Annotated in this window: 51 protein-coding genes (2 of these 51 cut by a window edge); 31 read left to right on the top strand and 20 right to left on the bottom strand. The window is 63.7% G+C overall.

The window, feature by feature from the left end; all coding sequences use genetic code 11:
- Both AACZ17_RS02765 and AACZ17_RS02770 read right to left on the bottom strand, forming a co-directional pair.
- Window positions 1-133, bottom strand: the start of a protein-coding gene (locus tag AACZ17_RS02765; protein WP_290738733.1) for an SDR family NAD(P)-dependent oxidoreductase. 626 nt of this gene lie to the left of the window's left edge; the window shows 133 of its 759 coding nt (coding positions 1-133); the start codon lies at window positions 131-133; the stop codon falls past the left edge of the window.
- 30 nt (window positions 134-163) lie between these two features.
- Window positions 164-1144 (bottom strand): tRNA-dihydrouridine synthase, encoded by a 981-nt coding sequence (locus AACZ17_RS02770; protein WP_290738736.1) that lies wholly within the window; start codon window positions 1142-1144, stop codon window positions 164-166.
- Between the two features lie 145 nt (window positions 1145-1289).
- Between AACZ17_RS02770 and AACZ17_RS02775 the strand changes: the two genes are divergently transcribed.
- From AACZ17_RS02775 to rpoS, 16 genes are all read left to right on the top strand, one after another.
- The gene (locus tag AACZ17_RS02775) at window positions 1290-1592 is read left to right on the top strand and encodes an OadG family protein (RefSeq protein WP_290738739.1); all 303 of its coding nucleotides are present in this window, start codon (window positions 1290-1292) and stop codon (window positions 1590-1592) included.
- A complete protein-coding gene (gene oadA, locus AACZ17_RS02780) occupies window positions 1589-3418 on the top strand; it encodes a sodium-extruding oxaloacetate decarboxylase subunit alpha (protein WP_290738742.1) in 1830 nt (609 codons plus the stop codon). The genes AACZ17_RS02775 and oadA overlap by 4 nt, the downstream gene beginning before the upstream one ends.
- Before the next feature lie 5 nt (window positions 3419-3423).
- On the top strand, window positions 3424-4728 hold the full coding sequence (locus tag AACZ17_RS02785; RefSeq protein WP_290738745.1) for a sodium ion-translocating decarboxylase subunit beta: 1305 nt from the start codon (window positions 3424-3426) through the stop codon (window positions 4726-4728).
- A gap of 106 nt (window positions 4729-4834) precedes the next feature.
- On the top strand, window positions 4835-5782 hold the full coding sequence (gene accA / locus AACZ17_RS02790; protein ID WP_290738748.1) for an acetyl-CoA carboxylase carboxyl transferase subunit alpha: 948 nt from the start codon (window positions 4835-4837) through the stop codon (window positions 5780-5782).
- Between the two features lie 20 nt (window positions 5783-5802).
- The gene (gene tilS, locus AACZ17_RS02795; RefSeq protein WP_290738752.1) at window positions 5803-7161 is read left to right on the top strand and encodes a tRNA lysidine(34) synthetase TilS; all 1359 of its coding nucleotides are present in this window, start codon (window positions 5803-5805) and stop codon (window positions 7159-7161) included.
- 122 nt (window positions 7162-7283) lie between these two features.
- Window positions 7284-8912, top strand: coding sequence for a CTP synthase (locus AACZ17_RS02800; RefSeq protein ID WP_290738755.1), 1629 nt, complete (start codon window positions 7284-7286; stop codon window positions 8910-8912).
- 21 nt (window positions 8913-8933) lie between these two features.
- Window positions 8934-9785, top strand: a complete 852-nt coding sequence (gene kdsA / locus AACZ17_RS02805) for a 3-deoxy-8-phosphooctulonate synthase (RefSeq protein ID WP_290738758.1) — start codon at window positions 8934-8936, stop codon at window positions 9783-9785.
- A gap of 24 nt (window positions 9786-9809) precedes the next feature.
- Window positions 9810-11105, top strand: coding sequence for a phosphopyruvate hydratase (eno, locus tag AACZ17_RS02810; RefSeq protein WP_290738761.1), 1296 nt, complete (start codon window positions 9810-9812; stop codon window positions 11103-11105).
- Between the two features lies 1 nt (window position 11106).
- Window positions 11107-11430 (top strand): cell division protein FtsB, encoded by a 324-nt coding sequence (ftsB, locus tag AACZ17_RS02815; RefSeq protein WP_290738763.1) that lies wholly within the window; start codon window positions 11107-11109, stop codon window positions 11428-11430.
- Window positions 11431-11435: 5 nt separating this feature from the next.
- Window positions 11436-12137: a 2-C-methyl-D-erythritol 4-phosphate cytidylyltransferase gene (gene ispD / locus AACZ17_RS02820; protein ID WP_290738766.1), complete on the top strand. Its 702-nt coding sequence runs from the start codon at window positions 11436-11438 to the stop codon at window positions 12135-12137.
- A 5-nt stretch (window positions 12138-12142) separates the two neighbouring features.
- A complete protein-coding gene (gene ispF / locus AACZ17_RS02825) occupies window positions 12143-12625 on the top strand; it encodes a 2-C-methyl-D-erythritol 2,4-cyclodiphosphate synthase (RefSeq protein WP_290738769.1) in 483 nt (160 codons plus the stop codon).
- Window positions 12622-13677 (top strand): tRNA pseudouridine(13) synthase TruD, encoded by a 1056-nt coding sequence (locus AACZ17_RS02830; RefSeq protein WP_290738772.1) that lies wholly within the window; start codon window positions 12622-12624, stop codon window positions 13675-13677. Before ispF ends, AACZ17_RS02830 begins: the two co-directional genes overlap by 4 nt.
- Complete coding sequence (locus AACZ17_RS02835) at window positions 13670-14332, top strand: protein-L-isoaspartate(D-aspartate) O-methyltransferase (RefSeq protein WP_290738775.1); 663 nt, start codon at window positions 13670-13672, stop codon at window positions 14330-14332. Before AACZ17_RS02830 ends, AACZ17_RS02835 begins: the two co-directional genes overlap by 8 nt.
- Window positions 14333-14336: 4 nt before the next feature.
- Window positions 14337-15239, top strand: coding sequence for a DUF368 domain-containing protein (locus AACZ17_RS02840; protein WP_290738778.1), 903 nt, complete (start codon window positions 14337-14339; stop codon window positions 15237-15239).
- Window positions 15229-16083, top strand: coding sequence for a peptidoglycan DD-metalloendopeptidase family protein (locus AACZ17_RS02845; protein ID WP_290738781.1), 855 nt, complete (start codon window positions 15229-15231; stop codon window positions 16081-16083). The genes AACZ17_RS02840 and AACZ17_RS02845 overlap by 11 nt, the downstream gene beginning before the upstream one ends.
- A 144-nt stretch (window positions 16084-16227) precedes the next feature.
- A complete protein-coding gene (rpoS, locus tag AACZ17_RS02850) occupies window positions 16228-17202 on the top strand; it encodes an RNA polymerase sigma factor RpoS (RefSeq protein ID WP_339637824.1) in 975 nt (324 codons plus the stop codon).
- A 4-nt stretch (window positions 17203-17206) separates the two neighbouring features.
- On the opposite strand, the gene fdxA is transcribed toward rpoS, so the two are convergent.
- The 3 genes from fdxA to AACZ17_RS02865 form a co-directional block, all read right to left on the bottom strand.
- Window positions 17207-17530, bottom strand: coding sequence for a ferredoxin FdxA (gene fdxA, locus AACZ17_RS02855; RefSeq protein WP_290738787.1), 324 nt, complete (start codon window positions 17528-17530; stop codon window positions 17207-17209).
- A 143-nt stretch (window positions 17531-17673) separates the two neighbouring features.
- On the bottom strand, window positions 17674-20232 hold the full coding sequence (gene mutS, locus AACZ17_RS02860; protein WP_290738790.1) for a DNA mismatch repair protein MutS: 2559 nt from the start codon (window positions 20230-20232) through the stop codon (window positions 17674-17676).
- Window positions 20233-20307: 75 nt separating this feature from the next.
- Window positions 20308-20778, bottom strand: coding sequence for a YbjN domain-containing protein (locus AACZ17_RS02865; protein ID WP_290738793.1), 471 nt, complete (start codon window positions 20776-20778; stop codon window positions 20308-20310).
- Between the two features lie 84 nt (window positions 20779-20862).
- Between AACZ17_RS02865 and AACZ17_RS02870 the strand changes: the two genes are divergently transcribed.
- From AACZ17_RS02870 to AACZ17_RS02890, 5 genes are all read left to right on the top strand, one after another.
- On the top strand, window positions 20863-22332 hold the full coding sequence (locus AACZ17_RS02870) for a glutamate-cysteine ligase family protein (RefSeq protein WP_290738796.1): 1470 nt from the start codon (window positions 20863-20865) through the stop codon (window positions 22330-22332).
- Window positions 22329-23357 carry a succinylglutamate desuccinylase/aspartoacylase family protein gene (locus AACZ17_RS02875; RefSeq protein WP_339637700.1) on the top strand — a complete coding sequence of 343 codons (1029 nt, stop codon included), beginning with the start codon at window positions 22329-22331 and terminating at the stop codon, window positions 23355-23357. Before AACZ17_RS02870 ends, AACZ17_RS02875 begins: the two co-directional genes overlap by 4 nt.
- Before the next feature lie 175 nt (window positions 23358-23532).
- Window positions 23533-24582, top strand: coding sequence for a recombinase RecA (gene recA / locus AACZ17_RS02880; RefSeq protein WP_290738804.1), 1050 nt, complete (start codon window positions 23533-23535; stop codon window positions 24580-24582).
- A 131-nt stretch (window positions 24583-24713) separates the two neighbouring features.
- Entirely contained in the window at window positions 24714-25271 is a 558-nt protein-coding gene (locus tag AACZ17_RS02885) for a regulatory protein RecX (RefSeq protein ID WP_290738807.1), read from the top strand.
- Window positions 25272-25279: 8 nt separating this feature from the next.
- Window positions 25280-27076 carry an ABC transporter ATP-binding protein/permease gene (locus tag AACZ17_RS02890; RefSeq protein ID WP_290738810.1) on the top strand — a complete coding sequence of 599 codons (1797 nt, stop codon included), beginning with the start codon at window positions 25280-25282 and terminating at the stop codon, window positions 27074-27076.
- Here AACZ17_RS02890 and AACZ17_RS02895 read toward each other — a convergent pair.
- The 6 genes from AACZ17_RS02895 to AACZ17_RS02920 all read right to left on the bottom strand — a co-directional run bounded on the left by AACZ17_RS02895 (window position 27070) and on the right by AACZ17_RS02920 (window position 35345).
- Complete coding sequence (locus AACZ17_RS02895) at window positions 27070-28605, bottom strand: AbgT family transporter (protein WP_290738813.1); 1536 nt, start codon at window positions 28603-28605, stop codon at window positions 27070-27072. The two genes, AACZ17_RS02890 and AACZ17_RS02895, sit on opposite strands and share 7 nt — an antisense overlap.
- 76 nt (window positions 28606-28681) lie before the next feature.
- Window positions 28682-29104 carry a nuclear transport factor 2 family protein gene (locus AACZ17_RS02900; protein ID WP_290738815.1) on the bottom strand — a complete coding sequence of 141 codons (423 nt, stop codon included), beginning with the start codon at window positions 29102-29104 and terminating at the stop codon, window positions 28682-28684.
- A gap of 192 nt (window positions 29105-29296) precedes the next feature.
- A complete protein-coding gene (locus AACZ17_RS02905) occupies window positions 29297-30481 on the bottom strand; it encodes a hydroxymethylglutaryl-CoA reductase (protein ID WP_290738817.1) in 1185 nt (394 codons plus the stop codon).
- Window positions 30482-30560: 79 nt separating this feature from the next.
- The gene (recQ, locus tag AACZ17_RS02910; protein ID WP_339637704.1) at window positions 30561-32366 is read right to left on the bottom strand and encodes a DNA helicase RecQ; all 1806 of its coding nucleotides are present in this window, start codon (window positions 32364-32366) and stop codon (window positions 30561-30563) included.
- 44 nt (window positions 32367-32410) lie between these two features.
- The gene (locus tag AACZ17_RS02915) at window positions 32411-33871 is read right to left on the bottom strand and encodes a carboxyl transferase domain-containing protein (protein ID WP_290738824.1); all 1461 of its coding nucleotides are present in this window, start codon (window positions 33869-33871) and stop codon (window positions 32411-32413) included.
- A gap of 1 nt (window position 33872) precedes the next feature.
- Complete coding sequence (locus AACZ17_RS02920) at window positions 33873-35345, bottom strand: NAD(P)/FAD-dependent oxidoreductase (RefSeq protein WP_290738831.1); 1473 nt, start codon at window positions 35343-35345, stop codon at window positions 33873-33875.
- 126 nt (window positions 35346-35471) lie between these two features.
- On the opposite strand from AACZ17_RS02920, the gene AACZ17_RS02925 reads away from it, so the two are divergent.
- From AACZ17_RS02925 to AACZ17_RS02940, 4 genes are all read left to right on the top strand, one after another.
- Entirely contained in the window at window positions 35472-36545 is a 1074-nt protein-coding gene (locus tag AACZ17_RS02925; protein ID WP_290738836.1) for an AraC family transcriptional regulator, read from the top strand.
- A 183-nt stretch (window positions 36546-36728) separates the two neighbouring features.
- Window positions 36729-36929 (top strand): cold-shock protein, encoded by a 201-nt coding sequence (locus AACZ17_RS02930; protein ID WP_027949191.1) that lies wholly within the window; start codon window positions 36729-36731, stop codon window positions 36927-36929.
- A gap of 157 nt (window positions 36930-37086) precedes the next feature.
- Entirely contained in the window at window positions 37087-38997 is a 1911-nt protein-coding gene (locus AACZ17_RS02935) for a DUF3604 domain-containing protein (RefSeq protein ID WP_290738846.1), read from the top strand.
- Window positions 38998-39101: 104 nt separating this feature from the next.
- A complete protein-coding gene (locus tag AACZ17_RS02940) occupies window positions 39102-40826 on the top strand; it encodes an SLC13 family permease (protein ID WP_290738849.1) in 1725 nt (574 codons plus the stop codon).
- Between the two features lie 5 nt (window positions 40827-40831).
- Here the strand turns inward: AACZ17_RS02940 and AACZ17_RS02945 are convergent, their stop codons facing one another.
- Window positions 40832-41836, bottom strand: a complete 1005-nt coding sequence (locus AACZ17_RS02945; RefSeq protein ID WP_290738852.1) for a Rieske 2Fe-2S domain-containing protein — start codon at window positions 41834-41836, stop codon at window positions 40832-40834.
- Window positions 41837-42073: 237 nt separating this feature from the next.
- Between AACZ17_RS02945 and AACZ17_RS02950 the strand changes: the two genes are divergently transcribed.
- From AACZ17_RS02950 to AACZ17_RS02960, 3 genes are read left to right on the top strand one after another with little or no spacing between them, the layout of a single operon-like run.
- Window positions 42074-42847 (top strand): SDR family NAD(P)-dependent oxidoreductase, encoded by a 774-nt coding sequence (locus tag AACZ17_RS02950; RefSeq protein ID WP_290738855.1) that lies wholly within the window; start codon window positions 42074-42076, stop codon window positions 42845-42847.
- A gap of 4 nt (window positions 42848-42851) precedes the next feature.
- Window positions 42852-43478: a nuclear transport factor 2 family protein gene (locus tag AACZ17_RS02955; RefSeq protein ID WP_290738858.1), complete on the top strand. Its 627-nt coding sequence runs from the start codon at window positions 42852-42854 to the stop codon at window positions 43476-43478.
- A gap of 8 nt (window positions 43479-43486) precedes the next feature.
- Window positions 43487-44551, top strand: a complete 1065-nt coding sequence (locus tag AACZ17_RS02960; RefSeq protein WP_290738861.1) for an alkene reductase — start codon at window positions 43487-43489, stop codon at window positions 44549-44551.
- A 53-nt stretch (window positions 44552-44604) separates the two neighbouring features.
- Here the strand turns inward: AACZ17_RS02960 and AACZ17_RS02965 are convergent, their stop codons facing one another.
- Window positions 44605-45363, bottom strand: coding sequence for a glucose 1-dehydrogenase (locus tag AACZ17_RS02965; RefSeq protein ID WP_290738864.1), 759 nt, complete (start codon window positions 45361-45363; stop codon window positions 44605-44607).
- A gap of 217 nt (window positions 45364-45580) precedes the next feature.
- Here AACZ17_RS02965 and AACZ17_RS02970 point away from each other — a divergent pair, with 217 nt between their 5' ends.
- Both AACZ17_RS02970 and AACZ17_RS02975 read left to right on the top strand, forming a co-directional pair.
- Window positions 45581-46333, top strand: a complete 753-nt coding sequence (locus tag AACZ17_RS02970; RefSeq protein WP_290738867.1) for an SDR family oxidoreductase — start codon at window positions 45581-45583, stop codon at window positions 46331-46333.
- 12 nt (window positions 46334-46345) lie between these two features.
- Window positions 46346-47815: an alanine/glycine:cation symporter family protein gene (locus AACZ17_RS02975; protein WP_290738868.1), complete on the top strand. Its 1470-nt coding sequence runs from the start codon at window positions 46346-46348 to the stop codon at window positions 47813-47815.
- Here the strand turns inward: AACZ17_RS02975 and tauD are convergent.
- The 3 genes from tauD to AACZ17_RS02990 are packed head-to-tail and all read right to left on the bottom strand — an operon-like array spanning window position 47809 to window position 50770.
- Window positions 47809-48633, bottom strand: a complete 825-nt coding sequence (gene tauD, locus AACZ17_RS02980) for a taurine dioxygenase (protein ID WP_290738871.1) — start codon at window positions 48631-48633, stop codon at window positions 47809-47811. The two genes, AACZ17_RS02975 and tauD, sit on opposite strands and share 7 nt — an antisense overlap.
- A gap of 56 nt (window positions 48634-48689) precedes the next feature.
- The gene (locus AACZ17_RS02985; protein WP_290738874.1) at window positions 48690-50072 is read right to left on the bottom strand and encodes an ATP-binding protein; all 1383 of its coding nucleotides are present in this window, start codon (window positions 50070-50072) and stop codon (window positions 48690-48692) included.
- Window positions 50069-50770, bottom strand: a complete 702-nt coding sequence (locus AACZ17_RS02990) for a response regulator transcription factor (RefSeq protein ID WP_339637710.1) — start codon at window positions 50768-50770, stop codon at window positions 50069-50071. The genes AACZ17_RS02985 and AACZ17_RS02990 overlap by 4 nt, the downstream gene beginning before the upstream one ends.
- A gap of 174 nt (window positions 50771-50944) precedes the next feature.
- On the opposite strand from AACZ17_RS02990, the gene AACZ17_RS02995 reads away from it, so the two are divergent.
- Window positions 50945-51406, top strand: a complete 462-nt coding sequence (locus AACZ17_RS02995) for a Spy/CpxP family protein refolding chaperone (RefSeq protein ID WP_290738880.1) — start codon at window positions 50945-50947, stop codon at window positions 51404-51406.
- A gap of 3 nt (window positions 51407-51409) precedes the next feature.
- Here AACZ17_RS02995 and AACZ17_RS03000 read toward each other — a convergent pair whose 3' ends face one another.
- The 4 genes in view from AACZ17_RS03000 to AACZ17_RS03015 are tightly spaced (at most 41 nt apart) and all read right to left on the bottom strand, a layout consistent with a single transcriptional unit that may run on beyond the window.
- Complete coding sequence (locus AACZ17_RS03000; protein ID WP_290738883.1) at window positions 51410-54364, bottom strand: insulinase family protein; 2955 nt, start codon at window positions 54362-54364, stop codon at window positions 51410-51412.
- A 34-nt stretch (window positions 54365-54398) separates the two neighbouring features.
- On the bottom strand, window positions 54399-55181 hold the full coding sequence (locus tag AACZ17_RS03005; RefSeq protein WP_290738885.1) for a glutaminyl-peptide cyclotransferase: 783 nt from the start codon (window positions 55179-55181) through the stop codon (window positions 54399-54401).
- The gene (gene mnmC / locus AACZ17_RS03010; protein WP_290738889.1) at window positions 55178-56965 is read right to left on the bottom strand and encodes an FAD-dependent 5-carboxymethylaminomethyl-2-thiouridine(34) oxidoreductase MnmC; all 1788 of its coding nucleotides are present in this window, start codon (window positions 56963-56965) and stop codon (window positions 55178-55180) included. Before mnmC ends, AACZ17_RS03005 begins: the two co-directional genes overlap by 4 nt.
- A 41-nt stretch (window positions 56966-57006) precedes the next feature.
- Window positions 57007-57671, bottom strand: partial view of an SDR family oxidoreductase gene (locus tag AACZ17_RS03015; RefSeq protein WP_290738892.1) — the 3' portion only. 94 nt of this gene lie beyond the right edge of the window; 665 of the gene's 759 nt are visible here — the last part of the coding sequence; its start codon lies off the right edge, out of view — the gene reads right to left on this strand; it ends in the stop codon at window positions 57007-57009.

Genomic DNA, 57671 nt, shown 5'->3' on the forward strand with positions numbered 1-57671 from the left:
CAGCCTGCAATGTGTCCAGGCGGTCGACACGGCGGCCGCAGAGAACAAGGTTCCAGCCTGCGGCGGCGAAGCGGCGCGCGCAGGCGCGGCCAAAGCCGGAAGTGGCGCCGGTGATGAAAGCGGTGTTGGGCATAAGCTGAACCTGCTCCTGAATTGGGCCGCCTCAGGCGGCGACGGCACGCGCCTGGACCCGGGCTGGCGTGTGGTTGCGGATGACGGCGCAGATGGTCTGCGGGTCGTTCAGCCGTTTGATGTCGGCAAACAGCGCCGCCGCCTGGGGGTAATAGTGACGCAGGTAACCCAGCCATTGCTTGACCGGCCCCGCAGCGTGCCGTTCCGCACACGCCAGGCGCTTCTGCTGCGCGAAGCCCTGCAGCAGTTCGGCGATATCCAGCCAGTCCAGTGCCGGGGTGTCGACGCCATCGGCGGCGGCACGCACCAGGCGAGGCAGATCGGGTCGACAGAGCACGCCCCGACCCAGCATGAGGTCCTCGCAGCGGCTCGCCGCGCGCGCGCGATGGCTGTCGTCCGGGCTCCAGATTTCGCCGTTGGCGATGACCGGGAAATCCACCAGTTCAACCGCCCGCGCAATTTCGTCCCACCACGCGGGCGGTTTGTAACCATCGCTGCGGGTGCGCGCGTGAACGGCGAGTTCGTCCACCCCCGCGTCGGCCAGCGCGCGAACATTATCGAGAAACGGCGACCGGTCTTCGAAGCCCAACCGAATCTTGGCCGTGACCGGAATGCCGGGGGGTACTGCACGACGCACTGCGGCTGCAATGGAACCCACGCGTAGCGGTTCCCGCAGCAACACGGCGCCGCCGTCGGAGCGATTGACGGTCTTCGCCGGGCAGCCGAAGTTGATGTCTATTCCGGGAGCACCGAGTTCCGCGGCCCGCACGGCGTTGTCTGCCATCGGCTGCGCCTGTCCGCCCAGTAACTGCAGGAACACTGGCACACCAGCCGGCGTCGTGCCGCCCTGCTGTAGTTCCGGGCACAGGCGATAGAAGACCCGGGGCGGCAGCAGGCGGTCGCTGACTCGAACAAATTCAGTGACGCAGCGGTCAAGTCCACCGATTTGGGTCAGCAGGGCGCGCATGCTGGCGTCGATAACGCCTTCCATGGGGGCGAGAATGAGTCGCACATCAAGTCTCCGGTTAACGTGGCAGTATAGCGCTGCAGTCACTGGTGGTTAAGCCCGTTTGCAGGGCATCCCCGTGGATTGCCCGTTGGCGCCCTGGCGGCAAGATGATTTATGATGCGAGCGTGATCTGACGCGGGAAGCGAGTGTGCGCGAAGACGAGCTTTTTATGCAGGGCGTGGAGCTGATGCTGTTTGGTGTCAGCACTGTGGCGATTTTCCTCTCCCTCCTGGTGGTGGTCATTGCGCTCGCTTCGCGGGTGATTCTGCGTTTTTTTCCGGAACCCGCCCCGGCAGTGCCCGACCGGCATGGCGGAACGGCATCCGGCGCACCGCCGGCTAACGCACAGGCACTGGATGCGGAGCGGGTTGCGGTGATCACGGCCGCTGTACATCAACACCGCCAACGCCGCCGCGCCGGCCAGGGTTTACCCAGGAGACACACCGCATGACCGAGAACAAGCGCCCGCTGGGCATCACCGACGTGGTCCTGCGCGATGGCAACCAGTCACTGCTGGCAACACGCGTGCGCCTGGACGATATGTTGCCGATTGCTGCGGAGCTGGATACCGTCGGTTTCTGGTCGGTGGAAACCTGGGGCGGGGCGACCTTCGACGCCTGTATCCGTTACCTGGGAGAAGATCCCTGGGAGCGCATTCGCGAATTCAAAAAAGCCATGCCCAACACGCGCCAGCAAATGCTGCTGCGTGGCCAGAACATTCTCGGCTACCGGCACTACGCCGATGACGTTGTGGAGCGCTTCGTGGAGCGGGCCGCCGCCAATGGTGTGGATGTGTTCCGTGTGTTCGATGCCATGAATGACATGCGTAATATCGAGGTGGCGCTGAAGGCGGTCAAGGCTGTCGAACGCCATGCCCAGGGCACCATTTCCTACACGCTCAGCCCCGTGCACACGCTGGAGGCCTGGGTCGACCAGGGCAAGCGCATCGAGGATATGGGCGCCGACTCCATTGCCATCAAGGACATGGCGGGGCTGTTGCGCCCCTACACCGGCTACGAACTGGTGCGCCGGCTCAAGGAGAGCTGCGCAATCCCCATCCACATGCAGTGTCACGCCACCACTGGTCTGTCGACGGCAACGATCTTGAAGTGTGTGGAGGCGGGCATCGACAACGTGGATACCTCCATCTCGTCGATGTCGATGACCTACGGGCACTCGCCCACGGAGTCGGTTGTCGCGATCCTGCAGGATACCGAGCGGGATACCGGCCTGAACCTGGAGAAGCTGGCGGATATTGCCAACTACTTTCGCGGCGTGCGCAAGAAGTACGCGGCGTTTGAGGGGTCGCTGCGCGGTGTGGATGCGCGCATCCTGGTGGCCCAGGTGCCGGGCGGCATGCTGACCAACATGGAAAACCAGCTGCGGGAACAGGGCGCTCTGGATCGCATGGACGAAGTGCTGGAGGAGATACCCAGAGTGCGCGAGGATCTGGGCTTCATTCCGCTGGTCACCCCCACCTCGCAGATAGTGGGAACCCAGGCCGTGCTCAATGTGCTCACCGGCGAGCGCTACAAATCCATATCGCGCGAAACGGCCGGTGTGCTCAAGGGCGAATACGGCGCGACCCCCGCAGCGGTCAACGCCGAATTGCAGCAGCGGGTTCTTGAGGGCAAGGAAGTGATCACCTGCCGTCCTGCGGACCTGCTGGAGCCGGAACTGGAGGCACTGTCTGCCGAGCTGCGCGCGCTGGCAGAGGAGAAGGGCATCACGCTTGCGAGCGGCGAGCAGGCCGTTGATGACGTCCTCACCTATGCCCTGTTTCCCCAGATTGGCCTGCGCTTTCTCGAGCACCGCGGCGACCCTGCGGCCTTCGAAGCGGCGCCGGGTACTGCGTCCTCGGCGCAGGCGAAGGAGCAGCCCCCGGTCAAGGCGCAGGCTCAGGGGTCCTCAGCCTCCGGTGACGCCGCGGCCGACTCGGGCGTGTACACGGTGCGCGTCAATGGGCAATCCTATGTGGTAGAAGTGAGTGCCGGTGGTGATCTGGAGCATGTGCGCGAGGTCACCGTCGACCGACCCGCTGCCGAACCCGTCGCCGCGGCAGACGGTGTCCCGGTGCCGGCGCCGCTGGCGGGTAACATTTTCAAGGTGAGTGTGCAGGTAGGTGACAGGGTCGCCGCGGGTCAGGTTATCGTGCTGCTGGAAGCCATGAAAATGGAGACCGAAGTGCGCGCACCGCAGGACGGCACGGTCGCCCGTGTTGAGGTCAAGGCCGGCGATGTCGTTGCGGTTGGCGACACACTGATTACCCTGGCCTGACGCCGATGGAAAACCTGTCGCGTCTGTGGGACTCCACCGGACTGGCTCATTTTCAGGCGGGCCAGGTGGTTATGATCGGCATTGGGCTGCTGTTGCTGTTCCTGGCCATTCGCAAGCAATTCGAGCCGCTGTTGCTGGTGCCGATTGGCTTCGGCGGCGTGCTCGCCAACATCCCCGGTGCCGGCCTCGCGTACTCCGCGGCGGAGAATGCGCTGCACAGCACGGACCCGGTTGTGCTCGCGGAGATGGCGCGCCTGTTGGGACAATCGGCGGTCGATGACGCAGAAGCGTTGCTGCGGGCGCTCGGCCTCGCCGCGCCTGCGCTGCAACTCGCTGCCCAGAGTGCGGCGGAAGCGGCGGGTTTCAGTGACGGCATGTTGTACACGTTTTACCGGGTGGCGATTGCCAGCGGCGTGGCGCCTCTGGTGATTTTCATGGGGGTGGGCGCGATGACCGATTTCGGCCCACTGCTGGCCAACCCGCGTACACTGTTTCTCGGCGCTGCCGCGCAATTCGGTATTTTCGCGACCGTGCTCGGGGCCGTCGGCCTGAGTACCCTGGGGGTGATGGATTTCACCCTGGCGGACGCCGCCGCCATCGGCATTATCGGCGGGGCTGATGGCCCCACGGCGATCTATGTCGCCAGCCTGCTGGCCCCGGATCTGCTCGGGCCGATCGCCGTCGCAGCCTATTCCTACATGGCACTGGTGCCCCTGATCCAGCCACCCATCATGCGCGCGCTCACCACCCAGGCGGAACGCGAGATTGTCATGACACAGCTGCGCCAGGTGTCACAGCGAGAGAAAATCGTGTTTCCCCTGATGCTGCTCATCCTGGTGGCGCTGCTGCTGCCGGCCGCGGCGCCGCTGCTTGGCATGTTCTGCTTCGGCAACCTGATGAAAGAGTGTGGTGTGGTCAAGCGCCTGAGCGATGCTGCGCAGAATGCGCTGATCAACATCACGACTATATTTCTCGGTCTATCGGTCGGGTCCAAGCTGGTCGCTGACAAGTTTCTGGACATCGAGACCCTGGGTATCATGTTGCTCGGCGTGCTCGCGTTCGCCATTGGTACGGCCTCCGGCGTGCTGATCGCGAAGCTGATGAACCGGTTTGGCAGTCATCCCCTCAATCCGCTGATCGGTTCCGCCGGCGTGTCCGCGGTGCCGATGGCGGCCCGGGTCAGCAATCGCCTGGGTCTGGAGGCGAACCCCAGCAACTATCTACTGATGCATGCCATGGGTCCCAACGTCGCCGGGGTGATCGGCTCAGCGGTGGCGGCGGGCGTGATGATCAGCCTGGTAGGCGGCTAGGCTGCGCTGATTGACCTGCCATTGTCGAGGCGGCAGGCTGACAATTGGTGCGCGCAGGATTAATTTTGTACACTGCGCGCTTGTGAACTGGTGAGTCTGAGAGCGCATGAACCCCAATTACCTTGATTTTGAACAGCCCATCGCCGAGCTTGAGGTCAAGATTGAAGAACTGCAGCTCGTGGGCACCGATGCCGACATCAACATCAGCGAAGAGATTCGCACCCTGCGCGAGAAAAGCGCCAAGCTCACCGAGAAGATCTACGCCAACCTGAGCCCCTGGGATATCGTCAAGGTGGCGCGCCACCCCAGACGCCCCTACACGCTGGATTACATCTCCCGCCTGTTTACTGACTTCGACGAATTGCACGGCGATCGTCACTTCGGCGACGACCGCGCCATTGTCGGGGGTACTGCGCGTCTCAACGGCCGCCCGGTCATGGTGATCGGGCAGGAAAAGGGCAGGGCGGTGAAAGACAAGGTCCTGCGCAACTTCGGTATGCCCAAGCCCGAAGGCTACCGCAAGGCGCTGCGCCTGATGACCATGGCGGAGCGCTTCAAATTGCCGGTCATCACGCTGATCGACACCCCGGGAGCCTATCCGGGCATTGACTCCGAGGAACGTGGCATCAGCGAGGCGATCGCGCAGAATCTGGCCGTGATGTCGCGGCTCGCCACGCCAATTATCTGTGTGGTGATCGGCGAAGGCAGCTCTGGCGGTGCCCTGGGCATCGGCGTCGGCGATCATCTGGCGATGCTGCAGTATGCGACCTACTTCGTGATCTCTCCCGAGGGTTGTGCCAACATCATCTGGAAAAGCACCGCCAACGCGCCCGAGGCGGCGGCTGCGATGGGTGTCACCTCCAAGGTCCTGCAGGATCTGGGTATTGTCGACGCGACCATTCCCGAGCCCATGGGCGGTGCGCACCGCAACGTCGACCTGATGGCGGAACGCATACAGGCTCACCTCATCAAGGAACTGGATCGCCTCGAGCAGGCCCCGGTGGAAGACATGCTTGAGCGCCGCTACCAACGCCTGATGTCCTACGGCAACTGAGTGCGCTGCAGCCCGGTGTTGTGGCCGCGCCCCTGACCCCACCTGACAGCGACCCACTGGGCGCAGCACTGGGCGCCTGGCACAGCGCCCGCCGCTGGCTGGTAGCGTTCAGCGGCGGGCTGGATTCCACGGTGTTGCTGCACGCGCTGTGTTCCCGACGCGTCCATGGGTCAACACCACCGATTATCGCGGTGCACATCAATCACCAGCTGCATGCGGATGCCGGGCACTGGCAGGCGCGGGCACAAACGCTGTGTGCCACGCTGGGCGTACCGCTGGAGCTGCGCACAGTCAGGGTCCGTCAGTCCGGGTCGGGTCTCGAGGCCGCGGCCCGCGAGGCGCGCTACGCTGCCCTGGAGTCGCTGGTGGGGGAAGGCGATGTCATGTTTTTCGCCCACCACCAGGATGACCAGGTGGAGACGGTCCTGCTGCGCTGGCTGCGCGGTGCCGGTTTGCATGGCCTGCAGGGTATGCCGGCGCAGCGTCCATTGGGTCGCGGGCAGTTGGCCAGGCCGCTGCTCGAACAGCCGCGCAGTGTGCTGGAGGCTTATGCTGCAGAGCACGCCCTGAGCTGGATTGAAGATCCGTCCAACACCGATACCTCGCTGGACCGAAACTACCTGCGGCACGAAATCCTGCCCGCCATTGCGCGGCGCTGGCCTGCCTACCGCGGCAGTATCGCCCGTTCGGCGCGGCAGTTGGGGGCGGCGGAAAGCGTGCTGGACGGCCTGTTGCCGGCGCCACGTCGGCTGCTCAGCCTGCTCGGTGATCCGGGGATCGATATGCAGGAGCTGCTGGCACTGCCGGACGCGACCGCCACCATGGCGCTGCGCGGGTGGCTGGTCAGCCAGGGGTTGCTCCTTCCCCCTGCCACAGCCCTGGCCGAGTTCATGCGTCAGCTGCGTGCAGGGTCCGCCGGTCCGCTACTCGCCTGGCGGGGGCACAGGCTGTGTCGTTTCGGGGCTGGCGTATTTCTGTTGCCCACTGGCGGGGAGCGCAGCCCGGCGGGCGCGCAGCTGTTCCCCGGTGGCACACTGGCACTGGCGGGAGGTGGGCAGCTGCGGCTGCTCCCGGCGGGTCGGCAGTCGGGCCTTCGACTGCCGCCGGGCTCTGCGCTGACCCTGCAGTGGCGCCGTGGCGGTGAGCGTTGCCGGCTGCCGGGCCGTGCCGGCAACCGCCGCGTGAAAACCCTGCTGCAGGATGCCGGCATACCCCCGTGGTGGCGTGAACAGGTCCCGCTGCTCTTCCTCGGGGACGCGCTGGTCGCCGTGGCGGACCTCTGGCTGTGCGACGGTCCCTGGTTTGCCCCGGAGGGTGGCGAAGACGCCTGGCGGGTCTGCTGGACACGAAATACAGCGGCTGGCGCGATTGAGCTCTGAGGGCCTTTCTGGTAACCTGATTTCCCATCTTTTTGCTGGTCTTGCGGGCCCCGGACGCTGCGTTTCGCCTCCGCCTGCCGGCCCCGTGATGCCCTTGTTCACAGCGTACAGATAGGCTTTGCATGACGCGTTATGTCTTCGTCACCGGTGGTGTGGTTTCTTCCTTGGGCAAGGGGATTGCAGCCGCATCCCTCGCGGCGGTGCTCGAGGCGCGCGGCATCAAGGTCACCCTGCTGAAGCTCGACCCCTATATCAACGTCGACCCGGGCACCATGAGTCCCTTTCAGCACGGCGAGGTGTTCGTGACCGAAGACGGCGCCGAGACCGATCTGGATCTGGGCCATTACGAGCGCTTTACCCGCGCGACCATGAAGCGCACCAACAACTTCACCACTGGACGCGTGTACAACACGGTGTTGAAAAAGGAGCGACGGGGCGATTACCTGGGTGGTACCGTGCAGGTGATTCCGCACATCACTGACGAAATCAAGCGGCGCGTCATCCTCGGTGCGGGTGATGCCGATGTCGCCATCGTCGAAATCGGCGGCACGGTCGGCGACATCGAAAGCCTGCCTTTTCTGGAGGCCGCGCGACAGCTGCGGGTGGAGGTCGGTTCCAGCCGGGCGTTGTTGATGCACCTCACCCTGGTGCCCTACATCGCGACCGCCGGGGAAATCAAAACCAAGCCCACCCAGCACTCGGTCAAGGAACTCCGCTCCATCGGCCTGCAGCCGGATATCCTGCTCTGCCGCTGCTCCGTGCCCATTGAGGAGAGTGCCTGCAAGAAGATATCCCTGTTTACCAATGTGGAGGAGCGGGCGGTGATTCCGCTGCTCGACGCCGACTCCATCTATCGTATTCCCGGCATGCTGCACGCCTATGGGCTCGACGAATTCGTGGTGGAGCGTTTCAACCTGGACTGCCCGCCGGCGGATCTCGCCGAATGGGACGATGTGCTGCGCCGAGAGTTCAGCGACACCTGCGGTACGGTGCGCATCGCCATGGTCGGCAAGTACATGGATCTGCTGGACGCCTACAAGTCGCTCAACGAGGCGCTGAAGCACGCGGGTCTGCAGACCCTGGCGGAGGTGAAGATCGACTACATCGATGCCGAGGATATCGAACGCGACGGCACGTCAGTGCTCGCCGGCGCCGATGCCATACTGGTGCCGGGCGGATTTGGCGACCGCGGCGTGGAGGGGAAAATCACCGCGGTACGCTATGCGCGAGAGAACAAGGTGCCGTTCCTGGGTATCTGTCTGGGCATGCACGTGGCGCTGATCGAGTACGCGCGCAACGTGATCGGTCTGGAGGGCGCCAACTCCACAGAGATGCAGGCCTCGACCCCGCACCCGATTGTCGCGCTGATCACCGAGTGGCAGAACGCGGATGGCTCTACCCAGCAGCGCGATGCCAGCTCCGACCTCGGTGGCACCATGCGCCTCGGGGCCCAGACCTGCTACCTTGAGCCGGGCTCTCAGGTGCGAGCGATTTACGGCGAGGACACGGTGCTGGAGCGCCATCGTCACCGCTACGAAATCAACAACAATTACGTGGAGCAGCTGACCGCTGCCGGCGTGCGAATTGGTGGCTGGTCGGCCGATAAGGCGCTGGTGGAGATGATTGAGTTGCCCGATCACCCCTGGTTTATCGCCTGTCAGTTCCACCCCGAGTTCACGTCTCGCCCGCGGGGCGGACACCCGCTGTTCACCAGCTATATCGAGGCCGCGCTGGCTCATGCCAGGGGCTGATCGGGCAGCGGGGCGCAGGCCATGAGCGCGCGCGTGGAGCAACTCGGTGCCATCACCATTGGGAATAGCGAACCCTTTGTCCTGCTGGGTGGCGTGAATGTGCTGGAAGGTCGCGATTTCGCCCTGCAGGTGGCGGAGCACTATGTCCGGGTGTGCGAACGCCTTGCCATTCCCCTGGTGTTCAAGGCCTCCTACGACAAGGCCAACCGCTCATCCATCCATTCCTTTCGCGGTCCGGGGCTCGACGAGGGCCTGGCGATACTGGCGGCGGTGAAAGCGGAGTTCGGCGTCCCGCTGATCACCGATGTGCATGCACCGGAGCAGGCCGCGGCCGCCGCAGAAGTGTGTGACATTATCCAGTTGCCAGCCTTCCTTGCCCGCCAGACCGATCTGGTCGCAGCGATGGCGGCCACTGGCGCGATGATCAATATCAAGAAGCCCCAGTTCCTCAGCCCGTCACAAATGGCGAACGTGGTTGAAAAGTTCGTGGAGTGTGGCAACGAGCGACTGCTGATCTGTGAGCGCGGCAGCAATTTCGGCTATGACAACCTGGTGGTGGACATGCTCGGTTTCGGGGTCATGAAGCGGGTCTGCGGCGATCGCCCGTTGATTTTTGACGTGACCCACGCGCTGCAATGCAGGGATCCCGCAGGTGCCGCCTCCGGTGGGCGCCGATCGCAGGTGCTGGAGCTGGCACGTGCGGGTATGGCGCTCGGGCTGGCGGGACTGTTTCTGGAAGCGCACCCGGACCCGGCACGGGCGCTGTGCGACGGTCCCAGTGCGCTGGCACTGCACCAGCTGGAACCCTTTCTCGAGCAGGTCAAGGCCGTGGACAAGCTGGTCAAGCATCTGCCGAACCTCATTATCGATTGAACTTTGCCTTTTGGAGTTGACGCAATGAGCAAGATTGCCAATGTACAGGCCTTTGAGGTCATGGATTCCCGGGGCAACCCGACGGTCATGGCCGAGGTCACCCTGGACAGCGGTGAGGTCGGGTCTGCCTGTGCACCGTCCGGCGCATCCACCGGCTCGCGCGAGGCGCTTGAGCTGCGCGATGGCGACAAGCAGCGCTACCTGGGGAAGGGCGTGCTGACCGCAGTGGGTCACGTCAACAGTGACATCCGCGCACTGCTGCTGGGCATGGACCCCGGTCGCCAGCGCGATATCGACGCCGCGATGATCGATGCCGATGGCACCGAGAACAAGGCCCGCTTCGGTGCCAATGCGATTCTTGCCGTTTCACTGGCCACGGCCAAGGCGGCGGCGCAGGCGCGCAAGCTGCCACTCTACCAGCATATCGCAGAGCTCAACGGTACCGAGCGTTTGAGCATGCCGGTGCCAATGATGAATATCCTCAATGGGGGAGAGCACGCAGACAACAACGTCGACATCCAGGAGTTCATGGTGCAACCGGTCGCGGCCCCGAGCTTCGCCGAGGCCCTGCGCGCCGGCGCCGAGATATTCCACGCGCTGAAGAAAGTGCTGTCCGAGCGCGGGCTGAGTACGGCGGTGGGTGACGAGGGTGGCTTTGCCCCCAATCTGCCATCCAATGAAGCGGCGCTGGACGTGATTGCGGAAGCGGTCGCTAACGCGGGTTACCGGCTTGGCAGCGATATCACCCTGGCACTGGACTGTGCCGCATCGGAGTTTTACCGCGACGGCGTGTACGATCTCGCCGGCGAGGGCAAGCGCTTCAGCAGTGCAGAGTTTACGGATTACCTCGCCGACCTTGCGGCCGCGCACCCCATCGTCTCTATAGAGGACGGTCTCGACGAGTCTGACTGGGATGGCTGGAAGATGCTGACCGACAAGATTGGCGATCGTGTGCAGCTGGTGGGCGATGATTTGTTCGTGACCAATACGCGCATTCTGAAGCGTGGTATCGACACCGGTGTGGCCAATTCCATCCTGATCAAGTTCAACCAGATCGGCAGCCTGTCGGAAACTTTGGATGCGATTGCGATGGCACGCAAGGCCGGCTACACCGCCGTAATCTCCCACCGCTCCGGGGAAACCGAGGATACGACCATTGCCGATCTGGCTGTTGCCACTGCGGCGGGGCAGATCAAAACGGGCTCCCTGTGTCGCTCGGACCGCGTCGCCAAGTACAACCGTTTGTTGCGCATCGAGGCGGAGCTGGGTGGCCGCGCCGCCTACCGCGGTCTTGCCGAAATCGCCGGCCGGCGCGGGTAAAATGAAGTACCTGCTGGCCGGTATGGTGTTGTTGCTGGTCGCGCTGCAGTACAGATTGTGGTTCGCCGAGGGCAGCCTTGCCGAGCGGCACCGTCTGCAGCAGCAGGTACAGCGCGAAGAGGCCGTCAACAGCGAGCTGCGCGCGCGCAACGCCGTACTCGAGCGCGAGGTACTGGATCTGCAATCGGGTAATGATGGCCTGGAACAGCGCGCTCGCGAGCAGCTGGGGCTGGTCCGTGAAGGCGAAGTGTTCTACCAGGTCGTTCCTGAGGCGGTAAAGGCGCAGGCTCCGGCGCAGCCGCCGCGCGTCGAGCCGGTGGAGTGAGCAACGTGGCTCGTTGTTGGGGGGTCATTCCCGCGGCGGGAAGCGGCTCGCGCATGGGCCTTTCCGAACCCAAGCAGCATCGGTTGCTGGGTGGCAAGACCCTTCTGGAACACAGCCTTGATGCGCTCTTACGGCTCCCGGGCATGCGGGGTGTTGTCATCGCCCTTGCGGCTGATGACGCCAGGACGTCGGACTTTCGCGACACGCATGGGCGCGTGCACGTCGTAGCGGGCGGTGCGCAGCGCGCCGATTCCGTGCTGGCCGCGTTGCACTTTTTGCAAAAAATTGCATATGAAGATGACTGGGTGCTGGTGCACGATGCAGCGCGCCCCTGCCTGGCCCCGGCAGACGGGGAGAGGCTGGTGTCAGAGGTGCTGGCGCACGGCGACGGCGGCCTCCTGGCTGAACCACTGGTTGACACGCTGAAGCGCGTGGGTGCCGATGGCCTGGTGCAGGCCACTATCGATCGCCGTGGCCTCTGGCGTGCCCAGACCCCCCAGATGTTCCCGCTGCTGCCACTGCAGCAGGCCCTGTCGTCGGCCCTGGCGGCCGGCGTTGCTGTCACCGATGAAGCCTCCGCCATGGAGTGGGGTGGGCACCGGGTTCGGGTGGTGCCCGGGTCGCCACGCAACTTCAAGGTGACGGTCCCCGGCGATCTTGAACTGGCGGCTTTTTACCTGGGTATCGCCGACGGAGGGCAGGAGTGAGCGCAATGCGAATCGGACACGGCTTTGATGTGCATCGTTTCGGCCCCGGCAGCGCTGTGGTGCTGGGGGGTGTCAGCATCCCCCATACCCGGGGCCTGGTGGCGCACTCGGACGGCGACGTACTGATTCACGCACTCTGTGATGCCTTGCTCGGTGCGGTGGGCGCTGGAGACATCGGTCGGCACTTCCCTGACAGCGACCCCGCCTTTGCCGCAATCGACAGCCGTATCTTGCTGCGCCGCGTGGTCGAGCAGGTGTTTGCCCTGGGTTGGCAACTGGTCAACGCAGACACCACGCTGGTCGCGGAAGCGCCGCGCATGGCGGCCCACATTCCCGCGATGCAGGCTAACCTGGCCGCCGACCTGCGCGTGGCTGTGGGGCAGGTCAACGTCAAGGCCACCACGACCGAGAAACTGGGCTTTACCGGCCGTGGCGAAGGGATAGCCGCGCACGCGGTGGTGCTGCTGCAGGGTATTGCTGACGCATGAATCCCGAACTCAGTCGCGTTGGGCCCATCGCTGACGCGACGGCGATCATACGCAGTGTGCCCGAGGACTTCCGGGTGTCCGAGCAGCTGGGCTTCGTCCCTGACGGGCAGGGCGAGCACGTGTTCCTCTATATCGAGAAACGGGGACTGAATACCGCGGACCTGGTGCAGCGCGTGTCATTGCTGGCTGGAATCCATCCGCGAGATATTGGCTTCAGTGGCTTGAAAGACCGCAATGCGGTTACCCGCCAGTGGCTCAGCGTGCGCATGGCCGGCAAGCCGGAGCCCGATTGGCAGCGCCTGCAGGTGAATGACGAGGTCACTGTACTGGAGTGCCAGCGTCATTCGCGCAAGCTCAAGCGCGGCGTGCATCGGAGCAACGGGTTTGCACTGCGCCTGCGTGATGTGCAGGGGGATACGGAGGTGGTGGTGTCAGCGCTGGAGCGTATTCGCGACCGTGGCGTCCCCAACTACTTTGGCGAGCAGCGTTTCGGGCGTGACGGCGGTACGCTGTTACAGGCCCAGGCGTGGATGCTGCGTGGTGCGCGCAAGCTGAGCCACAGCAAGCGTAGCCTGTTTCTGTCGGCGTTGCGCAGCGACCTGTTCAACCGGCTGCTGGCGCAGCGGGTACAAGACGGCACCTGGGACCGCCTGCAGCTGGGCGACGTCTGCCAGCTGCAGGGCAGTCGCAGCCTGTTCCCCTGTACCGAACTGGATGCCGCATTGCAGCAGCGCGCCGCGGCGGGCGATGTCCATCCCGGCCTGCCGCTCTGGGGCGGCGGCGAGAGCCTGCAGAGCCCCGCGCTGGTCGCGGCGCAGAAGGCCCTGCTGGCGCCCCAGGCAGCTGTCTGCGAGTTTCTGGAGCAGGCGGGTTTGAGCGTGGCATATCGCCCTGCACGACTGATGCCGGATGACTTTTCGTGGCGCTTTTGTGATGATGGGTCGTTGCTGCTGACGTTTCATTTACCGCCGGGCAGCTATGCGACCGCCTTGCTGGCGGAAACACTGAATTACAGGGAAGGGCACAGGGAGCGTGAGGGGCGCAGTGAATAAGGTCGATCTCAAGGGCATCGGGATGACTTCGCAGCGCACGCGTGAGCGTCTTGTGCGACGTCTTGCCGAGCAGGGTATCCAGGATGAGCGCGTGCTCGATGTCATGCGCCGCACGCCCCGGCACCTGTTTCTCGACGAGGCGATGGCGCACCGCGCGTATGAGGACACGGCCCTGCCGATCGGGTTCCAGCAAACACTCTCCCAGCCCTACATCGTGGCCCGCATGACCGAACTGCTGTTGGAACAGGGTCCCCGCAGTCGCGTGCTGGAAATTGGCACGGGGTCGGGATACCAGACCGCGGTACTGGCCCAGTTGGTCGATGAGGTGTGGAGTGTGGAGCGCATCAAGCCGCTGCTGGACAAGGCGCGCGCCCGACTGCGCCAGCTGAAGCTGCGCAACGTGCGCTTCAGTCACGCTGATGGTGGCCTGGGCTGGGAGGAGGCTGCACCGTTTGACGGCATTCTCAGTACCGCGGCCCCGGAAAGCATCCCCGAGGACCTCCTCCTGCAACTGGCGCCCGGCGGTTGTCTGGTCATCCCGGTGGGGGCATCGCTGCAGAACCTGCAGGTGATCACCCGGACCAGTGAGGGCTATGAGACACGCTTGGTAGAAGCGGTGCGCTTTGTGCCTCTGCGTTCGGGTACGGTGAAATGAGGCCATGACGCCACTGGGTGTGTTTCTTCGCGGAGTCCTGATGGGCGCGGCGGATATTGTGCCCGGGGTGTCGGGCGGCACCATGGCCTTCATCACCGGCATCTACGATCGCCTGCTGGCGAGTATTCGCGCCTTTGACCTGCCGCTCCTGCGCCTGCTGTATCGCGGCGACCTGCGGCGCGCCTGGGAGCATGTTGACGGCGCGTTCCTGCTCACGCTGGTCGCGGGCATAGCCACCAGCATCCTGTCCCTGGCCCGGGTTATCGCCTGGCTGCTGGAGGCCTATCCTGTGCCGCTCTGGGCGTTTTTCTTCGGCCTCATACTGGCCTCGGCACTGGTGCTGCTGCGTCAGGTACCGCATTGGAGCCCGGCCCGCGTGTTGTGCCTGATCATTGGGCTCGGCGTGGCGGCGGCGATCGCGCTGAGCCCTGTGGTGGCGCTGCCTCCGGGACTCCCCGCGGTGTTCATCGCCGGGTTTATCGCCATCTGCGCGATGATACTCCCGGGCATCTCCGGCAGTTTCATTCTCATCCTCCTGGGTATGTACGCAACGGTCCTGCAGGCGGTGAAGAACCTTGAGCTGGCCGTCATGCTGGTGTTTGCCCTGGGTGCCGGGCTGGGCCTGATGTGCTTTTCCCGGGTGCTGCACTGGCTGCTGCGCCGCTACCACGCGGCGACCATGGCGCTGTTGACCGGTTTCCTGTTCGGGTCACTGCTCGTGGTCTGGCCCTGGAAGCACCCCCTGGATTGGGTGCTCGGTAGCGATGGTGTGCCGCGGCCAGCACAGCAGGTGCCGGTATTACCCTGGCAGTTTGCCAGTGAGCCCTGGCTGCTGACCTGCCTGATTCTGATGGTGTTTGGCTTTACCCTGGTGTGGGTGATTGAGAGGCGCTGGGGTGGGTCATAGGCAACTGCCCGCGCTGCTGGGATGCCTGGCGCTGTTGCTGTTGGCGGGCTGCGGTAGCGGCGGACGTGCGCCCATCGAAGATCGACAGTCCCCTGCCGCGGTGGGTGGAGTAGCGTCGGAACGCTACGTTGTGCGGCGGGGAGATACCCTCTACGCAATCGCCTTCCGCTTTGGCATGGATTATCGCAGCGTCGCCGCCGCCAACGGGATTGCTGCACCCTACACGATCTACCCCGGGCAGAACCTGATTATCCGGCCCGGTCGTGAAGTTGTCGCAAGTCCGCGCAGCTCCCAGCCATCGCCGGCCAACCCCCGTCCCGTCCCGACCCAGGCCACCGCGCGGCCGGCGACGGTTCCCGGGCCTGTCAGCCCGCCAGTGGCGCCGCCACCGGGTAGCGTAGCGGGTACGCCGCGCAGTGAAAATCCGGCTCCTCCACTGGCCGCGGCCAGCACGCCACCGGCACCGCGCCTGACGCCGGTCAGCGCATGGCGCTGGCCCTCCCAGGGGCCGGTGACACGCCGGTATTCCGCCACGGTGCACAAGGGCATCGATATTGGCGGAAGCCGGGGTGACCCGGTGGTGGCCGTGGCCGCGGGTGACGTCGTGTACGCGGGTACCGGTATCGTGGGTTTTGGTGAGTTGCTGATTATCAAGCACGACGATGTGTACCTCAGCGCCTACGGACACAACGACCGCTTGCTGGTCGCTGAAGGTGCACGTGTGGCTGCGGGCCAGCAGATTGCCGAGAAGGGCAGCACCGGCACCGACGTCGTGAAGTTGCACTTCGAGATCCGCAAAGAGGGTAAACCGATCGACCCCCTGCAACTGTTGCCCAGGCGTTAGGTGTCTTGTGGTGTCTTGTAATGAAATGTAAGCATGGGGTAACCTGACCAACCGGCGACAGAAAGCTCCCTTCCGCGGGTGAGATTGAGGTGTGGCATGGAAGTCGAGATAACAAAAACAGGCCAGAGAGCCGCGACCCACGCAGTGCGCGAAACCGAAGAACCGGCCTATGCAGAAAGCGCCGACGCGACTGAACTCGAGGCGCTGGACGCGGACGAGGCGGCGGACGACGACGATGACGAGGCACTCGCCTTCGACCGCGCCAAGGCCGCGCGTTCCGGCGAAAAGTCGCTGGACGCAACCCAGCTGTATCTCAACGAGATCGGGTTTTCGCCGCTGCTGACCGCCGACGAGGAAAAACACTTTGCGCGCCTGGCGTTGAAGGGTGACGAGGCGGCGCGTCGCAGGATGATCGAGAGCAACCTGCGCCTGGTGGTGAAGATTTCCCGCCGTTACCTCAATCGAGGCCTCACGCTGCTCGACCTGATTGAAGAGGGCAACCTGGGACTGATTCGGGCCGTGGAAAAGTTTGACCCCGAACGGGGCTTCCGTTTTTCCACCTATGCGACCTGGTGGATTCGCCAGACGATTGAGCGCGGTATCATGAACCAGACCCGGACCATTCGTCTGCCTATCCATGTGGTCAAGGAACTCAATGTGTACCTGCGCGCCGCGCGGGAACTCACCCAGAAACTTGATCACGAGCCCACCGCGGAGGAAATCGCGGAGATGCTTGATCGCCCTGCCGGCGAAGTCAAACGCATGCTGGGTCTGAACGAGCGGGTGACCTCCATTGATGTGCCGATCAGTTCAGACTCTGATCGCGCGATGCTGGAAACCATTGCGGACAGCAACGACAGCGACCCCTCGCAGCTGTTGCAGGAGGATGACATTCGCAACAGCATCAGCCAGTGGCTGGATCAGCTCTCCGAGAAGCAGCGTGAAGTGGTTGCACGGCGCTTCGGCCTGCGCGGGCACGAAAGCAGCACATTGGAAGAGGTAGGGCGGGAGATAGGCCTGACACGTGAACGGGTCAGGCAGATTCAGGTCGAGGCGCTGCGCCGCTTACGCCAGATCATGGAGACCCAGGGGCTGACCGGCGACGCGATTTTCCGCTGAGGCCTCAGCGCTCCAGCAGTGCCAGCTTGTTGGGTTTGTTGGCCCACTCTTCGGCGTCCGGGAGGGCGTCTTTCATCTCCGTGATGTTGGGCCACACGTCGGCAAGCTCGGCATTGAGCTCAAGGAATACCGCCTGGTCTTCCGGCAGCTCGTCTTCGGAATAGATGGCGTCTACCGGGCATTCGGGCTCGCAGAGTGCGCAATCGATGCACTCGTCGGGGTGAATGACCAGAAAATTCGGCCCCTCGTAAAAGCAGTCAACTGGACAGACTTCCACGCAGTCTGTGTGTTTGCACTTGATACACTGTTCACCTACAACAAAAGTCATGCCAGTTTTGCCTCATTTGCAGGGGCGCCTCTGCCCCGTGGGCGCCCGTTTCGGGTCGGAAGTTTAACCGCTGCGCCCGGAGTTTTAAAGGGTTCGCGCCGGGCTGTTTTCCCGCGGGCAGGGCGGCCACCAGCGGGCTTGCCCTAGCCCAGGGTGTCACGGAGGCGGTAGAGCAGCTCCAGTGCTTCCCGGGGGGTCAGGGCATCCGGGTCGGTGTTTTCCAGAAGGGAGACCGCAGGGTGTGGTTCAGTGCTGGCGAACAGCTCAGCCTGGGTGGGTGCCGGCAAGGGGTCTTCGCGCCCGGGGGCGCGCTCCAGCGCCTGCAGCTTCTCGCGGGCGGCGCGCAGCACCGTGTCCGGTATACCCGCCAGCTTCGCCACCTGCAGGCCAAAGCTGCGGTTTGCCGGCCCCTCCTGGATGTTGTGCAGAAACACCACATGGTCCTCGTGTTCCGTGGCGTCCAGGTGCACGTTGGCCATGGTCGGGCACTGTTCCGGCAGGACGGTGAGCTCGAAATAGTGGGTGGCGAAAAGCGTGAAGGCCCGCACGGTGCGGGCCAGCTGGACGGCAGCCGCCCAGGCGAGGCTGAGACCGTCGAAGGTGCTTGTGCCGCGGCCCACTTCATCCATCAGTACCAGGCTGCGCTCGGTCGCGTTGTGCAGGATGTTGGCGGTCTCGGTCATCTCCACCATAAAAGTCGAACGCCCGCTGGCGAGGTCATCCGAGGAGCCGATGCGAGTGAAGATGCGGTCCATGGGTGACAGCCGTACGCGGTTCGCCGGCACGAAGCTGCCGACATGGGCGAGCAGGGCGATCAAGGCGTTCTGGCGCATGTAGGTGGATTTACCGCCCATGTTGGGACCGGTGATCAGCAGCATGCGCCGCTGATCGTTGAGCAGTGTGTCGTTGGCGATAAACGGCTCCTCCAGCACCTGTTCCACCACCAGGTGGCGGCCGGCCTCCACCTCGAAAACCTGTTCCTGCGTGAACTCAGGCTGGCACAGGCGCAGCTGTTCGGCGCGTTCTGCCAGGGTGCCGAGCACGTCCAGCTCGGCGACGGCAGATGCCGTGTCCTGCAGCGGCGCCAGCTGTTCGTTGAGGGTTTCAACCAGGGCCTCGTAGAGCATTTTTTCCCGCGCCAGCGCGCGACTGCGAGCCGAGAGCGCCTTGTCCTCGAAGGCCTTGAGTTCCGGTGTGATAAAGCGCTCCGCATTCTTCAGCGTCTGGCGACGCTGGTAGGTGTCTGGCGCGCGGGCCGACTGTGCGCGGCTGATTTCGATAAAATAACCGTGGACGCGGTTGTAGCCCACTTTCAAGGTACTGATGCCGGTCGCCGCACGCTCCCGCGCTTCAATTTCCAGCAGATAGTCGCCTGCGTTGCTACTGATGCGGCGCAGCTCGTCGAGTTCGGCATCGTAGCCGGTGGCGATCACACCGCCCTCACGAATGACCACCGGTGGATTCTCGCACACAGCGCGTTCCAGCAGCTGGCAGAGCTGCGGGTATTCCGCCGCCTGCACGGAGAGTGCGTCGAGACGATCCGCGCGACAGGTGGCGAGCGCCTCGCGCAGCGTGGGCAGTGCGGCCAGCGAACTGCGCAGGCGGGTCAGGTCCCGCGGTCGCGCGGAACGCAGCGCAACGCGGCTGAGAATACGCTCCATATCGCCTATGGGTTTCAGCGCAGTGCGCAGCGCTTCGAAGCGGTAGTCATCGCAGAGCGCGCGCACCGCTCCCTGACGCAGACCGAGCACTGCCGTGTCGGTCAGCGGGCGATGCAGCCAGCGGCGCAGCAGGCGACTGCCCATGGCGGTGACGCAGTGGTCCATCACGGAAAACAGCGTGTGCGTGTCGCCGCCGGCGAGGTTGCGGTCAATCTCCAGGTTGCGTCGCGTGGCGGCATCCATAATCACGCTCTCGGCGCGATTTTCATGCGCGATGCTACGGATATGCGGCAGATTGCTGCGCTGGGTGTCCTTCACGTACTGCAGCAGGCAACCCGCGGCGCCGAGTGCCAGCCCCAGGCTCTCACAGCCGAAACCCTGCAGGTCGTGGGTCTGGAACTGAGTGTTCAGGGCACGACGCGCGCTGTCCTGGTCGAACTCCCAGACCGGTTGTGCTCGCGCGCCACGCCGTGCGCTGAGCAGGGGCAGGCCAAGCGTGTCCTGGAACAGCACCTCCGCCGGATTCAATCGCTGCAGTTCACTGGCGAGTGCCTCATCACCCTCGACTTCGAGGACGCGGAAACGGCCGCTGGCGAGGTCCAGCCAGGCCAGGCCGAAGCGGCCCCTGTGCTCCGCTACCGCGAGCAACAGGTTGTCACTGCGTTCCTCCAGCAGCGCCTCGTCACTCAGGGTACCGGGGGTCACAACCCGCACAACCTGGCGTTCCACCGGGCCCTTGCTGGTCGCCGGGTCGCCGATCTGCTCGCAGATGGCCACCGAAACGCCGCTCTTGACCAGGCGCGCGAGATAACCCTCCGCTGCATGGTAGGGCACGCCCGCCATGGGGATGGGCTCGCCGGCGGATTTGCCCCGCGCGGTCAGGGTAATGTCGAGGAGCTCCGCAGCACGCCTCGCGTCGTCGAAGAAGAGTTCGTAAAAATCGCCCATGCGATAGAACACCAGGTCACGCGGATGCTGCGCCTTGATTTTCAGGTACTGCTGCATCATCGGGGTGTGCACAGTTGCGGATTCGCTGGTCATGTATTGCGTGCTGCCTGTTCCTTGGATCGGTGGGTTAACGCAGGGGCGGGCATGCAGGCCACAGTGGCCGTCTCTTCAATGCACCACCGAGCGCGGCCGCTGACGCGTGGAGCCATCCTCGGATAAGAGGTAATCAAGCCGCAGGCATTCTTCCGCCAGCTGCAGCATGGCCTGCATGGTCATGGCAACGAAGTGATTGAACTGGCTTTCGGTAATGCCGGCATTGCCGGGGAAAATGGCGGCGGCTACCAGCTGTGGCGTCGCGTCGTCCACCACGTCGAGGAACAGCTTGAGCACCGGGTACTCCATGTTCAACCGCCCCAGATCGGCGGACAGGGCAAGCAGGGCCATGGGGCGGATTTCCAGCTCTGTGGTGAACAGCAGGCCAAAGCTCTCGGGAATCAGGCGGCTGTCCAGTACGCCCTCCTGCGACCTGATTTCGCTGATGTGCAGGTTATCGCAGTGCTCGCACAGGTAATTCTGTACGGCGCTGGCGTTCAGCCAGCGTTCCAGCAGTGCTCGATCAGGTGTGACGGGGGTGGACATGGGACAACCAGTGGCAATTGGGTAGTCCCGATTTTACGTCATGCCCGGACTATCCTCCACCGGCTTCTGTGCTATAACGATGCCATGGGCACCGATATCCACACCGTGCAGTTTTCCACTGCCGACTATCAGCGCTTCAGCCAGCGGCTCGAGGCGAACCTGCAGCGTCTGGAGGCACTGCTGGGGGTGCCCGGCTTCGGTGAGGGGCCGGCGTCATTGGGCGCTGAACTGGAGCTGTACGTTGTGGATGGTGCGGGCAGGCCCGCACACCTCAACGAGGAGCTGCAGGCGGCGGCGGGCGACGAGCAGCTGACACTGGAACTCAACCGCTACAACCTCGAGTACAACCTGAGCCCGGTCGCAGTGGCGGACAGCCCCTTTCTCTCGCTGGAAGAGGAAATCTGCCGCAAGCTGGGAACGCTGCGCCAGCTGGCGGCACAGCGGGCTGCGCAGGTGGTGCCCATCGGCATCCTGCCCACGCTGCAGCGCGATGACTTCGGGCCCGCCTGCATGACGCCAAAACGGCGCTTTGCCGCGCTGGTGGAGCAACTGATTGCCCGCCGGGGACGCCGCTTCACCATCAATATCAACGGGCAGCATCCGCTGCAGCTGGACATGGACGATATCACCCTGGAGGGCGCCAATACCTCGTTCCAGGTTCACTATCGCGTGGCGCCTGAGCGGTTTGCGGATGTCTTCAACGCGATCCAGGCCGTTACCCCGCTGGCGCTGGCGGTGGCGGGCAATTCCCCAACCCTGTTCGGCCATAGCCTGTGGCAGGAAACGCGTATCCCGCTGTTCAAGCAGTCCATCGACACGCGTCTGCCCGACCGCTACGCCTGGAAAGAGCCTGCCCGGGTGAACTTTGGCCAGGGCTGGGTGCGCCGCGATGCGCTGGAGCTGTTTGCCGAGGCGGTGCGTCTCTACCAGCCCCTGTTGCCGGTTTGCGCCGAGGAGGCCGACGATCCTGCCAGTCAGGAACTGCGCGAGTTACAGCTGCATCAAAGCACGGTGTGGTTGTGGAATCGCGCGGTGTACGACGCTGCCGCCGGCGGTCATCTGCGTATCGAGATGCGCACCCTGCCGGCGGGGCCCACCGCCGCCGACATGGTGGCCAATGCGGCCTTCCTGATCGGCATGGCGGAAGGGCTGCAGCCCGGGCTGCAACGCTGGTTGCCAGCCCTGCCGTTTTCGATTGCTGAACACAATTTCTACCGCGCTGCCCAGGAGGGGCTGGCGGCCCGACTGGTCTGGCCGCGTCCGCAGCAGACAGTGTGCGAGGAGCAATCCGCAGCCAGCCTGGTCGCGGACATGTTGCCCGTGGCCCGTCGCGGCCTGGATGCCATCGGTATCGCCGGCACAGAGTCCGACCGCTATCTGGGGATCATCGAGCGGCGGCTGGCCACGGGGCAGACCGGGGCGCGCTGGCAGCTGGCGCATCTCGGGCAGCCGGAGTCCAGAACACGCCCGGATCTAACGCAGTTGAGCGTCATGCTCGAGGCTTACCGCTTGCGCAGCGAGACCAATGAGCCGGTAGCGGAGTGGCCGCAGTGAGGCGGGTGCGCTTCCTGCGGAATCCGCTGGCGACGGAAATCGGCGACACCGTAGAGGAGTTTCTGCAGATCCTCGGTGGCCCCGCGAGTGTCTTTCTGGACGGGCGGGATACCCGTCGCACGCGGGCGCTGGTCACGCTCCTGCATGGTAACGAGCCGTCCGGCCTGATGGCCCTGTTCCGCTGGATCAAGTCGGGTCGCCAGCCTGCCGTCAACTGCGTGTGCATCATCGGTTCCGTCGAGGCGGCACTGCGGCCGCCGTTGTTCAGCCATCGCATGCTGCCCGGCGTGCGCGACCTGAACCGCTGCTTCAAGCCGCCCTTTGAGGGTGCCGAGGGCCTCCTCGCAGAGGAAATCCTGCAGATCCTGCGCGTGCACCACCCGGAGGCGGTTATCGACCTGCACAACACCTCCGGCAGTGGGCCGGCCTTCGGGGTCTGCACGCACCTCGACCGTGAACACGACGCGCTGGTCGCGCTGTTTACGGAACGCATGATCGTGACCCGCCTCAACCTTGGCGCGTTGATGGAAATCAGTGAACACAGTTACCCCACGGTCACGGTTGAAGTGGGTGGTCGGCTTGACGAGCGCGCCCACGAATTGGCCTGGGAGGGCCTGTGTCGCTACTTTGACAGTGATCGCGTGCTGGCGGGGGATGAGCCGGTCTGGGCGCTGGAGATCCTGCAGGATCCCGTGCGGCTGCATCTGAATCCCGGCGTGACCCTGGCCTACGGCGAGGCGCCTGACAGCGCGGCTGACGTCACCCTGCGGCAGGACATGGAGCATTTCAATTTCGCTACCGTCGATCCCGATGAGCCGCTGGGCTGGATACGCGGAGACCTGCGGAGCCGGTTCTGGGCCCAGGACGCGGGGGGGCGCTGTGTGCTTTCCAGCTTGCTGCGCTGCGTCGGAGGGCGCCTTTACCCGGCGGCGAAAATGACACTGTTCATGATCACCACCAACGTCGCCATCGCCCGCAGTGATTGCCTGTTCTACGCGGTCCCGCAGGCCAGCGTGTCATCCTGATTCCCGCCGACCTGTCGCCCAGGCAGGCACATCCCTGATCGCCGGGCAGATTTGGTGGTTCAGGGGGCTTGCAATTCACAGCCAATGCACTGAGTATATATACAGTACTCGGGTCCGGGAATCTGGCACCCGCAACCTTCGCCGCACAGGCCATCAATGACAGGAGCCGTCGATTATGGACGCCAACAAGCAGAAAGCACTGGATGCAGCCCTCAGCCAGATCGAACGCCAGTTCGGCAAGGGTACGGTGATGCGCATGGGCGACAACGAGCGTGTGGCCATGCCCGCGATCTCGACCGGTTCACTCGGTCTGGATATTGCGCTCGGCATCGGCGGCCTGCCCAAGGGGCGCATCTGCGAGATCTACGGCCCCGAGTCCTCGGGCAAGACGACACTGACACTGCAGGTGATCGCCGAGTCGCAGAAAGCAGGGGGCACAGCGGCGTTTATCGACGCCGAGCACGCCCTTGACCCCAGCTATGCCGAAAAACTCGGCGTCTGCGTGGATGACCTGATCCTGTCTCAACCGGATACCGGAGAGCAGGCACTGGAAGTCGCGGAGATGCTGGTGCGGTCCGGCGCGGTGGACGTGCTGGTCATCGACTCGGTTGCCGCCTTGACGCCGAAGGCGGAAATCGAAGGCGAAATGGGGGATTCCCACGTCGGTCTTCAGGCGCGCTTGCTGAGTCAGGCCATGCGCAAGCTCACCGGGGCCATCAAGCACAGCAATTGCCTGGTGATCTTCATCAACCAGATTCGCATGAAGATCGGCGTGATGTTCGGCAACCCGGAAACGACCACCGGTGGCAACGCACTGAAGTTCTACTCATCGGTACGCCTGGACATCCGCCGCATCGGTGCGGTGAAGGAGGGCGACGAGGTGGTCGGCAACGAAACCCGCGTCAAGGTGGTGAAGAACAAGGTGTCTCCACCCTTCAAGCAGGCTGAATTCCAGATTATGTACGGCAAGGGCATCTACCACATGGGTGAGGTGATCGACTGGGGTGTGAAGCTCAATCTGATCGACAAATCCGGTGCCTGGTACGCCTACAAGGGAGACAAGATCGGTCAGGGCAAGGCCAATGCGGCACGCTTCCTCGAAGAGAACCTGCCCATCGCCGAGGAGATAGAAGCCGAAATCCGTCGTCAGACCATGGTCGCTGCAGCGCCTCCGGCAAAAAAGGTTGCGCCGGCTGCTGAAGCCGATCTGCCGGACGAGGAGTAAGGCGAAGCCCGGGTGCTGTGCGCCCGGGGTCGATTTCCAGGTGCCGGGCTCCACTCACCCCCACTCTCGCGTGCCCGGCACCTCTTTTATCACCCATCGCAATGCCGATGGCTCGCGTTATCATGGCGTCCATGTCTGATCAATCCATCCATCCTGATACGCAGGGTCCGGCGGGCCGCGGGCCGGCCGCAGCCTCTGCGGCGGATATACGCAGTGCTGCCATGGACCTGTTGGCGCGGCGTGAGCACGCTCGCAGCGAGTTACAAACCAAGCTTCAGCGTCGTTTCGACGACGCAGCGCTGGTGAGCCGCGTGCTGGACGATCTTGCCGCGGAGAACCTGCAGAGCGATGCACGCTATGCCGAAAGTCTACTGCGCCAGCGACTGGACCGAGGCTACGGGCCGGTGCGTATCCGCCAGGAAATGCGCGAACGCGGTGTGGCGCAGGAGCGTATGCTCGCAGCCCTGGAGGCGGTTGATCCCGATTGGTACGAGGCGGCCACCCTGGCCTTCCAGCGCAAGTTCGGGCCGGCGTGTGCATTGCAGCCCGAGGACCCTGGTGAGTCGCCGTCCTGTCACAGCCGTCGTGAAGCACAGCAGCTGCGCCTGAAAGAAAAGGCGCGGCGCATGCGTTTCATGCAGTACCGCGGTTTCCTGCCGGAGCATTTCCGGCACCTGCTCGAGGACTGACCGCCACGATGCGCCCCCGCACTGACGCCGAGCCCGGGCAGGTACTCGACTGGTCGGTTTTGCCACGCCTCTGGCCCTACCTGCGCGATCATCGTCGGCGTATCGCCCTGGCGATGGCCTGTCTGCTGCTGGCCAAGGGTGCGATACTCGTGATCCCCTTCATCATGAAGCATCTGGTGGATGGCTTGAACCTGGAGTCGGGTGCGCGGCTCGCCGGATCGTTGGCGCTGGGGTTGATTGCCGCCTACGGTATCGCGCGCCTCTCCAGCGTATTGTTTGCCGAATTACGCGACACCCTGTTTGGTCGCGTCACTGAGCGCGCCATGCGTTCCCTTGGACTGTCGGTATTTCGTCACGTCCATCAGCTGGACCTCGGTTTCCATCTGGAGCGGCGCACCGGTGGCCTGGCCCGCGACATTGAACGGGGCACCAGCGGAGTGAGCTTTCTGCTGCGTTTCATGGTGTTCAACATTGTGCCCACACTGTTTGAAATTGCGGTAGTGGTCTCGGTATTCCTGTTCAGTTACGGGCTGAGTTATGCGCTGGTGACCCTGGTTTCAGTCGTTGCCTATGGCTGGTTTTCCTTTGGTGCGACGGAGTGGCGCACACGCTTTGTGCGGGAAATGAACGAGGCCGATTCGGCCTCCAATACGCGCGCTGTGGACAGCCTGCTCAATTTTGAAACCGTGAAGTATTTTGGCAATGAAGCCTACGAGGCGCAGCGCTACGACGAAGATCTGGCGCGCTGGGAGCAAGCGCGGCGGCGCAACCGCCTGTCACTGTTCGGGCTAAACGGCGGCCAGGCACTGATCATTGCGTTGGCGCAAACGGGCATCATCGGCCTCGCGGTATTGCAGGTGCGGACGGGGCAGCTCACGCTGGGTGACTTCGTACTGATCAGCCAGTACATGATCCAGCTGTTTCTGCCACTCGGTTTTCTCGGGTTTGTCTACCGAGAAATGAAAGGAGCAATGGCCAATATCGAGCGTCTGTTTGCCTTGCTGGATGTGCGCCCGGAGCTCGCTGATCGGCCCGGAGCGCCGGCCCTGGACGTTGCTGGTGGCGCTATCCGTTTTGAGCAGGTGAGCTTTCGTTACCAGGCTGGGCGCAGCATTCTCGACCGGGTCAGTTTCGAGGTGCCGCCGGGCAAGAAAGTGGCGGTGGTGGGAGCCAGTGGCGCCGGCAAGTCTACACTGGTCAAGCTGCTGTTTCGCTTTTACGACCCCAGTGCGGGGCGGATACTCATTGACGGGCAGGACATCGCAGAGGTCACCCGCGAATCGCTGCGCAGGGCGATTGGCATCGTGCCCCAGGACACCGTGCTGTTCAACGACACCCTGCTGGAGAACCTGCGATACGGCAAGCCTGGTGCCTCGGACGCCGAGGTGGCCGAGGCCGCCAGCATGGCCCACCTGGACGAGTTCCTTGTCCAGCTGCCCGATGGTTGGCAGACCCGGGTGGGCGAGCGCGGACTCAAGCTTTCCGGGGGGGAGAAGCAGCGCGTCTCCATTGCCCGCACCATCCTCAAGCGTCCGCCCATTCTGGTGTTTGACGAGGCCACATCCAGCCTGGACAGCCGCTCGGAGCAGGCGATTCTGAAGGCGCTGCGGGAGATTGCTCTCAACCATACCAGTCTGGTGATTGCTCACCGCCTGTCCACCGTTGTCGACGCTGACCGTATTCTGGTGCTGGATCAGGGCCGGATCGTCGAACAGGGCGGGCATCGCGAATTACTCGCATTGGGTGGTCGCTATGCGGCGCTGTGGGCTGCGCAGCAGGAGCAGTCGCTGCCCGATCCTCAGTAGGTATAACTGGACTGCAGGCCCAGCGGAAGACCCAGGGCCCAGTAGCCGAGCAGGAACAGCGTCCACAAAATGATGAAACTCACCGAGTAGGGCAGCATCAGCGCGGTGACCGTGCCGATCCCGGCGCTGCGAACATAGCGCTGACAATAGACCACCACCAGCGGAAAGTAGGGCATCAGTGGTGTGATGATGTTGGTGGTGGAGTCGCCTATGCGGTACGCCGCCTGGGTGAGGTCCGGTGATGCCCCGAGCTTCATCAGCATGGGAACCAGAATGGGGGCGAGCAGCGCCCATTTGGCCGATGCCGAGCCGACGAACAGGTTGAGAAAGCCCGTCAGCAACACAATGCCGGAAATGGTGAGGGCGCCAGGCAGTCCGAGTGCCTGCAGCCCCTGTGCACCTTTCACTGCCAGCAGTATGCCCAGGTTCGAAGCGCCAAAGGCGTAGATGAACTGGGCGATAAAGAACATGATGACCAGGTAGTAGCCCATGGTTTGCATGGTTTTGGTCATGCCCTCGATCACGTCCCGGCTGCTGGTGACCGTGCCCGCGCTGATGCCATACACCACGGCGGGCAGCAGGAAGAGCAGGAAGATCAACGGCACGATCGACGCCATGAGCGGAGCACCATTTTCTGTCAGGGAGCCACCCGGCCCGCGCCAGGCGGAACCCTCGGGCACTGCGCTCAGGCACAGCAGTATGATGGCCACGAGCATGCTCCACAGGGCGAGACGCAGCGCCCGCCGCTCTGTTGTACTCAATGCCTGCATCCCGGTCTCGGCGGCGACATCCGCGTCGATTGGCGTACGGCGCAGATGGGGTTCGACAAAGCGATCTGTGACCAGCCAGCCGACCAGCACGATCAGCAGAGAGGATGCTGAGGTGAAGAAATAGTTGTTCAGCGGGTTGAGGACCACGGAGGGGTCAATAATCTGGGCGGCGGACTGGGAGATACCCTGCAGCATCGGGTCGACCGAGGAGGGCACAAAGTTTGCCGAGTAGCCCCCCGAAACGCCGGCAAATGCCGCAGCGATGCCCGCCAGCGGGTGGCGGCCCGCCGCGTGGAAGATGATGCCTCCCAGCGGTATCACCAGTACGTAGCCGGCATCTGCGGCGGTGTGGCTGACGATCCCGACGACAATCACCATCGGGGTGAGCAGCCAGCGCGCGGTCACCCCCAGCATGGCGCGCAGGGTGCAGTTGATGAACCCGGTGTGTTCCGCTACACCAATGCCGAGCATGGCCACCAGCACTACGCCGATCGGGTGGAAGTGGGCGAAGGTTGTGACCATGTCCGCGAGAAACTGCGTCATGGCGGTCGGCGAGAACTGGTTGACGACCTGCAGTGCTTCGCCACTGCGGGGATCAATCAGGTCGTATTCGAATTGTGAGAACAGCAAGGACAGTGCCCAGGTGATGAACAGCAGGGCAATGAACAGAACGGCCGGGTCCGGCAGGCGGTTGCCGACGCGTTCAATACCGGCCAGCAGCCGCTGGGTCACTGTCACGGGGTGGGCAGGCTGGTTCATGCTGGCGGCGGCTCCCTAAAAGCCCAGTGTAAATCGCCCTTACGCCGGACACAAACCGCAGGTTCAGGCGCGGTGCTCAGTCAAGGGGATAGGGGGGGCGCTGCCCGCCGCAGAGCACGTCTGTGACCTGCTCGGTATCCATGTATTCGGTGAGCTTGACCAGCTGTCCCTTGTCGAACTCAAACAGAAAGTGGTAATCATTGCTGTAGGTCTGGCCGGAGATGTGCTCGCCTTCGCTGGAGGCCTCCACCGCCACCTTTTCCCCCTCCGCCACCATGCCGCGAATGGTGAATGTCAGGCCGCCCGGGAACACATCCATGATGCTGGCGATCGCCGGCCTCAGATCGGCGCACTCGGTGACCCCGGAGATCAGGGTGGCGCCCATGGTTTCCACGCTACCGCTCTTGGCGTAGGCCGCAACGACGGCATCGACATTGCCCGCACTCAGGTCGCTGAGAAACTGGCGCACGCGGGCTTTATTGTCGGTCTCTGTGGTCATGCCGTGGTCTCGTCAGGGCGCGCGCCGGATGGCGTCACTCACTTCATGATAGTGCGCTCCGCGCGTCGCGCCACAGCGCTGGTACAGCATTTCAAGCCAGCGGACCCGGGCGTTGTCAGGAGAGAGTTTCTGGTTCAACTATTCGATAGCGCTGCGGGCCCATCGGGCCCGCCCACGGGGATGGCGCGCCGGTCAGCGATTGCGACCCAGTCGCTCGTGTGCATTGACCCACTCGTTCTGCCGGGTTTCCTTGTCCACTCGCGTGGCTGCGCCCAGGGAGAGCTCTCCCGCGACCACCAGTCCCGCGGCAATTTCTGCCAGTTTCAGGGCTTTGCCCTGGCCATGACAGCCCATGATTTCCAGACATTCGCGCTGGGTGGGCAGGTTGGTGCCGCCCCCGTAGGTGGCGAGGATCAGTGCCGGCAGGGTGATGGAGAAGAAGTAATCCCCCTCGCGGGTGACGCGGGTGTACACGCTGCACTGGTTGGACTCGCCAATGTTGGCGATATCCTGCCCGGTTGCCAGATACAGCGCGGCGAGTCCGTTGGCCGGGTGTGCAGCGTTATTGGAGGAGTGCGTCAAAAAGGAGGCCACGGTGGTGATGCCCCAACCATAGTGCATCGCCTCGGGTGTGATACGCAGATGCGATTGCAGGACATCGCGAGGAACGGTGATCTCAGCGGTCACGCGCCGGCCCCGCCCCTTCAGGGAATTCACGGACGAGGTGCGCTTCTCGGTGTCGAAGTTGCCGGAGAGCAGGTAGTGCCGCATTTGCGGGAAGCGTTCGCGTATCCATTCACAGGCGACAAAAGTGGCCTTGCTGGTCATGTTCTGGCCCGCTGCATCACCGGAGCTGTAGTCAAACCGGGTAAACACCATGTTGTGTGCAATGTAGTGTTCAATCTCGTTGAGCTTGCCCACGGAGGTGGTGCTTTCCGCAACGGCTTTGATCGCGGCAAAGTTCTCATCCAGCCACAGGTTGAAATCCCGCGCGTCCCGCGCATCGCGGAATACAAAGCAGGGCGCGCGCTGCATCGCCTCGCCGCAGACCGTGGTTTTGACACCGCCGCTTTCCCGGATGACTTTCATGCCCCGGTTGTAGCTGGCCAGCATGGTGCCCTCCACGGTGGCCATCGGGACGTAGAACTCCCCCTGGGCGTGCTCGCCGTCGATCAGCAGCGGCCCCGCGAGGCCGATGGGTACCTGGGCGACACCGAACAGGTTTTCGATATTGCCAGCCATGTCCTGCGGGTCAAACGAGTACTGCCGCGTGTGGTTCAGCTGCGCCCCGGTTTTCTCCTCGATGAAGGATTGCCGCTGGGCAATGATCTCGGCACTGTAGTCGTTGTCGTTGGAACGGGGGATCCTGCTGCTCATGGCGCTGTCCTCGGCAAAAGGCGCCAGAGTAGGAAAAAGGGGGGTAGGGTGCAAGCGCTGGTCAGCCCGACCGGCGCGCTCAGTTGTTCCCGCGTTGTAGATGTCGCTGGATGACCTGCAGAAAGTCCTCCCCGTACTTGTCGCGTTTGCGTTCGCCGACACCGCTGAGGGCACCGAAGGCGGCTATGCTGCGCGGCAGCTCGGCACACATTTCCTGCAGGGTTTTGTCGTGGAAGATGATGTAGGGCGGAATGCCCTGCGCTTCTGCGAGTCCGCGCCGGCATTCGCGCAGCGCCTCCCAGAGCTCCGTGTCGAGGTCATCGGGCAGTCGCTGGCGTGTCTGCTGGCGTGTGGCGGGGCGCGCGAGGTCGCGGCGCAGCTCCAGGGTTTCCTCACCGCGCAGCAGCGGACGGCATTGGTCCTCCAGACGCAGTGCGCCGAAATGGTCGAGATCCGCGCGCAGGTAGCCGCGCGCCACCAGCTGCCGGAACACCGAACGCCATTGGTTGTTGTCCAGTGCCTTGCCTATGCCGAAGGTGGGCAATACGTGATGATCGTACTGGAATATCCGGTCGTTCTCGGCACCGCGCAGTACGTCGATCAGGTGGTTTACGCCAAACCGCTGTCCGGTGCGGTAGACGGCACTCAGGGCCATGCGCGCGGCTTCGGTGCCGTCCCAGGTAGGCACTGGCTCCAGGCAGGTATCGCAGTTGCCGCAGGGCTGGGTCAGGCTGTCGCCGAAGTAGCGCAGCAGCGCCTGGCGCCGACAGGTGGTGATTTCACACAGGCCCAGCATGGCATTCAGGCGCTGTTGTTCCGCCCTTTTGTGCTCCTCGCTGCCGTCGGACTGGTCCATCATCTGGCGCAGTTTCAGAACGTCCTGCAGGCCGTACACCATCCAGGCGTCCGCCGGCAGGCCATCGCGCCCGGCCCGCCCTGTTTCCTGGTAATAGGCTTCGATGGTTTTAGGCAGGTCGAGGTGGGCGACGAAGCGCACATCGGGTTTGTCGATGCCCATGCCGAAGGCGATGGTGGCGACCATGATCACCGCTTCGTCCCGCAGAAAGCGCGCCTGATGGCTGCTGCGCAGGGCAGCCGGAAGGCCGGCGTGGTAGGGCAGTGCATCGTAGCCCGCCTGTTGCAGGGCGAGGGCGGTCTCTTCAACCTTGTTGCGCGACAGGCAATACACGATGCCGGCGTCCCGTGGGTGCTCGTTTTTCAGGAACCGCAGCAGCTGCTGTTTGGGGCTCTGCTTGAGTGCGATGCGGTAGCGGATGTTGGGACGATCAAACCCTGCGATATAGTGTTCCGCCTGGGCCAGGTCCAGCCGCGTGACAATTTCCTCGCGCGTGCGGGTGTCGGCAGTGGCGGTCAGGGCGATGCGCGGCACCTGGGGGAAGCGCTCGTGCAGCAGGCTCAAATGCAGGTAGTCTGCGCGGAAGTCGTGGCCCCATTGGGAGACGCAGTGGGCTTCGTCAATCGCGAACAGCGCGATGGTGGACTGCTCCAGCAGGCGCAGCATACGGGCCTGCACCAGGCGCTCCGGGGCGATGTAGAGCAGGTCAAGCTCGCCGCGCAGCAGGGCTGCCTCGACGGCTGCGGCGTCGTCCGGCACCAGCGTCGAATTGAGATAGGCGGCGCGCACGCCCAGTTCACGCAGGGCGTTGACCTGATCCTGCATCAATGCGATCAGCGGCGATATGACGATGCCACACCCCGGGCGCACCAGCGACGGCACCTGGTAGCAGAGGGACTTGCCGCCACCGGTCGGCATCAGAACGAGGGCATCGCCGCCGCCGACCACCTGGTCCACGATACTCTCCTGCAGCGGTCGGAACGCCGGGTAGCCGAAGACGGATTGCAATACGGAAAGGGAAGCGGTCATCCTCGGCAGTATACCGCAGGTGGGCGCCTCTGCCTGCCGTCGAATCAGTCCAGCAGCGCCTGGATCAGTTCGGCGCGTAACTGACGGGGATCGATAACGCGATCAAATGCCATAGTGTCGGCACCGGCCCAGGCGCCCGTCTGGCGCTCCAGCAGTGCGGCGGCATCGACTGCACTGGCGCCCGTGGCGGCAGCGGCCCCCAGAGCCGGCACTCCGCCCAGACTCACCCCCGGCAGCGCCAGGCTGACCGTTTGCCGATCCCAGGGGTTCATACCCATCACCGAGCTGCCGAAGCCGAAGGCCTTGCGCAGTGTGACCACAATCTTGCGCCCGCGGAAGCGGCGCTGCGCACTGAACATGTTACCGGCGGCGCGCAACACGCCAGAGCGTTCTGCCGCGGGTCCGGGCATGACGCCGGGGTTGTCGACCAGCATGACCAGCGGCAGGCTGAAGCGGTGCGCCATGTCGATAAAGTGGCTGGCTTTCTCTGCCGCGTGTCGCGTGATCGCGCCGGCTTCAACCGCCGGCTGGTTGGCGACAATCAGGCAGCGCTGGCCACCGATATGGGCGAGTGCCGTGATCAGCGTGCGGCCGAAATCCGGCTGCAACTCCAGCAAACTGCCTGAGTCGGCCAGCTCATCAAGCACCTTGCGCATATCGTAGGGGCGGGAGACGTCCGGGGGAATGATGTCCAGCAGGGCGTCGCTGTCGCCCGAGGTGGCGACCTCGCCAGCCGCTGCCGCTTCGGAATGCGGCGCGCAGACCATCTGGAGAAAATGGCGGGCACGCGCGAAACACTCAGTTTCGGTGGCGCAGCACAGGTGAGCCACACCGCTGTCACGTGTGTGCATTTTTGCGGAACCGAGCTCCTCGGCGGTGGTGTCGATACCCATGGCGGCCTTGACCAGCGGTGGCCCTGCACTGAACAGGGCGCTGTCCTGCTGCATGATGACAATGTCGGCAAACATCGCGGCCAGCGCACCGTGTCCGGCGGACATGCCCAGTACCAGCGCGACAACCGGGATGGCCCCCTGAATGTCCGCCAGCAGCTGCAGGTCCCCCGGTGCATGCGGATAGCGCTCACCCTGGTTGCTCGCCCGCTCGCCGGCACCCTCCAGGAGCAGCAGCAGCGGGTGCCGGTTCTCGCGTGCCAGACGCACCAGGCGCGCACGCTTGGCGGCGTTGGGGTGGCCGATCGACCCCCCCTGAACGGTAAAATCTTCCACCAGCAGGACCACGGGGCGTCCGTCCAGGCGCGCCACCCCGCCGACGAGTCCATCGGCGGCAATCGCCGGCTGTCCCTGAGGGTGATGTCCGGCGGCGAGCAGGCCGTATTCGCGGAAGGAGCCTTCATCGACCAGCGCTGCAATGCGCTCCCGCGCCGTGAGCCGGCCGCGGGCGTGCTGTCGTTCAATCCGCGCTTCGCCGCCCATGGCGGTCGCGGCTTCGCTGCGGGTGTGGAGCTCGGTGAGCAGCGCCTCCCAGTCCTGCCGATAGCCACTCATATCACATTGCCCGGGGTGGCGACAGGCCGAAAGCCGCCCAGTCGGGTTCCGCCATACTGTCGACGAAGCGCTGGAAATTCCAGGGCCAGCTGGAGGGTATGCCCTCGGCGTCCAGGTACCAGCTTACGCAGCCGCCGCGGTACCACACCGTGCGCTTCGCGGCTTCCACCCGCTCGGCTTCGAAGGCCTCCATTGCCGCCAGGCTCGGTTCCACCTCGGTACAGTCGCCGGCATCCAGTCGCGCCATCAGGCGCTCGATATAGGCCCACTGGTGCTCGGCGATGTCGATCAGGGAAAAGTTGCCCACGGGGCCATTGGGTCCGTTCAGCATAAACAGGTTGGGAAACCCGGGCATGGTGACCGCCAGGTAGGCCTTGGGGCGGTCATGCCAGAAGTCGGCCAGCGACACACCGTCGCGACCGGTGATGGCCATGGGCCGCATAAAGGCATCCGCGTGGAAACCGGTAGCGAAAACGATCACGTCCAGCTCGTGCAGTTCGCCATCGACGGTGCGTATACCGGCGGCTTCAATCTGCTGGATGCCGGTGCTCACCAGGCGCGATTGCGGATGCTGGATTGCCTGGTAGTAATCGGGGGAGAACACCAGGCGCTTGCACAGCGGCAGGTGGTCGGGGCGCAGTTGCTCACGCAGCACGGGGTCAACAACCGAATGCTCGAGATTGTCGCGACAGGCCTGTGCCATGGCTTGCGAGGCTTCCGAGTCAATATCGGTAATGGACTGGGTATACGCCTCCACAGAGGCCATATACTCCTCGACATTCATTGCCTGGGCCAGCACCGCCGGATCGTGAAACGCAGCGCGCTCCGCTTCAGTGAAATGCCCGTTTTCGACGGGCATGATCCACTGCGGCGTACGCTGGTAGTGCTCCAGCAGGGCGGCTTTCCCGGCCAGCGCAGAGACAATCTGCACACCGGTAGAGCCGTTGCCGATGATGCCGATGCGTCTGCCTTCAAGGGGCACGCTGTGATCCCAGCGCGCGCTGTGGAAGAGGGCGCCCTGGAATGTGCCGGCACCGGGGATGTCAGGGTATTTGGGGTGATGCAGAACCCCGGTGGCGGCAATCAGGATGTCTGCGCTGTCTCGGTGGCCACTGGCGAACTGCAGGTGCCAGCGACCATCACGGTAGGCGGCCTCCGTGCATTCCTCACCGAAGCGGGTCAGCGCATTGATCCCGTATTTCTGTGCCGTGCGCTCAAAATAGGCCTGGATTTCCGGCCCGGGAGGCAGGTGTCGCGTCCAGTCCGGATTGCGCTCGAAGCTGTAGGTGTAGAAGTGTGAGGGTACATCGCAGGTCAGGCCAGGATAGGTGTTCTCGCGCCAGGTGCCGCCCACCCTGTCCGCCTTTTCGTACAGCGTGACGTCCCGGTAGTCCATGTGCTGCAGGCGAATGCCGGCGAGTATTCCGGCCATACCGGCGCCGAGGACGATGATGCGAGGCTGTTTTTCAGGCATGGTACTGATATCCGTCATCAGAGTGAGAGCAGCAGCTTACGCGAACATTGCGCGTGGCAAGGGTGCTTATTTGTCTTAAAATAATGCATTAATGTTCAGTGGCGCTATCCGCTGTTGGAAAATGACATGAACAGACCGACCCGTACCGCCAGCCCGGCTGCTCCGATGTCCACTGCCCCGACGGGCAACAGTGGACGGGCCAGTGATATTTTCGCGCCGCTGGTGGCATTGCTGGCCGCCGAGTTGCGCCGCGGCGGCGATACCCGTGAACGGCATCCGCCGCCAACCAACCTTGTTCAGTTCACTGCCTGGTATCTGGCGACCGTGCAACGCCTCGAGCAGCGTCTGGGCGAAGCGCAGAGCCACGGCCCGATGTCGCGCAGGGAAGTTGAGTTGCAGTGTCGCCTGGCCTTGTCCGCCAGCAACCTTGAGGAGGCGATCCAGCTCTGCGCAGAATTTGCGGCGCTGCTGCATCCGCGGGCCGGCCGCATTGGCCTGGAACTGCACCCGGAACACGCCACATTTCGGCTGGATTCACTGCGCCCGCAGGTCAGCAGTGCCAGCAGCCTGGTGGATATCACTGGCTTGTTTGCCTATTTCCAGCTCCTGCAGTGGCTGGCGGGGCGCACCCTGCCGCTGCAAAGGGTGAGAATTGGCCCGCTGCGGCGGGAAGACGTGCTGCCGTTTCTGCGCCTGTTCAAGGCGCCGGTGCTCGCGGGCGGTGAGGGCTACGCGCTGGATTTCCCACGCGCTGCGCTGGCCATGCCCGTGGTTCGCACCCCCGCCGAGTTTCCCGCATTCTTTGCCTGTTTTCCCTGCGAGGTATTCGGTCCGCGCGGGCGCGGTTTGGCTGAGCAGGTCAGTGCATTGCTTGCGGCGGCCTTGCGGCAGGGTGTGCCACTGCCCGGTCAGGCGCGGCTGGCGGAAGACCTGGGGTTGAGCCTGTCGACGTTCCGGCAGCGACTGCGGGCTGCGGGAACCGGCTATCGCCAGCTGCGGGCCGAGGCCGTACGCGCTACGGCCTGTGATGCGCTGCGGGAGTCCGACCGCCCCGTCGTCGATATCGCGCAGCAGCTGGGTTTCGCCGATGCAGCGACGTTCCGCCGCGCCTTTCTGCGCTGGGAGGGGGAGACGCCGGGCGCCTGGCGCGCCCGACACCGGGGGAGCGATACGGCTGACCCTCCCCACCCCCGGGAATAAACCGTTGACCGCGTTAACAACTGCTGTATACTCGGTTCTGCTTGAACGTTTTACACCTATTTATGTATACCATTTCGAAGTCCGCAGTTAGTACCTCGTCCCTGTTTTCATAAGTAATTGCACTACCTCAAGCCTTACCGCCCTCACGAGGGTTAATCTCTACCTGAAATACAGGAACGCATCATGGCTACTGGCACCGTAAAATGGTTTAACGAAACTAAAGGCTTTGGCTTCATCGAGCAGGAGTCCGGCCCGGACGTATTCGCGCACTTCAGCGCAATCTCCGGCTCTGGCTTCAAGACGCTGATCGAAGGTCAGAAAGTCGAGTTCAACATCACTCAGGGCCAGAAAGGCCCGCAGGCAGAAAACATCGTCGTCGTCTAACACCGACACGGTTCTGCAGAAAACCCGCGCCGGCAACGTCGCGGGTTTTTTTGTCGCTGAAAACGGCAGCGACGGTTCAAATTCTGCGCACAGGACGTTTGCCCGCCCGCTGTTCAGGCTCTATCGTGAGGCCCGGTTAACGCAAAGGGGCTACCGTGTGCTGCACATCCATATCGCGCGTCGTGTTATAAAGGGGTTGGCCGTGGTCGGCCTGCTTGGGCTCAGTCCACAGCTGCTCGCTCTGCAGCCCGACGAACGCTGCGACCATTTCACGCCCGAGAAGCGGCCATTTTTCGGCGACCTGCATGTGCATACCCGCTACTCGCTGGATGCGAGCACACAGGGGACGCAGACCACGCCCGCCGAAGCCTACCAGTTCGCACGCGGCGAGCGCATCGGCGTACAACCCTGGAATGCTGACGGCACCGCACAGCGTTCCCTGCAACTGGCGCGGCCGCTGGACTTTGCCATGGTATCTGACCACGCGGAGCTGATTGGCGAAGTGGAGATGTGTAACAACCCGGATGTTAGCGGCCATAACAGCTGGCAGTGCCGTTTCTACCGGGCTTGGCCGCGCGGCGCGTTCTATCTGTTCAATTACATGGCCGCCATGCGCGCCTCCCACCTGGGTCTCTGTGGCGAGGATGGTGCGCTGTGTCGCGACGCAGCGCTGGCGCCGTGGCAGGAGATGCGTGACGCGGCAGAGGCGTACAACGATCGCAGCAGCGCCTGCGCGTTTACCACATTCATCGGTTACGAGTGGACCGGTGTGGCACCGCCGACCGGCGGCAATCTGCATCGTAATGTCGTCTTTCGCAGTGGTGAGGTGCCCGAGCTGCCAGTGAGCTACATCGATACGCCCGGGGAAACCCTGCTCTGGGACGCGCTGGAAACCGGGTGCAACGACAGCGGGAGCGGCTGTGAAGCGCTGGTGATTCCGCATAACTCCAATCTCAGCGCCGGCCAGATGTTCGCCTTGCAGCGCCCGGACGGCAGTCCGTTGGACGCTGATTACGCGGCGCAGCGTCAACGGATGGAACCGCTGGTTGAAATCATGCAGCACAAGGGCGCTTCCGAGTGTTTTTATGCCCCGGGCGTCACCCGTGACGAGTTATGTGCGTTCGAGCAACTGCCCCGCGACAATATCGCGCGCTTCAATACTCCACCCAAGCCTGATACCGGGTTTCTGCGCGATACCTGGCAGCAGGGCCTGTCGCAGCAGGAACAGCTTGGGGTCAATCCCTTCCGGTTCGGTGTGATTGCGAGTACGGATACCCACCTTGGTGCCCCGGGGGCGGTCTCCGAATCGCGCTTTCTGGGGCACGGAGGAGATGGCGTGCCTGCCCTCAAAGCGGTTCCTCCCGGACTGCCCGATAAACTGGAATACAATCCGGGTGGTCTGGCAGTGATCTGGGCAGAACAGAACACGCGGGACGCCCTGTTTGACGCCATGCAGCGTCGAGAGGCCTACGGCACCAGCGGTCCACGTATTGTCAGCCGCCTGTTTGCGGGCTTCGATCTGCAGCCGGAGCTCTGCGCCGCGCCCGATATGGCGACCCAGGGATATGCACAGGGGGTGCCGATGGGTTCCGAGCTTGGGCCCGCACCGGTCGGCGCCAGTCTGACGCTGTTGCTGGCCGCCCAGCAGGATGCGGGTGTGGCCGCGCAGCCGGGATTGCCCCTGCAGAAGATCCAGGTGGTAAAAGGTTGGCTGGACGCCACGGGTGAGCGCCACGAGCAGGTCTATGATGTCGCGGGTGACCCCGAGCCCCAGGGCAGCGTTGACACCCGCAGCTGTGCCACCGCGGGTACCGGCCATGCGAGCTTGTGTACGGTTTGGCGCGACCCGGATTTCGATCCAGCCCAGCGGGCCTTCTATTACAGCCGGGTGATCGAGAACCCCAGCTGTCGCTGGAGTCAGCGCCTGTGCGTTGCCGGGGGCGTCGATTGCAGTCGCCCCGAGACTGTTGGGGAAGGCTTTGAAGGGTGCTGCGCTGCGGAACACCGGCCGGTGGTGCAGGAACGCGCCTGGAGCTCGCCCGTCTGGTATCAGCCCGCCACACTGTGAGCGCGCAGTTGCTGCGCGGGTTGAATAGCGTCGGGCCTGTTCCCCGGCCCGCCGAGCACGTATGCTTGTGCGCCGGAGAGGCCGCGGTGTTTGGATACGCCTGAATGATTGACCAGATTCTTATCTCACTGCTGTTTTTCGGGCTGCTGGCCGGCTTGATCTTCTCCAACTGGGCGGCTTCCAAGATTTTTGTCGGCGCGATGCTGGCCGCGTATTTTCTCGGCCTCGTCGAAACCTCCCAAATGCTGGAGAAAGCGACCAACACCGGCCTGGTGACCCTGATTCTCCTGTTGCTGGTGTCCATCGGTCTGGAAAAGCTGTCCTGGCTGAATCACCTCTCGGGGCGTCTGATTTCACCGAGTTACACGCTGAGCCTGCTGCGCCTGGGCGGCGTCACGGCCCTGTTCTCCGCGTTCGTCAACAACACGGCGGTAGTGGCGACGCTCACCACCACAGTGCGCGCCAATCGTCATCACCCCGCGTCGCGGCTACTGATACCGTTGTCCTATGCGGCCATTCTGGGCGGTACCATGACGCTGATTGGTACCTCAACCAATTTGATCGTGAGCAGCTTCCTGGAGGACGCCACCGGCTCGGGGCTGGCGTTTTTCGATTTCCTGCCGGTCGGCGCCGCCGCGGTCCTGGCCGGCCTCCTTGCCCTGGTCTTCTCTGCCCGCTTGCTGCCTCGCAGCAGCAGCCATCCGGTACAGGTGGCGGAGTACGTGATTGAAGCCGAAGTGGCGACCCAGTCCAGCCTGATTGGCAGAACCATTGCCGAGAATGGCCTGCGTGAGCTCGACGCGCTGTTCCTGGTGGAGATCGTGCGGGCGGAACACCTGATTTCCCCGGTGGCACCTACCGAGTTTATTGAGGCGGGGGACAAGCTGATTTTCTCGGGTGATATCACCCAGCTCAACGTTCTCGATCGCTTCGATGGGCTGCACCTGTTTGCGGTGGAGGAGGGGCTGCTGCGGGAGAACATGGTGGAAGTGATCGTCATGCCCAATGCCGCCATTGAGGGGAAGACCATCAAGGAGTCGGGGTTCCGCTCCTTGTTCGACGCCGCCGTGGTCGGCATGCGCCGCGGTGGCAAACGGCTGTCGGGAAAACTCGGGAACATCAGCATCGCCGCGGGGGATATTCTGATGCTCGCCACCGGCCCGGATTTCAACGAGCGCAAAAACCTCGACAAGAATTTTGTCGTGGTGGACGAAGCGGTCGGCGGCTCCAAGATCACACCGTTCCAGAACCTGTTCGTGACCCTGCTGCTGGCGGCTGTGGTGCTGCTGTCTGCACTGGAGGTCCTGCCGCTGATCAAGGGTCTGACGCTGCTGCTGGTGTGCATGCTGGGCATGCGCCTGGTGCGGGGCTCGGAGCTGCGCCGGCGGTTCCCCTTCGAGATCTGGCTGATTATCACCTCGGCGCTTACCCTGTCCCAGGCGCTCACCAACTCGGGTCTGGTGACGCTGCTCGCGGGCAGCCTGCAGACCGAGCTGATTGCTCTCGGCCCCTGGCTGGCGATGGCCTGCATGTATGCCGGTGCCTTGTTGCTCACCGAGGTGATGACAAACAACGCGGCCGCTGCGCTGAGTTTCCCCATCGCTTTTGGTATTGCGGAGAGCCTCGGGGTCAGCCCGATGCCGTTTGTGATGGCGGTGGCGTACGGGGCCAGTGCCAGCTTCCTGACCCCGTACGGTTACACCACGAACCTGATGGTGCAGAACCTCGGCGGTTATACCCTGCGCGACTACTGCCGCAGCGGATTGCCGGTGTCACTGGCCTACTCGGCTACCGTGATCTGGCTGCTGCCCAGGGTATTCCCTTTCTAGCGCTATCAGGCGCCGGTTCGCCAGCTGTCGGTGGTGTAGAACTGCGAGTACCACTTGCGGAACTTGGCGAACGGGCCGTCGTTGTCACACAGCATGGGCTTCTCGAAGTACTGCTTCTGCCGCCAGATGATCCTGTCCTCTTCCATCTGCTTGCAGATATCCTTGACGATGGCGTCCGCTACGCCTCCGGTCTGCTCCTTGCCGTCCACCTTTTTCTGGATGAAGGCGTAGAACGCGCGACTGTTCTCCTGGTCCACCGGTGTCAGGTTCGCCATCAGAACAGTGTCGCAGATACCGCTGAAACGCACGGTAGCCTGGCCGGGGCCGTTGTTGCTGTTCTCGATAATGCCCGTGATCTCGCCGCGCGGTGTGGCCATTTTGCTCACCAGCTTGCCGGCACGTCGCACACCATCGAAGGTCATGAATTCAGGTGTGGGGATGTTCTGGGTGCCGTGCACGTACAGGAAATGCGCAGAATCCACTGCGTTCTCACCGATCTCCTGCATATGCGTAGCGATATCCCAGGTGTGTATCTTGAAGCTGCCCCAGTCCTCGTTGCCAGCCGACGCTTCTTCAACCCGTTCCGGTTCGAAGGAGGGGGCTTCACCCTCCGGGTGATACCAGACATAGATTACCTGGTTTATTTCGCGCACAGGCCAGGGGCGGATAACCTGCTCCCCGCGGGCAATTTTTGGCGGCAGGTTGTTGGCATAGGGAACATCGGTACACTGTCCCTCGCCGTTGTAGGCCCAGCCGTGGAAAGGACAGATGATGGAGTCACCACGCACCTCTGACCCTCCCCCAGCCTGGCCGCGAATGCCATAGCCCAGGTGGGCGCCCATGTGCGGGCAGTATGCGTCCAGCACTTTCGCCTCGCCGGTTTCCGTGCGGAACAGTACGAGATCGGTGTCGAAATAGCGCAGCGGCATGGAGGTGGCGATGGCCAACTCGTGTGAGTAGGCGACCTGGAACCAGCCCAGGGGCATCGGCATAGGGATACGTTGGCTCATGGATAGTCTCCTCGGGAGCGTCTGTTGGCAGGGTGCAGCCACTCTACGGCAGGCAGGATCGGATTGGTATGACTTGCAAATTCCCGACGAAACGTTACCGGGGTAAATAATTATACCCGGCTCGCTATTCGCGATTCAGGCGGTCTGCGCCGCGTGTTCACCGGGCGCCTCTGGTTGACCGGCAGGCCTCGCGCTGCCTAAGCTGGCGCTCGCTCATCTGACACTTGGGGAAGCACTATGAGACTGCAGGGCAAAGTTGCCATCATCACCGGATCGGGGCAGGGGATCGGAGCCGCCACCGCGCTGCGTTTTGCCGAAGAGGGCGCCGCAGTGGTGCTGGCAGCGCGCAACGAGGCCAAGCTCGCTGCGGTGGCCTCGACCATCGAGTCTGCCGGGGGGCGCGCCCTGGTGTGCCCCACGGACGTCGCTGACGAGGCCGCGGTGAAGGCGCTTGTGGCGAAAACGGTAGAGACCTGGGGCCGTCTGGATATCGTGGTCAATAATGCGGTGTTGATGGTTCCCGGCATGCTTGCCAGTCACGACACCAAAGCCTGGCGGCAGAATTTCATCGTTTCGCTCGACGGCGCCATGTTCCTGATGCGTGAGGCCTACCCTCAGCTCAAGGCGAATCGCGGTGCGGTGGTCAATGTCTCTTCCGTATGTGGCTTGCGCGGATCACCGGCAACCGCAGGCTACAGCGCCGCGAAAGCGGCCATGCTCGGCCTGTCACGCAACGCCGCCATGGAGTGGGGCAAGAAAGGTATTCGCGTGAATACTGTCGTACCGGGCGCCTTCATGACACCACCGACGGAAGCGGTGCTGCCCGATGACGCTTCGCGCGAGGCCACCGCACGGTCGATTCCCATCGGGCGTATCGGTGACCCGCGCGAGTGCGCCAATGCCATTCTGTTTCTCGCCAGCGACGAAGCGTCCTATATCACCGGTACGGAACTGGTGGTTGACGGAGGGCGGGTTGCCGAGTTGAACGCCGGCACGGCGAGCTGGGAGTAAGCGAATGAGCGATGACAACCTGCTGCAGCGTATCGACCGGCTGGAGTCACTTGACGCCATTCGGCAACTGGTGGCGCAGTACGCGCTGTCACTGGATATGCGTGACCTAGACGCGCACGTGAATCTGTTCGCACCGGACATCCGGGTGAGCCGTGACAAAGTGGGGCGCGCGCACCTGAAGCGTTGGCTGGACGATACCCTGCGCCTGCAGTTCACCGGCACCTCGCACCAGACCGGCAATCACATCATCGAGTTTGAGGACCCTGATCACGCGCGCGGCGTGGTCTATTCCAAAAACGAGCATGAAACCGGGCCGGAATGGGTGATCATGCAGATGCTCTACTGGGATAACTACGAGCGTATTGACGGGCGCTGGCTGTTCCGGCGCCGTTTGCCCTGCTACTGGTACGCGACCGACCTGAACAAGCCACCCATTGGGGATATGAAAATGCGCTGGCCGGGTCGCGAGCCCTATCACGGGGCGTACCACGACCTGTGGCCTTCCTGGGCGGAATTCTGGGCCAATCCACCCACCACCGACGAACCTGAAGTGGCGCTGCCTGCGCCGCTGGACGAGTTTCTGACCACAATGCGTCGCGGGGCTTCAGAGCCGCGCATTCGCGTACGCTAGGAGTGACTGTGAACCTGCTGACCCCACTTGACCTGGGCGCGCTGCACCTGCGCAATCGAATTGTCATGGCCCCCATGACACGCAGCCGTTCTGATGCGGCGGCCATGCCCAATGCACTTATGGCTGAATACTATCGCCAGCGCGCGAGCGCCGGCCTGATTGTCACCGAGGGTATTGCACCCAGCGCCAACGGGCTGGGCTATTGCCGTACACCCGGTATTTTCACCGATGCACAGGTGACGGGATGGCGCGAAGTGACCGATGCGGTGCATGCGGAGGGAGGCTGCATCGTTGCGCAGATCATGCATGTCGGTCGCGTGGCCAGCCACTACAACAAACCGGAGGGCAGCGAAACCGTAGCACCATCGGCGGTCGCGGCGAAAGCCCAGATGTACACCGATGCGGCCGGCATGCAGGCTATGGATGAACCTCGCGCGCTGGCGCTTGAGGAAATTCCCGCCGTCATCGAAGAGTACCGCGAGGCGACCCGCAAGGCGTTGCTCGCGGGCTTCGACGGCGTTGAGCTGCACTGCACGAGTGGTTATCTGCCGGCTCAGTTCCTGTCCACCGGCAGCAACCAGCGCACGGATGCCTACGGCGGCAGTGTCGAGAATCGGGCGCGCTTCGCCCTCGAGGCGCTGCAGGCCATGGCGCAGGTGGCGGGTGCTGATCGGGTGGGCATGCGCATCTGCCCCGGCAATCCCTTTAATGATCTGTCTGACGCTGACCCGCAGGAGACCTTCGACTACCTGCTGGCTCAGGCATCGACACTGGGCCTGGCCTATCTGCATGTGATCCGCATGCCCACGGGTCCGGTCGACAACCTGGCACTGGCGGCAAAGCACTTTGCCGGTTGCCTGATCGGCAACGAGAGTTATTCCTTGCAGGAGGCAGACGAGGCGGTGGCTGCCGGCGAGCTCGCCGCGGTGTCTTTCGGTCGGCCCTATATCGGCAACCCCGATCTGGTGACGCGCTGGGAGCAGGGGCTGCCGCTAGCCAAGTTCGATATCGACACACTGTACACACCTGGCCCAGAGGGATATACCACGTACCCTGCGGCAGACCACAGGTAACACAGCGTTGACGGCGCAGCGGCGCCGTCAACGACCACAGTGCAGATGTGCGGTTATTTTACCGAGCCACCACCGTCCACAGACAGCAGCTGCCCGGTGATGAAGGAAGCGCGATCGCTGCACAGGAAGGCCACCGCCTCGGCGATTTCCTCGGGCTCACCCAGGCGGTTAAGCACCGCGCTCTTCTTCAATATCTCCGCCGTTTTCGGCTGTTCCTCGAAGTACTTTTCCACACCGGGTGTGCGAATAACGCCCGGTGACACCGCATTGATACGGATGCCCTGGCCGCCGTATTCGGCTGCGGAGCTCTTGGTGAGTATGTTCACGCCGCTCTTGGCTGCCGCATAGGCGGTATTGAAAGCCTGTCCCTTCAGGGATGCATTGGAGGAAATGTTGACGATGGCGCCGCCACCGTTGGCGAGCATGGCGGGGATCTCGTATTTCATGCACAGCCAGGTATTGGTCAGGCACATCTCGAGTGTCTGGTCGAATACCTCGCGGGTGAATTCGTGAATCGGACCGGATCCCCTGCTTAACGCGGCGCTGTTGCAGGCGATGTCCAGTCTGCCCCAACTGTCTACCGCGGTTGCTACCAGGGATTTTACTGACGCTTCGTCACTGACATCGCCCTGTACGAAGCGAGCTTCGCCGCCCGCATCGACAATGAGCTGTACGGTCTGGTTGCCGGATTCTGCGTTGAAGTCCGCGACCAGGACCTTGGCTCCTTCGCGGGCAAAGCACTGGGCAATGGCCCGCCCGATACCCTGGCCCGCCCCCGTCACAATACCAATCTTCCCTTCCAGTATGCCCATGGCCGGATTCTCCTCTGTTGGGTTCACTACAGAGACCCCATGATACCCCGGTGCGTGCCCGCCTCTGACCACCTGCGGCAAACATCCTGTGGAAGGTACAAAATGGCAGTACGGCCCGGGCAAAGGCTGTCTCACTGGCTTGCACGGCCCGCGGCACTCTGTCACTCGCTGCCCTTCGCCGGTATGCTGGCTTCATCATAAACAGTGGAGATTAGCGATGAGCTTGCAAGGAAAAGTCGCCCTCGTCACGGGGGCAGGGCAGGGCGTGGGGCAGGGTATCGCCCTGGCACTCGCCGCGCAGGGCGCGCGCGTTGCCGTTACCGGTCGGACACTGTCCAAGCTGGAGACCACGGCAGAGACCGTTCGTGCGCGTGGCGGCGAGGCACTGCCCCTGGTCTGCGAGGTCAAGTCCCCGGACTCGATGAAGGCCTGTGTGGACACGGTGGTCGAGACCTGGGGTGGCGTGAATATCCTGGTGAATAACGCGCAGGAGGTGCCGCTGGGGCGCTTGCACGATCTCACCGACGAGGCCCTGATGGCGGGCTGGGAGTCCGGTCCGATGGCCACCTTCCGCTTGATGAAGCTGTGTTACCCCTACCTGAAGGGCGACGGTGTTATCGTCAATCTGGGTAGCTCTGCCGCCAAGCGCTGGGATATGGCGGGTTACGGCGCGTATGCGGCTGCCAAGGAAGGCATTCGCGCGCTGACGCGCGCTGCGGCTTGTGAATGGGGGCCAGACAACATACGCTGCAATGCCATCCTCCCGCATGCGATGTCGCCGGGAATGCAATGGTGGATAGAGAATAACCCGGAGGAGGCCCATGCGTTCCTGTCACAGATTCCCCAGCGACGTGTCGGAGACTGCGAACAGGACATCGGCCGTTTTGTTGCCTTGCTGTGCAGCGATGGTGCGAACTACGTCAATGGCCAGAGTATTGCACTGGATGGCGGCCAGGCCTTCCTCGGCTGAGCAGGCTTCCGGGTGAGCCTGGACCAGCAGGTTGAAGCGGTTGTACGCCCGGTAGCGGATACCCTGTCGCGCCTGGTGTTCTATCCACTGGAACTCTTCGGGCAGGATTTTCCCCTCATCGTGCTGTGGCTGGCGACGGCCGCTGTGTTCTTCACACTGTACCTCGGCTTCGTGAATGTGCGCGGCTTTTCCCTGGGGCTGCGACATGTTCGTGGCCGCTTTCACAACCCGCGAGCGCGTGGCGAGATATCCCATTTCCAGGCCGTGGCAACCGCCGTGTCGGGGACCGTGGGCATCGGCAATATCGGCGGGGTTGCGGTAGCGATCACCATCGGTGGTCCCGGCGCGGCCCTGTGGTTGATGGTCGCGGGGTTTTTATCCATGTCGACCAAGCTGGTGGAGTGCACGTTGGGGGTGAAATACCGGCGCAACAACCCCGATGGTTCGGTGTCTGGTGGCCCGATGTTCTATCTCGAGCGCTATTTCTCTGACCGTGGCGCACCGGGTTGGGGGCGTGTGATGGGCGGGTTCTATGCCATCGCGCTGGTGATCGGCTGTTTCGGCATCGGCAACATGTTCCAGTCCAACCAGGCCTACGTCCAGTTTCTGGTAATCAGCGGCGGCGAGGACAGTTTTTTTGCCGCCCGCGGCTGGTTGTTCGGCCTCCTGATTGCCACGGCTGTGGCACTGGTCATTATCGGCGGTATACGCAGCATTGCGCTGGTCGCGTCGAGAATCGTGCCGCTCATGGCTGTACTCTACGTGGTGTCGGCGCTGGTGATTATCGGCTTCAGCGCGGCACAGATTCCCGCTGCCGTGCAGCTGATCGTCAGCAGCGCGTTTTCCATGAACAGTGTGACCGGCGGTATGGTCGGCGCCATCGTTGTCGGCTTTCAGCGCGCCCTGTTCTCGAATGAGGCGGGTATCGGTTCGGCCTCCATCGCCCACTCCGCCGTGCAAACCAACGAGCCCGCCTCCGAGGGGCTGGTGGGGTTGCTGGAGCCCTTCCTCGACACGGTGGTGATCTGTACGCTCAGTTCCCTGGTGATCGTTACGGTGGCCTACCCCAACGGGCTCGTCGAGCAGGGCTTTGAGGGCATTGCCCTGACATCGGCCGCCTTCGCCCACCACATCAGCTGGGCGCCGTACCCACTCGCCTTTGCGGCACTGTTGTTCGCCTTCTCCACCACCATCGCCTGGGCTTACTACGGCCTCAAGGCCTGGACCTACCTGGTGGGTGAATCGCAACTGATGCAGACCGCTTTCAAGACCGTATTCTGCGGTTTTGTGGTGCTTGGGTGCATGATCGAGCTGTCCGCGGTACTCGATTTTGCCGATGCCATGATCTTCCTGATCGCGGTGCCGAACATCATCGGCCTCTACCTGTATGCGCCGGAAGTCAAACGCGATGTGGCGGACTACATGCGGCGCGTGCGCTCGGGAGCGGTGCGCACCACCGAGCAGTACCCGCCGCTTCAGTAGGGCAGGTCGCCGTCCACGGTGATGCGTTCCATGCGCCGGTGTGCCGGGAAGTAATCGTTGACGGGTTTGTGTTGCGTGCTGCGGTTGTCCCAGATGGCGATGCTGTGCGGGCGCCAGTGAAAGCGGCAGGTGAATTCGTCCGTGACGACATGGCGGAACAGGAAATCCAGCAGTGCACGGCTCTCGTTCGGTTTCAGCCCCTCAATGTGTGTGGTGAACAGGCTGTTGACAAAAATCACCTTCTTGCCGGTTTCCGGATGCGTGCGGATGACCGGGTGACGAACGGGCGGGTTGGCCGCCACCGCCTCTGCGAGGCGTTCGCGGCCTCCGGGTTCGGCGAGGCTTTCCTTGAATCCCCAGCTGAAGTCGTGCACAGCGACCAGCCCCTCGAGCAGGCGCTGCATCGGCGCGGACAGGGCATTGTAGGCAGCGGTCATACTCGCCCACAGCGTATCACCGCCCCGCGGCGGAATAATCACCGATTTCAGGACTGTCGCCATCGGAGGATGTTGCCGGAACGTCATGTCTGAGTGCCAGGCCTCGATTTTGGTCGGCTTTTCGGCCGTGCTCTCCAGGATGGTAATTTCCGGAAAGCCCTCGATGGTGGCGTAGGCTGGATGTGTTTGCAGGGGGCCGAAGCAGGAGGCCAGTGCGTGTTGTCTGGCAGGGCTGATATCCTGGTCGCGAAAGAAGATCACCTCGTGGTCGTTGAGCAGCGTGCGCAATGCCCCCACCTGCTCCGGCTGAAGGTCCTGCGCCAGGTCAATTCCGGTGATTTCGGCGCCGAGGGCACCCGCCATTGGTGTGACGTCGAACATGCTGAGCGGCCTCCGGCCCTGATGATCCGGCAGCGATTCTAGCACTGCCGTGGGGTTTAAGCAGCGTCTGCCGCGCAGGCGGGCAGGGTGATTTCCACCGCCAGCCCGGGGTGGGTATTTCGCGCGCTGATCCCTGCGCCGTGTCGCAGCAGTGCCTGCTTCGCGATGGACAGCCCCAGGCCATGGCCACCTGTCTGCCTGTCGCGCGCGGTGTCGACCCTGTAGAAGGGCTCGAAGATACGGGTCAGGTCGGATTCCGGCACGCCCGGGCCCTGGTCAGCAACCGTGATCGTGTGAGCGGCGCCGTTCTGCTGCAGGCTGACGGTGATCGTACTCTGTGGTGGGCTGTAGTGGCAGGCGTTGCGCAGGACATTGTCAAAGGCTTTGCGCAGCTGGCTGCCGTTGCCTTTGACCAGTGCTTCCGCCACATCACTGTGGAAGACAACACGGTGTTGCTCGCCCGCCTCGAAACGGGCATCGTTACACAGCTCTTCCAGCAGCACCACGAGATCGATGTGCTGCTCCAGGTCGGAAGGTGCCGCCTGGCTGTCCAGTAACTCGCCGACCAGGCTTTCCAGGCGCTGCGCCTCGCGCGCGATCCGCGCCAGCTGGGCGGCTGCGCCCTCGGGTTGTTGCTCCGCCAGCGCCAGCGCAACCTGCATACGCGCAAGCGGAGAGCGCAACTCGTGCGACACGTTGGCGAGCAGGGTTTTCTGCGCGTTGATGCGCTCCTGCAGCAGCTCGGCCATGTGATTGAAGTCGCGGGCCAGATCGTCGGTTTCGTCGCGGCCGGACGTGCGCACGTCGATACGCGTTCCCAGGTCACCCTCCGCCAGTCTGCGCGCTGCCTGCCGCAGCGCCGCCAGCCGCCGGGTAAGCAGGCGGGAGACCGCGTAGCACAACAGTCCGGACACCAGAAGTGCGAGGGCAGCACGCAACCAGGCATTGCTTCCCAGGAGCGTCACCAGCGGTATCCGCGGCGCGGGAAGGACCAGCACCGATCGCAGCGGCCCGGTATCGGCGCGGTAGAGAAGGTGGCCCAGATACTGTTGCCGACCGCTGCGCTGGAATACCCGGCGACGATTCCGATCCAGTTCTGACGCGATGCTCGCGACCGATGCGGGCAAGGTTCTTTGCAGCAGGTCTTCGCCCTCGGGATCGATCAGGTAGACCTCAACCTTGTGTCTGCTTTGGGCCGCCTGGATGATCTGCGGCAGCTGCTCCCTGGGTGCGTTCTGCAGCTCATACAGCAGGCGCACAAAGACCCGCGGTGGCCCCTCCGGGCCCGGCATCGGGCGCTTGCCCTCGATCAGCGAGCCATTATCGGGCACCAGTGCGTCAAGGTAGTTACCGGCAACAATGGCGCTGCCCAATACAACGACGGTCACCAGCCAGAAGCCCAGGAAAATGCGCAGGAACAGCGGCATGGCTAGTCTCATGGCCTGCGCTCCCCGTGCACCAGCAGCTGGTAACCGGCCCCGCGTACGCTGGTAATGAGCTTTTCTGCGCCGAGCGCCTGCATCTTCTTGCGAATCTTGCTCACGTGCACGTCCACGCTGCGGTCGTAAGCGGACAGCGGCCGGCCCAGGGCCTGCTGGCTCAATTGGTCTTTGCTGACCACGTTGCCTGCATGGGCCATCAACAGGCGCAGGATGTTGAATTCCGCACTGGTGAGTTGCAGGTCCCGAGCATCCCAGGTGGCCTTGCGCTGTGCGGCATTGATCGCGAGCAGGCCGGACGTAATGTCGTCGTGTCCCGAAGCGCGCGGCACGCCGGTGCGGCGCAGAATGGCTCTCAGTCGCGCGGCCAGTTCCCGGGGGTTGCAGGGCTTGGCCAGATAATCGTCAGCGCCGAGTTCCAGTCCGACGATGCGATCCGTGTCTTCGCCGCGAGCAGTGAGCATGAGCACGGGGGTGTCGACGGGAATCGCGCGCAGGCGCCGCAATACCTCAAGGCCCTGCACGCCCGGCAGCATGACGTCCAGGATAATGGCGTCATAGTGCCGTTCGCAGGCCTTTTGCAGCGCCTTGTCGCCGTCGTGGCAACTGTCGATGTCAAAGCCGTCGGAGCCGAGATACTCGCTCAGCAGCTGGCACAGCTCCCTGTCGTCATCGATCAGCAGCAGGTGTGGATGCATCGCTCGGGTCATGCTCGCCTTGGTTGAGGTCTACAGTGTGCCCGGCGCTGTAGAGGAAAGCCACGTTCGCAGCGGAGCGTCAGGTATTCTTTACCATTCTTTACGCAACCGCCGCACTGCTTAACGCGATCCGGTTCTACTATGGTCCTGCGTTTCATCCACAGGAGAAAGGTTATGAACTCACGCACACAGGTAATACTTCGTCGCACGGCGGGCGCTCTGGCGCTTCTCACCACCATGGCCCTGACGCCCGCTTTTGCCGCGCCGCAGGGCGGCAACCCCGAGCGTATGCTTGAACGCATGGCACAACACGTTGACCTCAGCGACACACAGCGGGTCGAAATTGGCGAGTTGCTGCAGGCCGCTGCGGCGGAAGGGGCAGCGGACCGTGCCCGCATGCAGGAAATCCGGCGCGAGCTGCAGTCGCAGGGGGCAAGTTTCGACGCCGCTGCCAGCGAATCGCTGACCGAGGAGCTCGGCGCTATTACTGCGCGCAACGCCTACCGGCGGACTGAAACACGTGCGGCGGTACGCGCACTGCTCAGTGAGGAGCAGCGCGCGAAGCTGGACGCCATGGAAAGCCAGCGCGGCAAGGGGCGAGAACCCGGCAAGATGAAGGGCCCGCGCCAGGATTGAGGTTTACAGCACCTCGACCCGCAGCTCGAGCTCGGCCAGCGCCGAGCCGAGCTTTTCCTGTTGTTTCCGGTTGCTCACCACCGCGGTACTCGCGCGTTCGGGGGTCAGGTAGCAGCCGGCCACGCGCCGGAGGTCGTCCAGGGTGATCTCCAGAATGGCGCGCCGGAATGCTTCCCGTTGAGCATGACTGCGCCCGAAGAGGCGGTTGTAGAAGTGCTGGCGAGCCTCTCCGGCGGGCGACGCCGGCTTGTCGAGGCTGCCTATCACGCCGAGGATGGCCTCCTCCAGCCCACGCGGATCGTGTTGGCTCTCCAACATCCAGCGCACCGACTCGTCGAAATCATCGAGCGTCTCCACAAGCCTCGGGTCGCGGTAGGAGTAGAAGCGGAACGCTGCAATCCCCGAGTCCTGCCCCGCGCCACCGCCGTAGGCGCCGCCCTGCTCGCGGATCGCCCGATGCAGAAAGCCGTTGCGCAGGAAGCCACCAAGCACGGTGAGCGCCGGTGCATCGGGGTGCCCGATGGGCACCGTCGGATAGGCGCGTGCGCAGAAATTCACCTGCGTGTTGGCGACCCAGAACTCCCGTCTTGCTTCGAGTACCGGTGCGGCGCTGAGCGTCGCCCGGTCCTGGCTGCCCCCCACGGCGTCGCCCCACAGGGCCAAAGCTTCATGACACACCGCCTCGGCGGCATGTTCATCGGCGATCGCCAGCAACTCCCGTGGCATGGCGATGACCTGCGTGTGCACGCGGGTCAATGCGTCGCGCAGCGCGTCCCGCGCGTCGGCCTGCTGTAAACTGTCGTCGAGTGCCTTCAGGCGCCGTATCCCCTCCAGGCCGCCCAGCCGGTTATTGATACTCGCCAGGCCGCTCATGCCGGCGCAGGCGGCGGCCATCGCAAGTCCGTGCCCGTTCCCTGTGACGGACTGTTCGCGTCGCGCTCGAGACTGGCTGACCAGCTCGCGGATACGTGCATCCTCATCGAAGCGCACCTGCTCCAGTGTGTCGCGCATCAGACTGGCCTGGGCGCGGCTGTTGCGTGCCAGGGCCCGTGAAGACAGCGAAAAGTAGCCGTGCAGGCGCTGGACGTCGTGCAGTTCGCTGCGAAGGGAGGTGCTGGCACTGATGCTGCCCACGGTCGCGGCCTGGCGCTGCTGAACCTGCAGGTAGTCCTCATCACCGAGCCCGATCTCGGTCAGCGCACGGGTATACAGCGGCAGCAGCGCGAGATCGTCCTCCGACAAAGCGGGCAGGGGCGCCACCACATGCTGGTATACCAGTCCATTCGTGCCCTGGGTGTAACGTGTCAGTCGCAGGGGGCCCCGCGCGTATTCGGTATAGTTGAGCTCTGGTATGCGCTCGGGAACATCGGCCAGGGTCACGCAGGGGAGCACACCGGGATCGTCCTTGCGCTGCTGGCGCTGTTCCAGCTTTTGAGCCAGCTCGATCACCGCCTGCTTTGCGGAGGCATCCATACCGGCCTTGAGCTCTGCAAGGCGCCGGGTTTCGGCTTCCAGGCGCCGCTGCGACAGCTGCGTATCCGGTGTCATGACCAGGGTGACGCGGTGCGGGTTGTCGAGCAGGAGTCGCTGTGCCAGCTGACGGATATAGGCGGGATCGCTGACCTTGCGGCGCAGCGCGTCCAGAACCGGGTCCAGATCCAGCACGGCGACCGGGTCCGCGTAGTGTGTGGCGGGGCCGAGCGCCTGCAGGATCAGCTGCAACCCGTAGGGGTAGCCGCCGCCGGTAATTTCGCGTTGGTGCAATTCCAGCTGGTGCAGCACTGCCTCCAGCTGTGCCTGCGGCACACCGTCACGGGCCACGCGCGCAATCACCTCGAGCACCAGCGCTTCCAGTGCGTCCCGAGATGATGCCTCGCTCCCTTCGATGCCGCAGCTGAAGACCATTTCCCGCTGGGAGTCCTCGAGGCCACAGAGGGGCGAGGGCGCCTGCCCCAGCTCTGTTGTTTCCAGTGCATGCATCAGCGGCGATGCGCTGTTGTCCAGCAGTACACTGGACAACAGCTGTGCTTCCAGTTGCTGCTCCAGGTCGGTGCTTTCGCCGAGCAGCCAGCCAATCACGATGTGTGTCTTGGCCGCGGTGTCGCCAGAGTCGTCCAGTGCGTAGGATCTCTCCACCCGTAGCGGTGCGCTGAGCCGTTGCTCTCGCGGCACGGCTATCCGCTCTTCAAGACGCTGGAAACGTTGCAGCGCACGGGCTTCGAATACCGCCTGGTGTTCGTGTGCGGGGATGTCGCCGAAGGTCATGAAGATGGCGTTGCTGGGGTGGTAGTGGCTGCGATAGAAAGATTTCAGCTGTTCATAACTGAGGTCGGGAATGTGTTCCGGATCGCCGCCGCTGTTGTAGTGGTAGGTGACGGTCGGGAACAGGTGTTCGCACAGGGTTTGCCAGAGCGTACTCGACACCGAGCTCATGGCCCCCTTCATCTCGTTGAACACGACCCCCTTGAAGACCAGGTCGCTATCCGGATTTCCCGGCTCCGCAAAATCAACCCGGTGACCCTCCTGGGCGAAGTCCAGTGGATCAAGACGTGAAAAGAACACGGCATCCAGATAGACATCCAGCAGGTTGGCGAAGTCCTTGCGGTTCTGGCTCGCAAACGGGTAGGCGGTCCAGTCACTGCTGGTAAAGGCATTCATGAACGTGTTCAGCGATCGACGCAGCATCATGAAGAAGGGGTCGCGCACCGGGTAGCGCTCGCTGCCGCAGAGGGCGGTATGCTCCAGTATGTGCGCCACACCGGTCGAGTCGGTGGGTACGGTGCGCAGAGCCACCAGAAACACGTTTTCGCTGTTGTTCGCAGCCAGATGGTAATGCATGGCGCCGGTAGCGCTGTGCTCATACTGCTCCACGCGCAGCTGTAGCGATTCAATCTCGTGGCTGCGCAGTAGCCGGAAGGCGGCGTGGCTGACGGCAGCGCCGGGGGTAATCTGGTTCATACGGATCCTGTCTCAGAAAGTGCGACGGCGTATTCTAACGTGAATCGGCTGCGGCTGCCGTCAGCGGTCTGAGTTCGATGCGGTACATCCAGGGCCAGTTCTTGCCGGTCACCCAGATACCTCCGTCCTCGGGGTTGTAGGCGATGCCATTCAGCACGTCGGTCCCCGGCTGGCGCTCCGGCAGCGGTAACAGGCCGCGGAGGTCGACAGTTGCCGTGACCTCACCGCTTGCCGGGTCGATGACAATGATGCGGTCTTCCTGCCAGACGTTGGCCCAGATCCTCCCGTCAATCCACTCGAGTTCGTTGAGCCGCGCCACCGGCATGCCGCTCTCCATGACCGTGATACTGCGTTGGCGCTGCGCGGTATCGGGGTCGAGAAAGTACAGGCGGTGGCTGCCATCGCTGTAGATCAGCTCCGAGCCATCGTGGGTCAGGCCCCAGCCCTGGCCCGGAATGGAGAGCGCCGCAAGCGGGCTGAGATCGTCGCGGTTGTAGACGAGTAGCTTGCGAGCCTGCCAGGTCAGCTGGTAGACGCGGTCTCCGAGCACGGTAACCCCTTCGCCAAACAGCCGCGGATGCAGGCGCCGCTCGGCCAGGAGCTCACCGTCGTCGAGACGGTATTGCAGCAAACGGGACTGCCCATAGCCGCCGGTTCCGACATAGAGCATGCCGTCGATTATCTGCAGACCCTGCACGAAATGGCTGCGCGACTGCGGTTTCTTCTCCAGCACCCGGAAGCTGAAGTGCTCTGCGGCGGAGGCCGTAGTCGCGAGCAGCGCCAGCAGGCAGACGCACAATCGGTAGCAGATATTCAAATTCGGTTTCTCCCCAGATCCCTCAGCAGGAAGCGCGCCGGCGCCAGTGCGCGCAGCGTTTCCGGCTCCACCGGCAGTGACTCACCGCACAACTGGCTGGCCAGCAGTTCTGCGGCCAGCGGCGTCGAGGTGAGTCCGCGAGAGCCGTGGCCGGTGTTCAGGTATAGCCCCTCGTGGTAGACCCCCTGTGCGGCAACAGGCTGCCTCGCGTTGTCTCGCAGGGCTGCGAAGCGTTGGATGAACGTCTCTCGCTCCGGCACCGGGCCCACCAGTGGCAGGTAGTCCGGACTGGCACAACGCCACTCCGTGCGACCCGCCAGTGGCGTATCCTCCAGCGCATCGAGAGCCTTTGCAAGTGTGGGAAGGGCAGCCGTGAGCTGTGCCAGGTTGTAAGCCTGGTCCTCGGGGCGCAGCGCCGGGTCACAGTCGCCGGGCCCGAAGGTGGCGCCAATGCAGTGTTCCCCGGCGCGCGCGGGTGCAATGTACCCGCGATGGCAGAGTGCAGCGCGCAGCGGAGCCAGGGCATTCAGACCGGGTAGTTGCGTGGTCTGGCCCCGTATGGCGCGCAGTGGCAGCCACGCCAGGCCGGTGAAGGTGTTGCAGGCCGTGCCGGCCGCGATCACCGCCGCAGGTGCCTCCGCGATCACCTGTCCGTCGCCATTTACCGCCTGCCAATGCTGACCGCTGCGCATCAGTCGCAGAGGGCCGCAGCCGGCCTGCAGTGTTACGTTGTCCTGCCGCAGTAGCGCAGCGCAGACGGCGGGAGGCGACAGCCAGCCCGATTGCGGGTACCAGTACCCTGCGCTGTGCTGCTCGAGGCCGATGAGCCGAGAGGCCTGCGCTGCGTCCACCACCTGTGCGAGCTCGGGGACCGTCGTGAGCAGCAGGCGCATGCGATCCAGTTCACGCCTGTCCTGGACCTGGTGAAAACTGCCGCAGAGGGCGCCGTCGAGACCCTCTCGCAGTCGTCCTGCGGCGAAATCGTCGCGGTATTGGCGCACCGCGAAGTCGAAGCTGGCGAGCGCGAAGTCGGTGAGCGCAGAGTGACGGTGCGAAAGCCGTGTGTACAACACACCCTGGGCGTTGCCAGAAGCCCGCTGTGCGGGTTCACCGCTCTCCAGAACAGTGACAGTCACGCCGCGCCGTGCCAGTGCAGCGGCGGTATGACAGCCGGCCAGTCCGGCACCGAGTACCAGCACGGATGCCGGAGGTGCGCTGCTGTGCCAGGGCTGATCCCAGCGTGGCGGCAAGCGGGCGGGAGCAGTGAGGGTGCCGCGGCCTCCGTCAGCAATCCAGTGGTCAACGAGGGACACCGCGGCCTGCCGCAGATCTGCCAGGACATCCTCTGCCGGGCCCCACCAGAGGTCGAGGATAACCTTGCCGGCATCGAATACGGCCCGGTGAACACCCGGTAACGGCTGCGGATACTGGGCGCAGAGAGCGGCCACAAGCGGTGCCAGTTCCGTATCGTGAGCGGCCATGGCTGACAGCTCCGCGCGCTGCGGTGGATTGGCCTCGATGGCGATGTAGTGCAGTCGCCGGGCGCCCTCATCCGGATTGCGGCGCTGCCGCCACAGGTCCCAGGTGAGCAGAAAGTTGCGACCGCAGCCAAACCCGATCTCGGCGATGGTGAATACGGTCCTGTTGTGTCGTGTCCAGTGTTCGGACAGACGGTTGTCTGCAAGGAAGGTACGCCGGTATTCTGCCAGGCCCTGTGCGTCACAGCGCTCGCGCCGGCCGGGGGGCGCAGACAGCGCGGCCCAATGCTGATTGTCACGTCGCATGGACAGGCCGGGAGCAGTGCAGTCTGGGCACGGCGGGAAAGCTACCCGGAGACCGTGTAGCCGCCGTCTATGGGCAGTGTCTGGCCGGTGATCCAGCTCGCCTGGGCGCTGGTCAGGAACAGTACGGCGCCAGCGACGTCGTCGGGCTGGCCAAGGCGACCCAATGGCGTGCGGGCGAGTGTGGGTGCGGACCACTCCGGGTTAGCCACCGTAGCCGCGGTCATGCGGCTGGCACACAGGCCAACAGCGACCGCATTGCTGCGTATACCCAGTCGGCCCCATTCCACGGCCATGCTGCGGATGAGCCCGAGCAGGCCGGTTTTGCCGGCCCCGTAACCCGGTACGATGCCGATGCCGAAGTAGGAACTCATGGAACCGATCCCCACGATGGAGGCCCCTCCGTGCAGCGTGCTGCGCGCCAGGGCATCACGGCAGCGCCGGGCCAGCCGGAAGCCTGAGGTGAGGTGGATGGTAACCGCCCTGTCGAAGGTGTCCGGGTCCCATTCATCGAGCCCGAGGCTGGGTAGTGCGATGCCGGCGTTGTTGACCAGGATGTCCAGCTCGCCCTGTGCCGATGCCACGGCATCAACCTGTGCAGGGTCCTCTACATCCAGCGTCAGGTAGCGGTAACCGGAGAGGTCGTGGTCATAGTCCGCAGCGCTGTTGCGGGTGCCGGTAACAGTGACAGTAGCGCCCGCCGCGCGGT

Origin of the sequence: uncultured Haliea sp., from assembly GCF_963973825.1 — a bacterium.
GTDB lineage: Bacteria > Pseudomonadota > Gammaproteobacteria > Pseudomonadales > Halieaceae > Haliea.

Coding starts and splice junctions, on each gene's coding strand:
- oadA (WP_290738742.1), top strand. CDS start 1,589: ATGACCGAGAACAAGCGCCCGCTGGGCATCACCGACGTGGTCCTGCGC.
- AACZ17_RS02785 (WP_290738745.1), top strand. CDS start 3,424: ATGGAAAACCTGTCGCGTCTGTGGGACTCCACCGGACTGGCTCATTTT.
- accA (WP_290738748.1), top strand. CDS start 4,835: ATGAACCCCAATTACCTTGATTTTGAACAGCCCATCGCCGAGCTTGAG.
- AACZ17_RS02800 (WP_290738755.1), top strand. CDS start 7,284: ATGACGCGTTATGTCTTCGTCACCGGTGGTGTGGTTTCTTCCTTGGGC.
- kdsA (WP_290738758.1), top strand. CDS start 8,934: ATGAGCGCGCGCGTGGAGCAACTCGGTGCCATCACCATTGGGAATAGC.
- eno (WP_290738761.1), top strand. CDS start 9,810: ATGAGCAAGATTGCCAATGTACAGGCCTTTGAGGTCATGGATTCCCGG.
- ftsB (WP_290738763.1), top strand. CDS start 11,107: ATGAAGTACCTGCTGGCCGGTATGGTGTTGTTGCTGGTCGCGCTGCAG.
- ispF (WP_290738769.1), top strand. CDS start 12,143: ATGCGAATCGGACACGGCTTTGATGTGCATCGTTTCGGCCCCGGCAGC.
- AACZ17_RS02830 (WP_290738772.1), top strand. CDS start 12,622: ATGAATCCCGAACTCAGTCGCGTTGGGCCCATCGCTGACGCGACGGCG.
- AACZ17_RS02840 (WP_290738778.1), top strand. CDS start 14,337: ATGACGCCACTGGGTGTGTTTCTTCGCGGAGTCCTGATGGGCGCGGCG.
- fdxA (WP_290738787.1), bottom strand. CDS start 17,530: ATGACTTTTGTTGTAGGTGAACAGTGTATCAAGTGCAAACACACAGAC.
- mutS (WP_290738790.1), bottom strand. CDS start 20,232: ATGACCAGCGAATCCGCAACTGTGCACACCCCGATGATGCAGCAGTAC.
- AACZ17_RS02865 (WP_290738793.1), bottom strand. CDS start 20,778: ATGTCCACCCCCGTCACACCTGATCGAGCACTGCTGGAACGCTGGCTG.
- AACZ17_RS02870 (WP_290738796.1), top strand. CDS start 20,863: ATGGGCACCGATATCCACACCGTGCAGTTTTCCACTGCCGACTATCAG.
- recA (WP_290738804.1), top strand. CDS start 23,533: ATGGACGCCAACAAGCAGAAAGCACTGGATGCAGCCCTCAGCCAGATC.
- AACZ17_RS02885 (WP_290738807.1), top strand. CDS start 24,714: ATGTCTGATCAATCCATCCATCCTGATACGCAGGGTCCGGCGGGCCGC.
- AACZ17_RS02890 (WP_290738810.1), top strand. CDS start 25,280: ATGCGCCCCCGCACTGACGCCGAGCCCGGGCAGGTACTCGACTGGTCG.
- AACZ17_RS02895 (WP_290738813.1), bottom strand. CDS start 28,605: ATGAACCAGCCTGCCCACCCCGTGACAGTGACCCAGCGGCTGCTGGCC.
- AACZ17_RS02900 (WP_290738815.1), bottom strand. CDS start 29,104: ATGACCACAGAGACCGACAATAAAGCCCGCGTGCGCCAGTTTCTCAGC.
- AACZ17_RS02905 (WP_290738817.1), bottom strand. CDS start 30,481: ATGAGCAGCAGGATCCCCCGTTCCAACGACAACGACTACAGTGCCGAG.
- recQ (WP_339637704.1), bottom strand. CDS start 32,366: ATGACCGCTTCCCTTTCCGTATTGCAATCCGTCTTCGGCTACCCGGCG.
- AACZ17_RS02915 (WP_290738824.1), bottom strand. CDS start 33,871: ATGAGTGGCTATCGGCAGGACTGGGAGGCGCTGCTCACCGAGCTCCAC.
- AACZ17_RS02920 (WP_290738831.1), bottom strand. CDS start 35,345: ATGCCTGAAAAACAGCCTCGCATCATCGTCCTCGGCGCCGGTATGGCC.
- AACZ17_RS02925 (WP_290738836.1), top strand. CDS start 35,472: ATGAACAGACCGACCCGTACCGCCAGCCCGGCTGCTCCGATGTCCACT.
- AACZ17_RS02930 (WP_027949191.1), top strand. CDS start 36,729: ATGGCTACTGGCACCGTAAAATGGTTTAACGAAACTAAAGGCTTTGGC.
- AACZ17_RS02940 (WP_290738849.1), top strand. CDS start 39,102: ATGATTGACCAGATTCTTATCTCACTGCTGTTTTTCGGGCTGCTGGCC.
- AACZ17_RS02945 (WP_290738852.1), bottom strand. CDS start 41,836: ATGAGCCAACGTATCCCTATGCCGATGCCCCTGGGCTGGTTCCAGGTC.
- AACZ17_RS02950 (WP_290738855.1), top strand. CDS start 42,074: ATGAGACTGCAGGGCAAAGTTGCCATCATCACCGGATCGGGGCAGGGG.
- AACZ17_RS02955 (WP_290738858.1), top strand. CDS start 42,852: ATGAGCGATGACAACCTGCTGCAGCGTATCGACCGGCTGGAGTCACTT.
- AACZ17_RS02965 (WP_290738864.1), bottom strand. CDS start 45,363: ATGGGCATACTGGAAGGGAAGATTGGTATTGTGACGGGGGCGGGCCAG.
- AACZ17_RS02970 (WP_290738867.1), top strand. CDS start 45,581: ATGAGCTTGCAAGGAAAAGTCGCCCTCGTCACGGGGGCAGGGCAGGGC.
- tauD (WP_290738871.1), bottom strand. CDS start 48,633: ATGTTCGACGTCACACCAATGGCGGGTGCCCTCGGCGCCGAAATCACC.
- AACZ17_RS02985 (WP_290738874.1), bottom strand. CDS start 50,072: ATGAGACTAGCCATGCCGCTGTTCCTGCGCATTTTCCTGGGCTTCTGG.
- AACZ17_RS02990 (WP_339637710.1), bottom strand. CDS start 50,770: ATGCATCCACACCTGCTGCTGATCGATGACGACAGGGAGCTGTGCCAG.
- AACZ17_RS02995 (WP_290738880.1), top strand. CDS start 50,945: ATGAACTCACGCACACAGGTAATACTTCGTCGCACGGCGGGCGCTCTG.
- AACZ17_RS03000 (WP_290738883.1), bottom strand. CDS start 54,364: ATGAACCAGATTACCCCCGGCGCTGCCGTCAGCCACGCCGCCTTCCGG.
- mnmC (WP_290738889.1), bottom strand. CDS start 56,965: ATGCGACGTGACAATCAGCATTGGGCCGCGCTGTCTGCGCCCCCCGGC.